Annotated in this window: 44 protein-coding genes (2 of these 44 only partly in view); 16 read left to right on the top strand and 28 right to left on the bottom strand. The window is 34.2% G+C overall.

The annotated features are described in order from the left end of the window. Both DR980_RS07495 and DR980_RS07490 read left to right on the top strand, forming a co-directional pair. Positions 1-323, top strand: the 3' end of a protein-coding gene (locus DR980_RS07495) for a YifB family Mg chelatase-like AAA ATPase (protein ID WP_113634640.1). Its footprint begins 1,213 nt before the window's first position; the window shows 323 of its 1,536 coding nt (coding positions 1,214-1,536); its start codon lies beyond the left edge, outside the window; the stop codon is at positions 321-323. Positions 324-472: 149 nt separating this feature from the next. Continuing rightward, entirely contained in the window at positions 473-1,171 is a 699-nt protein-coding gene (locus DR980_RS07490; RefSeq protein WP_113634602.1) for a pseudouridine synthase, read from the top strand. A gap of 237 nt (positions 1,172-1,408) precedes the next feature. Here DR980_RS07490 and DR980_RS16250 read toward each other — a convergent pair whose 3' ends face one another. The 11 genes from DR980_RS16250 to panB all read right to left on the bottom strand — a co-directional run bounded on the left by DR980_RS16250 (position 1,409) and on the right by panB (position 14,029). Continuing rightward, positions 1,409-1,714: a hypothetical protein gene (locus tag DR980_RS16250; RefSeq protein WP_146779227.1), complete on the bottom strand. Its 306-nt coding sequence runs from the start codon at positions 1,712-1,714 to the stop codon at positions 1,409-1,411. An 80-nt stretch (positions 1,715-1,794) separates the two neighbouring features. Then, positions 1,795-2,196, bottom strand: a complete 402-nt coding sequence (locus DR980_RS07485) for a hypothetical protein (protein WP_113634601.1) — start codon at positions 2,194-2,196, stop codon at positions 1,795-1,797. Beyond that, positions 2,196-2,579, bottom strand: coding sequence for a DUF2853 family protein (locus DR980_RS07480; RefSeq protein WP_113634600.1), 384 nt, complete (start codon positions 2,577-2,579; stop codon positions 2,196-2,198). Before DR980_RS07480 ends, DR980_RS07485 begins: the two co-directional genes overlap by 1 nt. A 329-nt stretch (positions 2,580-2,908) precedes the next feature. After that, complete coding sequence (locus DR980_RS07475) at positions 2,909-4,198, bottom strand: DEAD/DEAH box helicase (RefSeq protein ID WP_113634599.1); 1,290 nt, start codon at positions 4,196-4,198, stop codon at positions 2,909-2,911. A gap of 168 nt (positions 4,199-4,366) precedes the next feature. Next, the gene (gene ypfJ / locus DR980_RS07470; RefSeq protein ID WP_113634598.1) at positions 4,367-5,227 is read right to left on the bottom strand and encodes a KPN_02809 family neutral zinc metallopeptidase; all 861 of its coding nucleotides are present in this window, start codon (positions 5,225-5,227) and stop codon (positions 4,367-4,369) included. A gap of 84 nt (positions 5,228-5,311) precedes the next feature. Continuing rightward, positions 5,312-9,247, bottom strand: coding sequence for a PAS domain S-box protein (locus tag DR980_RS07465; RefSeq protein WP_167400545.1), 3,936 nt, complete (start codon positions 9,245-9,247; stop codon positions 5,312-5,314). 217 nt (positions 9,248-9,464) lie between these two features. Further along, the gene (locus DR980_RS07460; RefSeq protein WP_113634596.1) at positions 9,465-10,253 is read right to left on the bottom strand and encodes a DUF2189 domain-containing protein; all 789 of its coding nucleotides are present in this window, start codon (positions 10,251-10,253) and stop codon (positions 9,465-9,467) included. A 20-nt stretch (positions 10,254-10,273) separates the two neighbouring features. Beyond that, complete coding sequence (locus DR980_RS07455; protein ID WP_113634595.1) at positions 10,274-11,011, bottom strand: nitroreductase family protein; 738 nt, start codon at positions 11,009-11,011, stop codon at positions 10,274-10,276. Beyond that, on the bottom strand, positions 11,002-12,330 hold the full coding sequence (locus tag DR980_RS07450; RefSeq protein WP_113634594.1) for an aldehyde dehydrogenase: 1,329 nt from the start codon (positions 12,328-12,330) through the stop codon (positions 11,002-11,004). The genes DR980_RS07455 and DR980_RS07450 overlap by 10 nt, the downstream gene beginning before the upstream one ends. Positions 12,331-12,489: 159 nt before the next feature. Then, entirely contained in the window at positions 12,490-13,179 is a 690-nt protein-coding gene (locus DR980_RS07445) for an RluA family pseudouridine synthase (protein WP_113634593.1), read from the bottom strand. Between the two features lie 31 nt (positions 13,180-13,210). Beyond that, on the bottom strand, positions 13,211-14,029 hold the full coding sequence (panB, locus tag DR980_RS07440; RefSeq protein ID WP_113634592.1) for a 3-methyl-2-oxobutanoate hydroxymethyltransferase: 819 nt from the start codon (positions 14,027-14,029) through the stop codon (positions 13,211-13,213). A gap of 101 nt (positions 14,030-14,130) precedes the next feature. On the opposite strand from panB, the gene DR980_RS07435 reads away from it, so the two are divergent. Beyond that, positions 14,131-14,574 (top strand): Cif family virulence factor, encoded by a 444-nt coding sequence (locus tag DR980_RS07435; protein ID WP_113634638.1) that lies wholly within the window; start codon positions 14,131-14,133, stop codon positions 14,572-14,574. A gap of 85 nt (positions 14,575-14,659) precedes the next feature. On the opposite strand, the gene DR980_RS16330 is transcribed toward DR980_RS07435, so the two are convergent. Next, positions 14,660-14,830: a hypothetical protein gene (locus tag DR980_RS16330; protein ID WP_167400544.1), complete on the bottom strand. Its 171-nt coding sequence runs from the start codon at positions 14,828-14,830 to the stop codon at positions 14,660-14,662. Between the two features lie 84 nt (positions 14,831-14,914). Continuing rightward, on the bottom strand, positions 14,915-16,342 hold the full coding sequence (locus DR980_RS07430) for an L-serine ammonia-lyase (RefSeq protein WP_113634591.1): 1,428 nt from the start codon (positions 16,340-16,342) through the stop codon (positions 14,915-14,917). 238 nt (positions 16,343-16,580) lie between these two features. Between DR980_RS07430 and DR980_RS07425 the strand changes: the two genes are divergently transcribed. Beyond that, positions 16,581-19,088, top strand: a complete 2,508-nt coding sequence (locus tag DR980_RS07425; RefSeq protein ID WP_113634590.1) for a M14 family metallopeptidase — start codon at positions 16,581-16,583, stop codon at positions 19,086-19,088. 74 nt (positions 19,089-19,162) lie between these two features. On the opposite strand, the gene tamL is transcribed toward DR980_RS07425, so the two are convergent. From tamL to DR980_RS07380, 9 genes are all read right to left on the bottom strand, one after another. After that, complete coding sequence (tamL, locus tag DR980_RS07420) at positions 19,163-21,457, bottom strand: translocation and assembly module lipoprotein TamL (RefSeq protein WP_113634589.1); 2,295 nt, start codon at positions 21,455-21,457, stop codon at positions 19,163-19,165. After that, a complete protein-coding gene (locus DR980_RS07415) occupies positions 21,450-26,453 on the bottom strand; it encodes a translocation/assembly module TamB domain-containing protein (protein ID WP_113634588.1) in 5,004 nt (1,667 codons plus the stop codon). Before DR980_RS07415 ends, tamL begins: the two co-directional genes overlap by 8 nt. A 164-nt stretch (positions 26,454-26,617) precedes the next feature. Beyond that, positions 26,618-28,297 (bottom strand): Na/Pi cotransporter family protein, encoded by a 1,680-nt coding sequence (locus tag DR980_RS07410; protein WP_113634587.1) that lies wholly within the window; start codon positions 28,295-28,297, stop codon positions 26,618-26,620. 165 nt (positions 28,298-28,462) lie between these two features. Further along, on the bottom strand, positions 28,463-29,272 hold the full coding sequence (locus DR980_RS07405) for an NIPSNAP family protein (RefSeq protein ID WP_113634586.1): 810 nt from the start codon (positions 29,270-29,272) through the stop codon (positions 28,463-28,465). A 106-nt stretch (positions 29,273-29,378) separates the two neighbouring features. Continuing rightward, positions 29,379-30,509: a chromate efflux transporter gene (gene chrA, locus DR980_RS07400; RefSeq protein WP_113634585.1), complete on the bottom strand. Its 1,131-nt coding sequence runs from the start codon at positions 30,507-30,509 to the stop codon at positions 29,379-29,381. A gap of 77 nt (positions 30,510-30,586) precedes the next feature. Then, positions 30,587-31,147 (bottom strand): helix-turn-helix domain-containing protein, encoded by a 561-nt coding sequence (locus DR980_RS07395; RefSeq protein ID WP_113634584.1) that lies wholly within the window; start codon positions 31,145-31,147, stop codon positions 30,587-30,589. Positions 31,148-31,253: 106 nt separating this feature from the next. After that, complete coding sequence (locus tag DR980_RS07390; RefSeq protein ID WP_113634583.1) at positions 31,254-31,838, bottom strand: cytochrome b/b6 domain-containing protein; 585 nt, start codon at positions 31,836-31,838, stop codon at positions 31,254-31,256. 156 nt (positions 31,839-31,994) lie between these two features. Continuing rightward, positions 31,995-32,309 (bottom strand): hypothetical protein, encoded by a 315-nt coding sequence (locus DR980_RS07385; RefSeq protein WP_113634582.1) that lies wholly within the window; start codon positions 32,307-32,309, stop codon positions 31,995-31,997. A 4-nt stretch (positions 32,310-32,313) separates the two neighbouring features. After that, positions 32,314-32,751, bottom strand: coding sequence for an acyl-CoA thioesterase (locus DR980_RS07380; protein ID WP_113634581.1), 438 nt, complete (start codon positions 32,749-32,751; stop codon positions 32,314-32,316). A 263-nt stretch (positions 32,752-33,014) separates the two neighbouring features. Between DR980_RS07380 and DR980_RS07375 the strand changes: the two genes are divergently transcribed. Further along, positions 33,015-33,395 (top strand): hypothetical protein, encoded by a 381-nt coding sequence (locus DR980_RS07375; RefSeq protein WP_113634580.1) that lies wholly within the window; start codon positions 33,015-33,017, stop codon positions 33,393-33,395. A 174-nt stretch (positions 33,396-33,569) separates the two neighbouring features. Here the strand turns inward: DR980_RS07375 and DR980_RS16500 are convergent, their stop codons facing one another. The 4 genes from DR980_RS16500 to DR980_RS07360 form a co-directional block, all read right to left on the bottom strand. Continuing rightward, on the bottom strand, positions 33,570-33,983 hold the full coding sequence (locus DR980_RS16500; protein ID WP_244199274.1) for an alpha/beta hydrolase: 414 nt from the start codon (positions 33,981-33,983) through the stop codon (positions 33,570-33,572). A 19-nt stretch (positions 33,984-34,002) separates the two neighbouring features. Then, positions 34,003-34,470, bottom strand: coding sequence for a serine aminopeptidase domain-containing protein (locus DR980_RS16495; RefSeq protein WP_244199273.1), 468 nt, complete (start codon positions 34,468-34,470; stop codon positions 34,003-34,005). A gap of 213 nt (positions 34,471-34,683) precedes the next feature. After that, positions 34,684-35,106, bottom strand: a complete 423-nt coding sequence (locus tag DR980_RS07365) for a putative quinol monooxygenase (protein ID WP_113634579.1) — start codon at positions 35,104-35,106, stop codon at positions 34,684-34,686. 156 nt (positions 35,107-35,262) lie between these two features. Beyond that, a complete protein-coding gene (locus DR980_RS07360) occupies positions 35,263-36,009 on the bottom strand; it encodes a hypothetical protein (RefSeq protein ID WP_113634578.1) in 747 nt (248 codons plus the stop codon). 271 nt (positions 36,010-36,280) lie between these two features. Here DR980_RS07360 and DR980_RS07355 point away from each other — a divergent pair, with 271 nt between their 5' ends. The 3 genes from DR980_RS07355 (at position 36,281) to dnaK (ending at position 39,565) form a co-directional block, all read left to right on the top strand. Next, positions 36,281-36,739: a helix-turn-helix transcriptional regulator gene (locus DR980_RS07355; RefSeq protein ID WP_208630797.1), complete on the top strand. Its 459-nt coding sequence runs from the start codon at positions 36,281-36,283 to the stop codon at positions 36,737-36,739. 15 nt (positions 36,740-36,754) lie between these two features. Next, entirely contained in the window at positions 36,755-37,402 is a 648-nt protein-coding gene (locus DR980_RS07350) for a nucleotidyl transferase AbiEii/AbiGii toxin family protein (protein WP_113634576.1), read from the top strand. 276 nt (positions 37,403-37,678) lie between these two features. Further along, on the top strand, positions 37,679-39,565 hold the full coding sequence (gene dnaK / locus DR980_RS07345; protein ID WP_091170992.1) for a molecular chaperone DnaK: 1,887 nt from the start codon (positions 37,679-37,681) through the stop codon (positions 39,563-39,565). 89 nt (positions 39,566-39,654) lie between these two features. Here dnaK and DR980_RS07340 read toward each other — a convergent pair whose 3' ends face one another. Then, positions 39,655-40,551 carry a Brp/Blh family beta-carotene 15,15'-dioxygenase gene (locus tag DR980_RS07340; protein WP_113634575.1) on the bottom strand — a complete coding sequence of 299 codons (897 nt, stop codon included), beginning with the start codon at positions 40,549-40,551 and terminating at the stop codon, positions 39,655-39,657. 112 nt (positions 40,552-40,663) lie between these two features. On the opposite strand from DR980_RS07340, the gene DR980_RS07335 reads away from it, so the two are divergent. Continuing rightward, positions 40,664-41,389, top strand: a complete 726-nt coding sequence (locus DR980_RS07335) for a bacteriorhodopsin-like (RefSeq protein WP_113634574.1) — start codon at positions 40,664-40,666, stop codon at positions 41,387-41,389. 347 nt (positions 41,390-41,736) lie between these two features. On the opposite strand, the gene DR980_RS07330 is transcribed toward DR980_RS07335, so the two are convergent. Beyond that, positions 41,737-44,298 carry a zinc-dependent metalloprotease gene (locus tag DR980_RS07330; RefSeq protein WP_208630796.1) on the bottom strand — a complete coding sequence of 854 codons (2,562 nt, stop codon included), beginning with the start codon at positions 44,296-44,298 and terminating at the stop codon, positions 41,737-41,739. A 342-nt stretch (positions 44,299-44,640) separates the two neighbouring features. On the opposite strand from DR980_RS07330, the gene corA reads away from it, so the two are divergent. From corA to DR980_RS07295, 7 genes are all read left to right on the top strand, one after another. Then, positions 44,641-45,711, top strand: a complete 1,071-nt coding sequence (gene corA, locus DR980_RS07325) for a magnesium/cobalt transporter CorA (protein ID WP_113634573.1) — start codon at positions 44,641-44,643, stop codon at positions 45,709-45,711. 54 nt (positions 45,712-45,765) lie between these two features. After that, entirely contained in the window at positions 45,766-47,859 is a 2,094-nt protein-coding gene (gene pta / locus DR980_RS07320; protein ID WP_113634572.1) for a phosphate acetyltransferase, read from the top strand. A gap of 86 nt (positions 47,860-47,945) precedes the next feature. Then, positions 47,946-49,145 (top strand): acetate/propionate family kinase, encoded by a 1,200-nt coding sequence (locus tag DR980_RS07315; protein WP_113634571.1) that lies wholly within the window; start codon positions 47,946-47,948, stop codon positions 49,143-49,145. Positions 49,146-49,242: 97 nt separating this feature from the next. Further along, positions 49,243-51,987, top strand: coding sequence for a helix-turn-helix and ligand-binding sensor domain-containing protein (locus tag DR980_RS07310; protein WP_244199272.1), 2,745 nt, complete (start codon positions 49,243-49,245; stop codon positions 51,985-51,987). A gap of 242 nt (positions 51,988-52,229) precedes the next feature. Further along, complete coding sequence (locus DR980_RS07305; protein WP_113634569.1) at positions 52,230-55,211, top strand: SusC/RagA family TonB-linked outer membrane protein; 2,982 nt, start codon at positions 52,230-52,232, stop codon at positions 55,209-55,211. Between the two features lie 4 nt (positions 55,212-55,215). Continuing rightward, on the top strand, positions 55,216-56,685 hold the full coding sequence (locus DR980_RS07300) for a RagB/SusD family nutrient uptake outer membrane protein (RefSeq protein ID WP_113634568.1): 1,470 nt from the start codon (positions 55,216-55,218) through the stop codon (positions 56,683-56,685). Between the two features lie 84 nt (positions 56,686-56,769). Beyond that, on the top strand, positions 56,770-57,671 hold the 5' portion of the coding sequence (locus tag DR980_RS07295; protein WP_113634567.1) for a glucoamylase family protein. Its footprint extends 481 nt past the window's final position; the window shows 902 of its 1,383 coding nt (coding positions 1-902); its start codon is at positions 56,770-56,772; its stop codon lies off the right edge, out of view.

Below are 57,671 nucleotides of genomic sequence, written 5' to 3'. Positions count from 1 at the left end.
CAGAAAGTAGTGTTGAAATTCGTAAAAGAGTGACTGCGGCAAGAGAAATTCAAACGGAACGCTTTGAGCAAATGGAAAATATCCATTATAATGCCCAAATGAATACCAAACACATTCGGGAGTACTGCGCTTTGGATGATGTTTCTAAGCAATTATTAAAAACCGCAATGGAACGATTGAATCTTTCGGCGCGGGCCTACGATCGTATTTTGAAGGTGGCACGCACGATCGCTGATCTTGATGCAGCTCCAATAGTGGTTTCGAGCCATATTGCCGAAGCCATTCAATATAGAAGTTTGGATCGTGATGGTTGGTTGGGCTAAAATAGATTTTAGATTAACGATTTTTGATTTTAGATGTTTCACGGCTGCAAAATTGATAATACGCCCGCGCTGGCAAGGAAAAAAGAAAAGTATAGAAATAAATAAGTCAAAAAAGAGATTTCGATAGAAATCTCTTTTATTTTTGCCAAATGTTAGAAATTCTGTACCAAGACGAATATATTATTGCAATTAATAAACCAAGTGGATTGTTAGTCCACAAATCGTTTTACGCGCGCGATGCAAAAGTTTATGCAATTCAAGAATTGAGAAATCAAATAGGAGGGCAGCACGTTTATCCTGTTCATCGGTTGGATCGCAAAACATCTGGTGTTTTGTTATTTGCGTTGGATAAAAAGGTTTTAAAAATTATGAATGATCGTTTTGCCACACGCGAAGTCGAAAAAAAATATTTAGCAATTTTACGTGGTTGGTCACCCGAAGAACTAACGATTGATTATGATTTAACCAATGATGATAGCATTATACAAAATGCAATAACCTACTTTCATCGATTGCAAACTACCGAAATTGAGTTAGCATTTAACAATAAACCTACATCACGATATTGTTTGGTAGAAGCGATTCCTGAAACGGGACGGATGCATCAATTACGAAAACATTTCAAACATATTTTTCATCCCATTTTAGGAAGTCGTCCACATGGTTGTAACAAACAAAATAAATTATGGTTGGAGCATTTTGAATTGAAAGGAATGATGCTTCATGCGCATCAATTAATTTTTAATCATCCCATAACAAATGAACCACTTATCTTGAATGCAAAGATTAATGAAGAGTTTAGCAGAGTAGGTACTATTCTGAATCTAGATTTGAATACCTATGAATAGCATACTAATTTGTAAAGTAATGCTTTACATTATTGTTGTATTTGGAAACAACAGTTTTCAGTATTAATAGGAATAGATTTCAGATGTTTGATCAACGATTTTTAATATCATATGTTGATCACAACACTCCTCAAAGTCGAAGACTTTGAGGAAGTGACTTTCGGTTTTTAATCGATTTTGTTTTTTAAATATTTGAATTTTAAGGTCAGTCGGAGACTGAAAAATACATACTCAAAGTCAGAGACTTTGCGGAGCGGTGATTTTCTTGTCTTTTATGAATAAACTAAGTAAAAAGAAAGTTATAAAAAGCATTATTAACTGTATTATAAAAACTGGATATAATAAATTTGATTCAGCATATCTAAAACCAAAACTAACTACTGATACAGGAAATGTTAATAGTAGCCCATAAAGTGACCAATCTCCATAAAATAAATCTTTTGGATAAATTGAACAAACCGATAAAGTTCCCAATGAAACGTAAAATAAAGAGATTTTAAATGCTAATTTTTTATCTCTAATTAATTTTATAATCGTATTCATCTTTCTTATTTAAGTTCATTTTTGTTTTTATTTGAAATTCACTCTTTCAAAATATAATAGAATAAAAAGTGGGGGCTATTTTATTTCAAAAATTTGTCTATTAAAAAAAATAAAATTTTCCAATATGCTAATAAAACAAGAATAACCTTAACAATAAAAAACAACCAAGATGGATAATTCAAATATTCAGGAGACTTAATTTTTTTTTCTTCCGATTTGTTTTTTCGATTATAATAGGTGTAAAATATTGACCAAGTAATAGATTGATATATGTACTGAAAAATATCAAATGCTAATGATAGTACTATTAAGATTGCAGGTAAAATTAATTCATTTTCAATTTTAAGATTCGAATTTTCACCATTTTTGAAAATCCAAATTAGAGCAATTCCAGCAAAAGCAATTTGTCTATTTATTTCACTTAATTTACCAGTAAAATAATAATAATCGTTTTTATATTCGGATAATTTTGATTTTGCCATTATTCTTTTTTTCTTGGTCCAGTTCCTTTTTGAGTATTTACTTGAGAATATACTTCCTCCTTACCAAAATGCTTTGCTAAAAGATAATATACAACCGCTCTATATTTAGTTCTATTAGATTCCCCATATTTATTCAATATTGATTTAATAGCATTATTTAATTCAGGACCATCTATTAAACCTAATTTTTTAATCAAAAAATTGTTTTTTACAGTTTCTAATTCAGATTTGTCTATTCCTGAAATAGTAGAGGATTCAGAGTTGTAAATTGAAGGTCCTAAACCAATAACTACTTTTTTAAGAAAATCAATATCAGGAACTTCTCCAATTTTTTCTTTAAGTTCTGCTGCGTATTTAATAATTAATTCTTCTCTTTTAGACATCTTATTTTCTTTTAATATTATCTACAACTAGAATAAGGTCTGACAAAATCATACAAAGCCAACCAATTTAGCGTTGAAAGGTATGAAAACGGTCATACTATTTACTTCAAATATATTGTTTTTTTCTTACAAGTCATTTGGCTATTGTAGATTTGTTGGATGAATTTGTAAAATGATATTATGAAAGTAAAAACCCTCTCAATAGCCCCGATAGAAATGAAAAACCTAGTAAGAGCTGGTGTTCAGCTCTCACTAGGTTTGTAATGTATAGCGGGAAATACGTTCTGAAAAACGAAATCGTTCTGCTTCTAAAAAACAATAAAAATTAATTATCTATTAGAACGTCGGTCATTATTTTGACTCGGGCGTCTTGGACCAAAACTATTGTTGCTGCTTCGGTTTGTGGTGTCTGTTTTTGGTTTTCGCGGAGTTGAATCGCGTTGTTGTCTTCCTTGTCCTTGTTTGATTGGTTCTTTGGAAGCGTTAGGATCGGGTTCGAAACCTTTGATGTTTTCTTTAGGCAAATTCAAACCCACTAATTTTTCGATATCACGTAAAAAGACCGTTTCGTCCGGACTGAATAACGAAATAGCTTCACCATTGGCTCCAGCTCTTCCGGTACGACCAATTCGGTGAACGTAATCTTCAGGAATGTTAGGCAATTCAAAATTGACCACATGCGGCAACAATGGAATATCCAGACCTCTGGCCGCAATATCGGTAGCGACTAAAGCGGTTAGGCTCCCGTCTTTGAAACCCGCTAAAGCTTTGGTTCGTGCGCCTTGACCTTTGTTTCCGTGAATGGCTGCTGCTTTGATTCCGGCACTAATCATGCTTTCTGTCAGTTTATTAGCACCTTGTTTGGTACGGGTGAAAACTAAAATCTGTTTCCAGTTTCCTTCTGTAATCAATTTAATGATCAGTTCCGTTTTTTTCTCTTTGGCAACAGGATATATTATTTGAGTAATAGCATCTACAGTCGTGTTTTCCGGGGTTGCTTCCACATGAACGGGATGGTGCAAAATACCCATCGCCAATTTCTTGATGTCTGTTGAGAAGGTTGCCGAAAACATTAAATTTTGTCTTTTTGTAGGCAATACTTTTATAATGCGCTCAATGTCTCGTACGAAACCCATGTCCAGCATGCGATCCGCTTCATCTAAAACTAAGATTTCCACTTTGGCAAGGGATATTAGTCCTTGGTTTTGCAAATCGATTAATCGACCTGGAGTGGCGACTAAAATATCGACACCCTGACGCAATTGCATTACCTGGGGATTTTGGTTTACACCACCAAAAATAACGGTGCTTTTTAAGTCTAAAAATACACTGTATTCTTTGATGTTGGCTAATATTTGTGCGGCTAATTCTCTTGTTGGTGTCAATATTAAGGCGCGAATAGGTCTTTGTCGCAATTGTTGACCTTGTGATAATATTTGTAAAATAGGTAGTGTAAAACCGGCTGTTTTTCCTGTTCCTGTTTGTGCAGATGCTAAAACATCTTTACCTTCTAATATTGGGGGAATTGCTTTTTTTTGTATTGGAGAGGGAGTTGTGTACCCTTTTTTGCTGATGGCTTTAAGTAAAGCATCAGATAAACCTAATGAGTTAAATGACATAAATGGTGTTTATAAAGTAAACACTATTATTTAGGTTACTTTTTTAATTGGGCGCAAAGGTACAGTTAATTTTCCGATGTGCTTTTGATTGCCTTGATTTGTTTAAATATAGCCACAAAAAAAATCGGGATATAGTCCCGATTTTTTAAATTCTTATTGATTTGAAATTTATCTTATTTCTGCAAAAGTATCGCCTTGATTGATGTCACCGGATTTATACCCTTTCATAAACCAAGCTTTACGTTGTGCCGAAGTTCCGTGTGTAAAGGACTCCGGAACAATGTGTCCTTGAATTTTAGATTGAATTGCATCATCACCAACCGCGTGAGCCGCACTTAAAGCTTCATCAATATCGCCTTCTTCCAAGAAATTATTCATTTTTTGATTGTAATGCGTCCAAACACCCGCATAAAAATCAGCTTGCAATTCCAGAGCAACCGATAATTTATTGGCTTCAGCCTGGCTTTTTCCTTCCTGCATTTGTCTCATTTTAGCAGAAGTGCCTAATAAGGTTTGCACGTGATGACCAATTTCATGAGCGATTACATACGCTGTTGCAAAATCACCGCCTTCAGCTCCAAATTTAGTTTTCAGTTCCTCAAAAAATGTTAAATCCATATATACTTTCTGGTCAGCCGGACAATAAAAAGGTCCCGAAGCAGAGGTAGCATTACCGCACTCCGTTTCCACAGCCTGGTTGAACAATACTAAATTTGGTCTTTCATACTGCATGTTATTTTCCTGAAATATTTTTCCCCAAACATCCTCCGTATCTACTAATATAGCTTCTATGAATTTGCCTTCTTCAATTTCGGCGGCGGTTAAGTCTCTTTGTTCAGTAGGAGCGCCACTTCCTCCATTCATTTGTTCCAATATTGGCGTAAGCATTTGGACGTTTTCTCCACCAAAAGTGTTTAGTAACAAGATAATTATACCAATAATACCACCTCCTATAATTGTTTTTCCACCAGAAGACATCCCTCTTCGGTCTTCAAAATTTTCACTTGAACGTCTGCCACTCCATTTCATAATCTGTTATTTTTTTATTGTTAGTAAACCTTCGTGATACAAAATTACATCATTTTAGATATAATTCTTCTTTTTAAATTTAGGTCATTGTACCCATTTCAAAAATGTTTCTTCAATAATTCCTTTTATTATTGGTTTTGGAATGTAATCATTCATTCCTGCATTAAGACATTTTTCTTTTTCTTCTTTTTCCGTACCGGCAGTTATTGCAATTATAGGTACGTTTTGTCCAGATTTCAAATCCCGAATTATTTGTGTGGCTTCATAACCATTCATGATTGGCATTTGGATATCCATAAAAATAATATCAGGATTTGTGGCTTCAAATTGTTCCACTGCTAACTTCCCGTTTATTGCTTCATAAATTGTGGTAGGTACGGGCAAATTTTTAATAATTGTTTTCAGCAATAACATATTCACTTTGTTGTCCTCGACGATTAATACAGTAACTTTTTTCGTCTGATGATTTGTTTTGACTACTATCTTTTTAATTGAATCAAAATCAGTGTCGAATAAACTGACTGTTGCCGGTGCTTCATCGCTTGTCTTTAATGTTAAGTCAAAATAAAACGTGCTCCCTAAATCTATAGTACTTTCTAATTGTAAACGACTGTTCATTAATCCTAATAATTGGTTTGAAATTGTTAAACCAAGTCCTGTCCCACCAAATTTTCTTGTTGTGGAACTGTCTTCCTGTGAAAATGCTTTAAATATTTTCTTTTTGTTTTCTTCCAAAATTCCAATTCCGGTATCAATAACCGCAAAGCGAATTGTAGCATTGAAATCATCTATTTTTTCTATCACGGATACTTCTAATTTTATAGCGCCTCTTTCTGTAAATTTCACGGCATTCGCCAATAAATTAATCAAAATTTGTTTCAATCTAACGCTGTCCAGCCAGAAATATTTGGGCATATCTGCTGCAATATTGAGTTCCAGTTTTAAATTTTTTTGATTGGATTCGTATAAAATTAAATCGATTACTTGTGCGAGCATTTCATTGATATCATATTTTTCAATATACAAATCCAGTTTTCCGGCTTCAATTTTGGAGAAATCCAGAATATCATTGATAATGTCTAGCAAGGAGTGTGCCGATTGACTGATGGTAGTCATATATTTATGCTGTGTTACTCCAAGATTTGTTTTCATCAATAAGTCCGTAAAACCGATGATCCCGTTTAAAGGCGTTCTAATCTCATGACTCATATTAGCCAGGAATTCTGATTTTGCTTTGTTGGCAGCTTCGGCTAATTCCTTCTCCTGAACGACGGTTTCGGTTTGCTTTCTCTCGGTAATGTCAATGAAAATACCTTCTAAAAATGCAATTTTTCCATCTTTGTAAATGGTATCTCCAAATTCTTCTACCCAAACCGTGCGGTTGTCTTTATGTATAATTCTGTACGTTAAGTGAATGGGGATTTTACTGTCTATCGCATTTTTTTGAGCAGCAATAGTGCTCACTTTATCTTCGGGATGTATTAAATCAATGAAAGATAGGTGATTATTAAGGAATTCTGTTTTTGGATGACCGGTCAGTTTTTCAACTTCATCATTGATGTAAATTTTGGTGTTATTTTCATCGTAGTTCGATAAATAAACGGTTCCGGGAATATTATTCGCCAGCAATCTAAATTTCTCTTCGCTTTCATAAATAGCGGCTTCGTTTGTAATACGTTCAATAGATGACGCAATATTACTGGCTAATGTTTGCAGAATATTAACTTCATCTTCAGACCAGTCTCTTTCGTTTTGGGTGTCATCAAATCCTAAAAAACCATAAAATTTATTTCTCACAAAAATTGGAAACAAGATGATTGAAACTACATCAACATTATATAATTTATCTCTAAGTGATGGATTTTCTATTTTTGGAATTATCGCTTTGTAAATTTTGTTGTTTAAAAGTGGTGTCAATAGTTCCTCAAAAAAGGCATGAGGCAAATTTTGAAGTTTAATATTGTTCTCTGTTAATTTGATATTGTTGATTATCCATCGGTATTTTTGACTTATTAATCCCGTGCTTCCGTCATTTTCATAGTAGTATGCGCGATGGGATTTGGTCGCTTGTCCCATAATGATAAGTACATCGGAGAAAATATCGTTGATATCATTACTGTTCAAAAATTTCTCCGTACAAAGCGCCATAGCAGACAAAAGGTCACTTTTGTATTCTAATTTTTTTTCAGTCTCATAGCGACTGTGCGAAATCATAGTCAACGAGATAATATCCGAAATTGTTCTTGCAAATATAATATCGTCGTTATCCCAGTTTCTTTGTGTTCTGGCTGATTCAAAACTAATGGTACCGGACAATTCTCCATTGATGAAAATAGGAATGTCAAGCTGTGATTTGATATCAAATTTTAAGAAATAATCCTCTATGAATTCCGATATTTCATATTTGTTAAAAACGTCCGGAGCACTAATTTGGGTTTTATTTTTTATAGATTCAAAATAGATTGGATAGTTCTCTTTCTCTAAAAAAGCACCTTTACTGTATGAGTTAGTGTCTAAATCATATAAATTTTCACAAGTGATTCGATCTTCAGTGTATTTCCAATAGCTGACTCTATCGCATTTAGAAACCTTTGCCGCAGATTCTATGATTTGCATCACGCTGACATCTAAATTCTTATAATTGCTAAAGTTAGTCGTTGATAATTTTTTAATTGTTTCGTTATATAGTCCTACTTTTTCCTGACGAATTTTATTTTCAGCTTCAATATCTTTGAATTTAGTGATATCTCGGGCAATTCCTGAATAAGCGACTACTGTTCCTTGTTCATTTCTACGAATAATCACTTTTTGGGAAACCCACAATTCCTCTCCGTTCTTTTTTAGTAAAGGAAATTCAATAGTTGGAAAATAATTTTCATGCTCCAATAAATTTTGATAAAAATCCATGATGCTGGTAATGTAATCTTTCCGAATGAATTCTGAATAATTTCGATTTATGATTTCGCAACTTTCGTAACCCAATGATTTGATGGTGAAGTCATTTACAAATATAAAATTACCGTCATCATCGACTTCAAATATGAGATCAATAGCATTTTCAATTAAATTCTTGTACTGATTTTGAATTTGGATTTCATTGGTTACATCCTGCCCAATTCCAATTACTAAATCATTCGAAAATTTCTTGTCATTCCATTGGATGTATTTGAATTCACCACTTTTACATTTTAGTTTTCGAATAAATATACGGTCATCTTTAAATGTTTTATGGTATTCTTCACCAAAAAATTCGCTGTCTTCAGTTACTTTCCAGTAGCCTAATCCCATAACTTCGTCAACAGAATAACCTAAAATTGTTTTTACATTTTCGCTGCAAAATACAATTTCGCCTTTTTTGTTAGTGGCCAGAATGAGCGAATTTCCTTTATTGATGATTTGATTGTTGAAACGCATTTCAACTGCAAGATTCAACAACGAAATGTAATGAATGTAGTTGATAATCAAAATTATGAATGAATAGATTCCAAGCGCAATACTGGTTTCTACAGGAATTAATACTAATAAAAAAATAACCACAAAGAATGTAAAAACTGTGCCTACGAAAAACCAATATAGTTTTGCAGGTTTTAAGACGTTGTATGAAAAGAAAAAGGAAACGATAAAACCTACAATAGGAATTGTATCTGTAGGAGAATAAATCAGATTTCTAGAAATAAAAACAAAGTACAAAAGAAATAAACTGATGAATATTTCTTTGATATATTTAAAAATAATGGCATATTTTGTGCTTAAAAGGTAGAGAATCAGCAGAAATAAGCCAATACTACAATTAGCTAATAATAGACTTTTGGGTCTAATTTTAAAAATCTCAAAGATGATTTCAATTGATGGAAGTATGATGCCTAAAAAAAGAAGATACAGCTGGTATTCTTTATTTTTGAAAACTGTTTCCGTACCATTTTCTAATAACTTACTCTTTAAAGTCGATTTTATTTTATAAACTTCATAGATTAAGAACACAAATAAAATGGGTATAGTAATCAATAAAAGATTACTCATAGGGAAAAAATTATAAGCCCAAAATAAAATAAATTTTGAGTTGAGAATAGTCAGTAGGCTACAGTACCACACCATAGTAAAATTTTTATGAGGTTTCTAAAGAGTAGATTTTGGGCTCTAACTTTTGGTGTTCAATGTAGGGAAAAATTTTAAATAAAAACCAAAACAGATTTGAATTTCTGTTTTGGTTTATATTCAAAAATGTAATTCTTAATTTTTATATTCTTTCTTGAAATTCAATTTCGCTTTCATTTTCAAAACCTACTATTTCACTGTAAATAGCATAGTATAAGGAGTACATAAATGGTAATGTGAAAAATAGCCCAATACAACATCCTATCAAACCTACCATCACTCCAATACTCGCAATAACTATTAATCCCAGCAGCATTAATGGTTGTTTAGAAACCAGTAGAATGCTAGTTTCTATTGCTTCTACCGCTTTCAAATTCCCAAAAATAATTAACGGAATCATTAATATCGTGAATAACGTGACAGTTACGGTTACAATAAAACCAAGTGCAGGTATTTGTGCAAAATTAATTATCGTAGAAATGATGGAACTAGTCATAGAAACCAAAAATGTTGCAATAAAAAGTTCCTTGAAATAGGGAGCTTTATAAAATTCAAACATAGTGGAGACATGAAATTCTTCATCTCTTTCGGCACAATAAGCCATTTTTATTAAGCCCGCAGTAAATGGACTAAATAAACTTGAGGTAAGCGCAGAAATTCCTGTAATTATAAGCAGCGTAGGTAAGGCCATTTCTTCCAGTTTTAAATTTTCTGGTTTTAAAAAATCTAAAACTGCTGGCGCACCAAACATTGCCATCACTATTCCAAATCCTAAAATACTAAGCAGAACGAAGAAGACGAAAATTATCAAACCGCCATACAGTGCAATCTTTTTATAATTTTCGAAAGCGTGATTGAAAACATTGCCAAAATCTAAATTGTAGCCATCTTGTTTTATTTCTGAAATTCTTTTTTGTGTAGTTTTATTCATTTGGTTTATATATTGATTAATTATATTTTAAAATAAGTTTCTTCAAAAGGTATTCGGAATCGTTCTCCATAAACACCATTTTCATCTCTAACACCACAGCCTAAAATCATATTGATTTCTGCGGAAGCCGGCAAATGTAATATATTTTTAATTCTCAGCGAATCAAAACCTTCCATGGGACACGTATCGTAATTGATTGCGGCCATACTGATCATAAAATTCTGCGCTGCGAGTCCTGCACTTTTGTGAGCAACAATACGCATGTCGCTTTGCCGCGCCTCTCTGTAAATAGGTTTGAATACTCCAATAACTTGAAAAATAACGAACTTTATCATTCCGATAATTCCTAAAAAATCAAAATATAGTGCCGGAATAATTTTCTGATAATAATTCAATGCAAATTTCTCTCTTTTGGAATATTCTGCTTCAGGCTTATTACCGTATTGATTTTTCAAATAATCAATATTCGATTGCACTCTCTTACGCCATAAATCCTTCCTTGTAACAACAACTACTAATTGCTGAGCTGTTTTAGCTGCGTTTTGGTCAAAACTGGCTTTGGCTATTTTTTCAATTATTTCAGGCGATATCACGTGATAAAATTCCCAAAGTTGCATATTACTGCTGGTGGGCGCCAAAGTCGCTAATTGAATACATTCTTTTACTTTTTCAGTATCAATAGCTTCATTTTTAAAAACCCGAACCGAGCGTCTGTATTTTATGGCTTCGCTTGCTGATTTTTCATTGGCTACATCCATTTTAACAGTTTTTGAATGGTTTTTAATTTGTCTTTATAGGGCGCATAACGCATTTGTAAATCTAACCAAGTTCCTTTTTTTACAAGCGATTTTTTATGAGAAAAAATATCAAAACTTAATTTTCCGTGATACGCACCCATTCCGGAATTTCCAACACCGCCAAAAGGAAGTCGATTATTTGCCAGATGAATTACGGTGTCATTAATACAACCGCCACCAAACGAATATTTATGGATGACTTCATCGATAAAAGATTTGTTTTGGGAAAATAAATAGAAGGATAATGGTTTTTCGAAGCTCGAAATTATTTTATCAATATCTGATTTAGTTTCGTAAGAGAGTATCGGAAGTATCGGCCCAAAAATTTCTTCGATCATAACCAGACTGTCCATTTTGGGTTCATCCAGTAAAGTAGGAGCGAGGTACAGCGAATCTCGGTTTGATTGTCCTCCAAAAAGTATTTTTTGATTTTCCAGCAAACTCAATTGGCGTTGCCAGTTTTTCAAGTTGATAATTCGGGCAAAATCCGGAGATTCTTCTGGATTTGTTCCCAATGCTTTTTCAATTTCCTGAATAAGAAATTTCACCAAAGTATCTTTCATTTTATGGTGTACCAAAATATAATCTGGAGCCACACAGGTTTGTCCGGCGTTTATGATTTTTCCCCAAACAATGCGTCGGGCACTTAATTCTAAATTGGCTGTTTCATCAACAATGCAAGGACTTTTCCCGCCTAATTCTAGCGTTACCGGCGTTAGATTTTCGGCTGCAGCCTTAGCTACTATTTTTCCAACGGCAACACTTCCCGTAAAAAAGATGTAATCCCAGCGTTTGCTTAACAAATTTGCTGCAATAGTGGCGTCTCCAGTAATTACGACAACATCTTTTACCGGAAAAGTTTCAGTGATTATTTTCGCTATAATATTCGACGTATTCGGTGTTAGTTCAGATGGTTTTAAAGTTACTTTATTCCCTGCGGCAACAGCGGCTACAAGTGGACATAAAGCCAATTGAAACGGATAATTCCAAGGCGAAAGGATTAAAACATTGCCATAAGGTTCACTGTAAACGTAATCAGAGGAAGGGAAATTTAAAAATGAAGGGAAAACCCTTTTTGGCTTCGCCCAAGAATCGATGTTTTTTATCGTCTCTTTTAAATCACTGATGACGTAATTAGTTTCAGTTAAAACTGCTTCAAAAGCTGGTTTTTTAAAATCATCATACAAAGCCTTAATAATTTCCTCTTCATGTTTTGTGATGACATGTAATAATTTTTTAAGAGATTCTTTTCGGTATTTTATGTCGGTTTTGTGATTCATGAGATAATTTTTAAATTAAAAATACATAATTATTAATTTACAGCAACTTTCTTTAGAAGCTAAAATAAAAAAAACAGGATTTTATTCCTGTTTTTCTATGGTATAAGTCTGAAAGTTATGTTTTTTGTTACCGGTTTTTGATAGATAAACTGCAAGATATTAGACTGCATTCCAAATCACATCATCGGGTGTTGGTGCGATAATTTCTATGCTTTCTTTGGTAACAGGATGTACAAAAACTAGTTTTCTAGCGTGCAAATGAATTCCTCCATCGGGATTGCTTCGATCAAAACCATATTTCAAATCGCCTTTTATGGGTGATCCAATAGCCGAAAGTTGAGCTCTGATTTGATGGTGTCTCCCGGTATGTAGATTAATTTCCAGAGCGAAATAATTGTTGAGTTCCTGAATGATTTTATAATCTAAACTAGCTAGTTTACTGTCAGGAACTTCTTTTAAATGCGCTTTTGACGTATTGTTTTTTTCGTTTCTTTTTATATAATGAACTAATTTATCTTCGGAATTCGAAGGTTTATTTTTGACAATACACCAATACGTTTTTTGAGTTTCACGGTTGCTAAACAATTCATTCATTCTCGTTAAGGCTTTGCTGGTTCGGGCAAAAACTACGATTCCGGTTGTAGGTCGGTCCAAACGATGTACGACTCCTAGAAACACTTCACCAGGTTTGTTGTATTTGTCTTTGATATATTCTTTCACCACATCAGACAGTGGTTTATCACCTGTTTTATCACCTTGTACAATATCGCCTACACGCTTGTTAACCACAATAAGATGGTTGTCTTCGTGAAGAATTTGCAGGTTATTTTTATTCGAAACTATTTTCATTTTTCAATTCCCCCTTTGGGGGTTAGGGGGCTTAATATTGTTCACTTGAATTAGGAAAATCACTTGATTTCACATCAGCAACATATTGACCGATGGCTGTTGTCATTCCTTCGTATAAATTCATGTATCTTCTTAAGAAACGCGGGCTAAATTCATTATTCATTCCTAACATGTCGTGAATAACTAAAACTTGTCCGTCAACACCGCCACCAGCACCAATACCAATTACCGGAATAGAAATACTTTGAGCCACTTTTTCGGCTAAATGTGCCGGAATTTTTTCCAAAACCAAAGCGAAACAGCCTAATCTTTCCAACAATTTGGCATCTTCAATTAGTTTATGTGCTTCTTCTTCTTCTTTGGCACGAACCGTATAGGTTCCAAATTTATAAATAGATTGCGGAGTTAAACCCAAATGTCCCATAACTGGAATTCCTGCGTTTAGTATTTTCTTGATAGAATCTTTAATTTCTTTTCCACCTTCCAGTTTTACAGCATGACCACCGCTTTCTTTCATAATTCGGATGGCAGAACGCAACGCTTCCTTTGGATCTGATTGATAACTTCCAAAAGGCAAATCCACAACAACCAATGCTCTTTCTATTGCTCTCACTACAGAAGAAGCGTGATAAATCATTTGGTCTAACGTAATTGGCAAAGTCGTTTCATGACCCGCCATCACATTCGAAGCAGAATCACCTACTAAGATCACATCAATTCCGGCGGTATCAACGATTTTTGCCATCGTGTAATCGTATGCAGTAAGCATGGAAATTTTCTCTCCATTAGCTTTCATTTCAATCAGTGATTTTGTAGTAATCCTTTTATAATCTTTTTTTGCGACAGACATATTTGTTATTTTAAGATTGTAAAGGTAATAAAATGTATATTTTTAACTCAAAAATGTAACAGTAATGTTACTTGCATTACCAATTAATTAAAAAAGTAATTATGCGTAAAATAGTAGTAATGATAGTATTGTTTACAACGGTGAATTCTCAAGCTCAAAATCAAGAAATTCAAAAGGTAATTGAAACTTTTTTTGAGGCTTTTCATGCCAAAGATACGCTAAAATTAAAGGCGCTTTGTGACGAAACAGTGATGTTACAGTCCATAAGTGAAAATGCAAAAGGAACTAAATTATCCAATGAAAACCCACAAGCTTTTTTTAAATCAATCGGTTCTATTCCTGCTGAAGTGAAGTTTCAGGAAAAAATTATCAGTTATTCTATTCAAGTAGATGGAAGCATGGCGCACGCTTGGACACCTTACGAGTTTTATGTAAATGGTAAATTAAGTCACAAAGGTGTGAATGCTTTTACACTTTTCAAAATAGATACACCCGAAAAATCTGGATGGAAAATCGTTCACCTGATTGATACTAGAAGAAAATAGTTTCACTTTTAATAAAATAATGAATTTTGTTTCATGAAAAGTGAAATGATTTCTGCTAATTTTTAAAAGAATTTAACAAGACAAATTAATACGTATCGTCATTCAAATCTGATTCTTTTTCATCAGCTTTTTTGTAATCATTGTTCAAGAAATGGGTGTACTTCTTTTTATCTTTTTGATTTTTTCTAATAAGAAATACAATCAAAATGACCACACAAATGATAACGATTCCAACTACTACCCAATTAATTTCCATTATTATTTATTTAGAATATTCACGAAATCTACTTCAAATTATTGAATATTGGACTTTCTGTATTTTAAATTTGTGTTATGAAATCTAGCAATCCGCCATGTTTACGGCAATCGCTAATCCGCCTTCGGAAGTTTCTTTGTACTTGTTATTCATGTCTTTGGCGGTTTGCCACATTGTGTCTACCACTTTGTCCAAAGGAACTTTTGCATTTTTCGGATCGGTTTCCAAGGCTAATTCTGCAGCATTAATCGCTTTTATGGCACCCATCGTATTTCTTTCAATACACGGAATCTGAACCAAACCGCCAATAGGATCACAAGTTAATCCCAAGTGGTGTTCCATTGCGATTTCGGCAGCCATTAAAACCTGTTCAGGAGTTCCGCCCATCAATTCGCATAAAGCAGCCGCCGCCATCGAGGAGGAAACGCCTATTTCGGCCTGACAACCACCCATTGCTGCTGAAATAGTAGAACCTTTCTTGAAAATACTTCCTATTTCACCGGCAACCATCAGGAATTGTTTGATTTCTTTTTCTCCGGCATTGTGGTTTTCAATTACTAAATAATACATCAAAACGGCAGGAATTACACCCGCACTTCCGTTTGTTGGAGCCGTAACCACACGTCCTAAGGCAGCGTTTACTTCGTTTACCGCTAGGGCAAAACAAGAAACCCATTTCAGGATTTGGCGAAATTTCACCTCCGTTTTTCTGATTTCTTCGAGCCAGGTTTGTGGCGAATCATAATTGGCTAAACCGATGAGGTTTTGGTGCATATCAAAAGCACGGCGACGCACGTTTAATCCGCCGGGAAGAATCCCTTCGGAATGGCAACCAATATACATGCACTCAAGCATGGTTTTCCAAATGCGCATCAATTCATGATCGATAACCGCTTCGGTACGCATCGATTTTTCGTTTTCATAAACGATTTCTGATATGGATTTATTCTCTTTTTTGCAAAAATCCAAAAGTTCAGCTGCTTTCTCAATTGGATAAGGAAAAGCAAATTTTATTTGTGTTTTCTTCTTGGCGTTGATGCGTTCTTCTTTGACTACAAATCCGCCACCAATTGAATAAAAGGTAGAAACGTATTCGCTTTCATCTGTCATGTACGCCGTAAAAGTCATTCCATTGGCATGAAAAGGAAGGAAGTTTTTATTGAAAACGATGTCTTGAAGGAAATAAAAAGGAATTGGTTTTTCGTTTCCTAAATTGATTTCGTTTTTTGATTCAATGGATTTGATAATGCCATCAATATTTTCGACAGGAATGTATTCCGGATCTTGCCCGCTTAAACCCAGCATTACGGCTAAATCTGTGGCGTGGCCTTTTCCGGTCAGGGAAAGTGAACCGTATAAATCTATTTTTACCCGATTTACAACAGAAAGTAAATTTTCATTTCTCAATTCACTAAGAAAGCGTTCTGCTGCTCTCCAAGGTCCAAGTGTGTGCGAACTCGAAGGTCCGACACCAATTTTTAGCATATCAAAAACTGAGATACATTCTTCCATTTGTTGTATGAATTTTGTTGTTTGCAAATATAATAGAATGTAGCAATGATACTAATCCAAAACGGAATAATATTGTTTTTTTAATAACGAAAGTTGCTGTATTGTTAGTATTCTTCAACAAAAAATGAATTAATAAAAAGTAGAGGTTTGGTAAAATCAATAATTCACTAATTCGAAATTAAGCTTGTGCAATACTTCGTAAATGGCTATTTTTGAAGCATAACTAACCCAAAACAATATGAAAAAGACTGTTTTTTCTTTTTATCTAATGCTAACTTTGGTGCTCAGTGTTCAGGCACAAGTGCAAAGTCCATCCCAGTTTTTACCCAATTACGGGAAACAAATAACCTATTACCATCAAGCCGAAAATTATTTTAAGCACCTTACTGAAAAGTCGAATTTAATCAAACACCAGAAATATGGAGTGACTCCGGAGCAAAGAGACTTGAATGTGTATTTTATTTCGAGTCCGGAGAATTTAGCTAATTTGGAACAAATTCGGAATAACAATTTAGCAGCAATTGGTTTGTCTCAAAATAAATCGCAAATGATTGGTGATAAGTTAATTGTATGGTTGAGTTTTAATGTTCACGGAAATGAATTTGCCGGAACCGAAAGTGCCATGACAGTAGCGTACGAGTTAGTAAATCCTTCGAATGCTGAAACCAAAAAGTGGTTAGAGAACACGATTGTAATCCTTGATCCGTGTATCAACCCAGACGGATATTCCAGATATGGGAATTGGTTACGAGAAATTTCAGGAAAAAAAACGCATCCTGATTTATCAGACAGAGAGCATATGGAAGTTTGGCCAGGTGGGAGATACAACCATTATATTTTTGATTTAAATAGAGATTGGGCTTGGCAAACGCAGCCGGAAACCCAGCAGCGTATAGCGTTGTACAACCAATGGATGCCTCAAGTTCATACGGATGTTCACGAAATGGGATACGATTCTCCGTATTTTTTCCCACCATCAGCGGAACCTTTGCACGAATACATTGAGAAATACCAGAAAGATTTTCACTACACTTTAGGTAAAAATATTTCCAAAAAATTTGATGCTCAAAATTGGATGTACAATACCGGTGAACGTTTTGATTTGTTTTATCCAAGTTATGGCGACACTTATCCTACGTATAATGGGGCGGTAGGAATGACGATGGAACAAGGTGGAATAGGCGCGGGGAGAGCTGTTACAATGAGTAATGGAATTACACTTACGATACAAGATCGATTAACACATCACGCAACGGCAGTCTTGACTGTGGTAGAATCAGCGGCGGCACAAGCGGATGTTTTGCTGAAAGGATTTAGAGGTTTTATGAATAATTCCCGAAAAACAGTGAAGGGAAATTATAAAATGTACGTGATGAAAAACAATCCGAAGTTGGTTCAAATGGCGGATTTATTGAAAAAAAATAATGTAGAATTCAGTTATGCCGATGCCAGTCAAAAAGCATCTGGATTTAATTATAATACCAAAACTGAGAAAAGTTTTACGATTGAACCAAATGATTTAATTGTAAAAGTAGACCAACAAAAAGCTGTTTTTGCGCAGGTACTTTTTGAACCAAATCAAAAGTTGAATGACAGTTTATCCTATGATATTACTTCTTGGGCATTGCCCTTGGCGTATGGAGTTGAAGGTTATGCGTTGAAAAATAGTTTGGCTATCAAAACTAAAGGGTCCATTGAAGTAAAAGAAAAAGGAATTCCACAAAATGTATATGCGTTTCATATTCCTTGGAATAACAGAATTTCTGCTCAGGTACTTTCGTTATTGCACCAAAATAATATCAAAGTTAGGTCGGCAATGAAAAAAGCTATTTTTGGCGATGTAATAGTGGAGCCGGGAGGTTTGATTGTCACCAAAGCCGATAATCCAAAAGTAGTAGATTTTGAAAAAACGATTGGCGAACTGATTAAAATAAAAACCGATTACAATTATATAGCTACAGGATTTTCATCGAATTCTAAAGATGTTGGTGGTGAAAATTTCAATTTACTAAAAGCACCAAAAGTCGTATTATTATCAGGAAAAGGAGTTGGTTCTACAGAGTTTGGCGCTGCTTGGTATTATATGGAAGAAACTATTGGATATCCAGTGAGTGTGGTTGAGGTAAGTAATTTTAACAGATTAAACCTATTCAATTATAACACGCTTATTATGGCTGATGGATATTATGATTTTTCAGAAGACCAACAAAAGAAAATAGGAGAATGGATTAAAAATGGCGGAAAAGTGATAGCGATGAACAGCGCACTGACTCTTTTTGAGGCTAAAGAAGGATATGCGTTGAGTCCTTTTGCAACTGAAGAAGATAAATTAAGTTCTGAAAAAGAAGCCGAAGAAGAAGAATTAAAAGAACGTTTTCTGGACTTTCAGGATTCAGAACGCAGGTATATTTCTAAATCGATTCCTGGTGCTATCATTGAAAATCTTCTGAATAAAACACATCCCATGTCTTTTGGTTTGGGTGATAAATATTTCAGTTTAAAAACAGATGACAGACATTATTCTTTGTTGAAGAAAGCAACTAATGTTGTTTATGTTCCTAAAGATTATAAAAGCTATGGTTTTGTTGGTAATGAAATCAAAAAGAAATTGAATAATACTGTAAGTTTTGCAGTTGAATCAAAAGGTGATGGTTCTGTAATTTATATGGTAGACAATCCATTATTCAGGGGATTCTGGGAAAATGGAAATTTATTGTTTAGCAATGCCTTATTCTTGGTAGACTAAAACGGGATTATATAGTATACAAAAAGAGCACGAAATCATCGTGCTCTTTTTTTGTTATTACTGTATCTGTTGTTTTAAAAAGGATATCCAATCGCTAAATTAAAAACTAAATTTTCCCTACGCCAAGGACCACTTCCAAAATCAATTTTATCTAAAACCCAACGATCGCCGTCCGGCAAATAGGGTTTTCTTAAAGGAAAGGCAAGATCTGTTCTTAGGATAAGGAAAGAGAAATCGAAACGCAATCCGGCTCCGGCACCAACAGCTATTTCATTAAGGAATTTTTTAGAGAATTTAGCTCCCGGTTTTTCCGTATTCTCATTCAACAACCAGATATTTCCCGCATCTATAAATAAAGCTCCTTTCACTAATCCGTAAATTTTAGCTCGGTATTCGGTATTGAATTCCAATTTTATATCACCAGATTGATCGGGCAAAAAAGCATTGGTATTCGTTGATGCGCCATCAAAACTTCCCGGTCCAATAGAACGTGCTCTAAAAGCTCTTAAACTATTGGTTCCACCAATGAAAAACTGCTTGATAAAAGGCAATTCGCGCGAGTTACCGTAAGCAAATCCTGCTCCTGCAATAACTCTGGTGGCAATTTGTGAATCTGGACCTAACCTGTAATAATGTCTAAAATCATTTTCAATTTTGATAAACTGGCTAAAAGGGACATCAAACAATTTAATGGTGTCGCCTTTTTGAATGTTTGCTCCCGAAGCTAATCCGGCAATATTTCCTGCCAAGTCAATAGTTCCTTTGTAATAAAAAGTATTTTTCTTTCTTCTTTGCAACGTATTGGTATACGTGTAGGAGTAGGTTGGACCAAAAATTAATTGTTTTTCAATTACTTTTTCTAATGATGGGTTTACATTGATTTGTTCTTGATACAATGGCGTTACATTTTGCGGACTCGCATACGTAATTTCAGTGATATTCAATAAATGTTCTTTCTGTTCACTCTCTTTCCATAAATATCCAAAAGAGCCTTTGAATGTTTGCAAGGAGTATAACTTGGTTCTGTTTTGAAACTCATATCCCAATGTTGCTTTTGTTTTTGGCACAAAACCACTTGGAGAATTGAGTTTGAAAGGAGCCACTAATCTTGGCCAAATTAAATTAGCCTCGGTTCCGAAGCGATAGACATTAAATCCATTATTTTGTCCGGAAACTTGTACTTCAATACCACCAAAGGCTGATATCGTAAGCAATTCAGCACCTCTGAAAGCATTTCTGTTGCTCCAGTTTAAATTGAGTTCGGTTCCTGTATAATTAGCGGAGTTTGTTTTAGCTAATAATTCCAGTCGGATTGATTTTTTTGGTAACGGCGTCAAATAATAGTAGGCATCAAGATAATTTCCTGTTGTATCTGAAACCCTAAATTGATTTTTTACAAATTTAAAAGTACCTAAATTAACCAATCGATTCAATGATAAGTTATGATCGGTTCTGTTGTATAAATCTTCTTTTTTGAAATACAGTGCACGGTCAAAAATACGCGGTTTGAATAAGTTCTCAGGATCAATAATCGTTAAATCATTGTACTTCTGGATAGAATCCATGTTGTTTTTTACACTGTCAATCCCAATAGAATAATTAGGATAAACAATAATTTTATTGATCTTGTATGGTGTCTCTGCCAGAGATGGAGTTTCCTCTTTAACTTTTACAATTAAATCCACTTGATGATCCGCAACGGTACTATCAACCTGCACTTTTAGATAATCGGGGTTAAAATAGAAAAAACCTTTTTCTTTTAATCGGGCATCAATACGAACTCTCTCTTCTTTGATGGCATCAAGGCTGTATCCTTCCTCTTTTTTTAGCAAACTTCTGCGTCTTGTATTACGAACGGCTGTCGAAATAATGGAAGAATCCGTGGGGAATTTAACTTCTCTGATTTTATATTGTTTTGCCGGATTTACCAGATATTCAGCACTTGCTTTTTTTCCTTTTCGTGTAGAATCCGCTGTGGTTTTTGTATTGAAATAACCGCTGTTTTCAGAGAAATTTTGTAAAACACTTTTGTTGTATTCTAAATCTACTGTACTATAAAAAACTGGCGGTTCGCCTACTTTATTTTTCAACCAGTAACGCCATCCTTTTTCTTTCTTTGGCGTCCCAGCCAAATTGTAAATGTACAGTTTTGGTTTTAACCCAAGAATTGAAGAGTTGGGTTTGGGTCTCACAATTTCCTGTAATTGGTTTTTTAGCGCTTTGTTTTCTTTCTTGGAGGTTTGTTTTCCTTCCACTTTTACTTTTGCGCCTGTATACAATAATTCTCCTTCCGGCAAATACTTGGTATTGCTGCACGAGGAAATAAACAATCCTAAAAAAAGAAAGTATAATAAAGGAGTTTTATTCATCTGATTTATTTTTTAATTCTTTTTTTGCTTTTTGCTTTGCTTTTTTCGCTTCACTTTTTGCGTATAGTTCCTTAAACTTGTTGTAATTCATTGTGATAACAAAGGCGACCCCAGTTTCAACGACTTCTCCCTGAAGTGCGACTTGATATTTATTGACACGATATACCCTGATTTTATACCGTCCATCTTTAGAAAGTTGATAATCCAGCGAAACATCACCTGCAATATTATTTGCGTTCTGATTGGTTTGCTGTGGTCCCTCGATTCCAAAACTGCTTCCAACAGTAACTTTCAATCGGTCATTCAGTAATTTCTTTGAAATCCCAACATTCAAGTCGGTTTTGTTCTCGCGCTGACCGGTCGTATAATCGTCAGAAGTATTCAAATCAAAATTAAGTTCTACGCCTTCAATTAAATCTCCTGCCAAATTATTAAGCTGTTGTGATAAAATTTTACTCGCACTTTCTCTCGCTAATGATGAAACATTTGTTCCTCCGGTTTCACTGGCAAATGGGTTTTCTCCGACAAAACGGTTCAATAACAACAAGGCAAAAACCTGCTTGTTCATTTCATCCTGTTGCTGACGCAATTGAGTCAATTTAGCCTGTGTAGTATTAATAATTTCGGTTGAAACACTGTTATTTCCTTCCGGTAAAACAATGTCAAACGAGATTGTAGGTTTCATTAATTCTCCTGTCATTTTCAGACGGGTTTCAAACGGAATTCTTTGTTTGTATGTATTTCTTATTTCGGCAGTAACGGCTCCTAATTGGTCATTTACTAAATCGATTGGAGCGGCTTCCGTTTTATAAATTGCTGTGATATTGATGTCAGCGCTTGTTGGTTCTCCAGTCCACAAAATATAACTTCCAGATTTGATATCAAATTTCCTTTTGATTCCATTAAAATTCATCTCATAACTTCCCTCAGACAATTCATATCTTCCAGTCAGCGTGGTTTTTCCTGACGGATCAATTCCTCCATTCAATTGCGCTTCTCCTTTTAATTTTAAGAAATCTCCGCTTGCTTTATCAATGTTTAAAGAAAGTTCAGCCTCTTTATCGATTTCAATATTAACAGAGGCATTGATTCCTTTTATCTCCATTTCACTACTGATTTCATCAAGTGCAAGGGTGCCTAAAATTTGTGGATTGTCTTGGTCAATGAATTCTACAATTCCTTCTCTGTCTGCTATTGACGGATCAGATTGTGGTAAAACAACAGTAAATTTAGTGTCTTTATTAATTTTGATATTTCCTTCTACGATAGGATTGTCTATCGTTCCGCTTACTTTTAAATGGTTGTCCAGAAACAGTTGACCATAATATAAATCATTGTCTTTCGCTTCCGAATTGACCGCTTGAAAATTATCTGCATCAATAGATAAATCAAATCCAAAATTGCTGAAATTACTACTGTTAATCGCTCCGTTTATCACTAAATCATTGTCTTTCTCGTCTTTTATAGTAAACGTGTCAAAAAGGATTGCATTTTCGGTAAAGGTGATTTTATCATTCAAAGACTTAAATTTGGCATTAAGTTGCGTGGCTTTGAATCCAATCTCATTGAATTGTAATTCTCCAATAACTTTTGGTTGCGTTGTATTTCCGGTAATCTTGAAATTCCCTGTTAAAAATCCGGTGCTTTCCGTAATGTTATCTAATGTAAAGCCTTGGATACTTTTCAAATTCAATTTGTCGATGTCCAAATTCATATCAAAGCGGCTTTCATTCGCTTTGTAAAATCCTTCTAAATTCACTTGATTTCCTTGCCCGGTAATGGCAACTTTCGCATCATATTGATTTGCAATCGCATTATTGACTTTGATGCTGATGTTTCCAACGGTGTCTTTTTTGAAAGTGAAATTTTCAATGTTCAAATCCGAAGTGAAAAGCGGTGTTTTAGTGATGTTTTTTACAGTTGCATTTCCATTTATTTTTCCACTTAACTGTAAATCTTTTTTCTCCACAAAACTGGTAATCGTATTGATGTCAAAATCCTTAAAATCAATTGCAATTGGAGCATTTTGATTATCCGTTTCGGACTGGATTTTGATGTTACTTCCATCTTTACTCAACTCGAAATTATCGATATAAATTCCTTTTGCGCCAAAGCGAATCAGATTGTCTTGTGCAATTTTCCAAGATTCATAGTTCAATAATAAATTGTCCGGACCAAGACTTACTTCGTTATTTCCATTGGTTGCCTTTAATGTACCAGCAATTAAATAACGCTCTACATCTTTTGCATCTTTCAATTGCAAGATATAATCTACCAGATTTTTCTCCACTTTTCCAGTGATACTGGTATGTGGCAATTGAATTTGTTTGTTTTGAATGTCGTCTACTATAAAGCTATACAGCAGCGCTTTGTCTTGAGTGTCAACTTTTAAAGTCGCATTTGTAATTGTATTGGCTCCGTAAACTAATTTTGGAATCGAACCATTCAAAACAATGGAATCGTTAACCGAATTATATTTCCCTGTTATATTTATTGGTTCCAGACTTTTCAGTTCAGGAATAAGTTTCAATATAATAGGATTGTCTTTTACACTAACTTTAAAATCAAATTGCTGATTTTCAACCGCTATTTTTTTCGAATTTGGGTTACTGTCATAATATGTCGCAATAGAATTCTTTAGTGCATTTGCAATTTTTGATAACTTATATTTTCCATTAACTTCTGCATCTAAAAATGGAGAATTTACTAATAAAGTGTTTTTTTCAGGAGTTGCTGTTGCTACAACATTTATGGAATCAATTACAAATTGTTCCTTGGCATTGACCACATTTATGCTATGTGCATTGACGGTACCGTTGAGATAATCTAAATCAGCCGATTGAATATCAGCATCTACAACGCCTCTAATTTTTAAAGGTCCGGCATGCAGATTCAGTTTTTCTAAATCGGCGATATCTACATTCAGTTTTAATTTTCCGGAAGGATATTTGTCTTTGAAACTACCGCTGCTCACTAAATCAAAAGTCAAATTAGGATCTTTTGCAACAGCAGTTGCATTAAATCTTCCATTTCGAATGGCTCCTTTTACATTCAGATTTTTGTATGTGTATTTGTTGTAATATGCTTTTAAAATACTTCCGTTTAACGAAGCTGTTGCGGTTTTTGGATTAAAACCAGTTCCTTTTATATTGGCTTTTAATGTTACTTTTCCAATCGAATCGTTTTTGATAAATTTTCCTAAATCAAAATTAGTAAACTCCGTTTGGGCATCGTATTTCTCGTAATTTTTTCTGCGTTGATCGAATGCTGCTTTGATTTTTGCATTTCCAAAACTGCTGACCAAATTCAAATTAGTATTGAAATTAGCAACCGTTCCTTTAAATGTTCCTTTTGCGTTTAATTTTGAAGGCAACTGAATCGTATTTGGAATTGTCCCTTTTGGTAAAAAACCAACAAAATCCTTTGCGCCAGTTTGAAGGTTTTTGATATTTAAGTCGAAATAAGCTTTGGTCATATCCGGTAATCCTACAATGCTTCCGCTTGCCACTAATTTTGTAGTTCCAATGCCGCTAATCTCAATAGACGGAAATATGATGTTATTCAGTTTTCCTTTGATGGAGCCATTTAGCAACATTATGGCATTAGGATAGCTCATGAAAGGATTAGTTTTGTTCAAAGTCGGGGCAAAAAGTAAAATGTCTTTAATTGCAATTTTACTTTTCTTTAATGAGGCGATAAGGCCTAGTTCGCCTGGATTTGCTGCCAATGAAGCGATGGATGGATACCCAATTCTGATTTCATCCCTCAATTCCGTTTGTGGAGTTTTTAAATATAATTTCTTGAAAAAGGCATTTTTCTTTCCATAAAAAAACTCAGTAGTTAAGGATTGAATGTTCAAACCGCTTTTGTCTTTAATGCTCAGGGAATTGACCTCTCCGGATATGTTTTCGGGATTGTAATTGAGGAAATCTACTTGTAAATTTAAATTGGTAAGATTCAAATGGTTGTAATCAATTCCTTGTTGGGTAGCAGCAACATTATTATTGTCGTAACGGAAATTAACACGTTTGAATTCCGTCGTCTTTATTTTGACTTCCCAATTGCTGGATTCGGTATTTGCAGTTTCTTTTTTTGGTTTTAATTTATCTAATTTTCCAAGTGTTAAAGCACCTTCAACACCCGTTAAATCAACACTCTCCACGATGGCAAATTGATTGTTTAAATCAATTTTGTCAATTTTGGCAAGCAATTTTTTAATATAGAAATTAGTCTCTAGTTTGGTTTCTTCACTTTGGTAATCAACATCAATTTTTGCCAAATCAATCTCACCCAATTTTAATTTTAGGATGGATTCCGACTCGTTTTTTATAACTGCAGCTTTGGTTGCATTAGAAATTTGAACGATGCCTTGTTGTAATCTGAACTTTAATCCATTAATTTTTGCTTTCGGAATTTCAAAGTTCATTTTGTCTAAATCGAAAGTTTTGATATTGGTTTCAAAGTGATTTAGATTGGCGTACAGATTGTTTTTTGTAACAAAATCATTGTATTTAAATTGGATTCGGTCCAGTTTGATTTTTTCTACGGAAAATTGCATCGGTGGCGAATCTGTTTTTTGTTTCTCAGGCGATGCAAATGCGTCTATGATGTAGTCAAAATTAAAAACAGCTTTTGAATCTCTATTTAAGTGAGCCGTAATTCCTTCTAAATGAACAGAGTTGATTTCGACTTTGTTATTCATTAATTGGAGTAAACTAATATCAACCGAAAGTTTTTCTCCTGCAAAAAGGGTATCTTTTTTTTGATCTTCAAAATAAACACCTTCAAGAATGACTTTTTTGGGAAGACCAATTTCTATACGTTTAATGGTAACTTTAGTTTTAATTTTTCCTTCCAGATACGTTACCGCTTTATCTTTAGCGTAATTTTGAACCGATGGAATTTGAATGGCTACAACTAATAGTAAGAACAACAGAAGTATAGATCCTATTATCCAAAGGAAAACTTTTAAACTTATCTTTAAGTATTTTTTCAAATGATGTGTTTTTTTAGCTAAAAATAACCAATTAAATCAGAATTCAATTTCAATCCTAAAAGGAATTACCTGCAAAGGTCGAAAATTGAAAGTAAAATACATTATAAAATACAAAAATAAAGTTGTAAAATTTTTCGGAAAAATTTTCAATTTTTTTGTAAATTTTAGGTTTTATAAATAGGGATTTCATTGAAATTTTGAGCGTTTTTTTCGTCTAATAAAACATCTTTCACGGCCATTAGCATTGCTTTATTTGATGTGAAAAGTTCCCTGTTAAAATTGATAACAGTTGTAATGTCAATACTTTCAATGGTTGTCAGTTGTACTTCCGTATAAAATGTATTTAATGCTGTTGTATAATTTTTTTGAATCGTGTCAAAAAGCATTTCTAATTCTTCAAAATTAGTAAGTCCTTTTTTAATCAGAAACGCATTTAATTTGGCATATAAATTTTGCGTTTCATTTTTATGATGGAGGAAAAACTGGTATTTGATATCTTTAGAAGAGTGACTCAGGTTGGTAATATTTGTGCCTATATCTTTCACGCTTTTTACGGCATGCATGGAACTTCGTGCCGCCGAAATTAATTGGCTGAGTTCTGAGTTTTGTTCACTGTTTAATTTGGTCCTTAATTTCAAATAGAAAGCCTGCATTTCCCCTTGTAACTGTTTCAGGAATTCGTATTTTTCCTCGATGGATTTTGTTTCAAAATTATTTTTTTTATTGATTTCAACGTAATCACTTTGTTTTAAAGCAATTGTATCAATTTTGAATAATTCCAGATTGAAAAGCATCGAGTTGTGAATGAAATAATTAGTTTCTCTTCGGAATAAATCAAGCGCCGTTACAGGTTCTGCAATTGATGCGTGACCAATAAAAGCCGCAGAATTGCCATCAGTATTTTTAAAAAAACGTTCTAGAAATTTAGTAAAAATATCAAGAACTGGAAGAAAAAGTATTATAGCCAGTAAGTTAATCAGACTCGAAAATGTAACCAATCCTATCAGCGGATCTTTGATTTTTATGAGGTCAGTAATCAACAGCAGAATAGGTTTTAGCAATACAAAAGCAATGGCAGTGATGAAAATATTAAACAATAAATTGCCTAAAGCGACGCGTTTTTTTGATGCGTTGCCTCCAATTGCACTTACAAGAATTTTAATGATCGTCCCGGTTTCTCCGCCCAATACAATTGCGGCTGCCATAGGAAATCCTATTGCTCCGGCATTCAACGCACTTAATGTGAGCGCCATGGTTACGGAACTTGATTGAACGATGAGCGTAATCAAAAAACCAATAATAAGAAAAACGATTAGCGGCATGGAAGCATATTGCGAGAAATCAAAGTGTTGTACCTGAGTCTCCATGGCGGTTTTCATAAAGGAAAGTCCGATGAACATTAAGCCAAATCCCAAAAGAAAATAAGAAATGTATTTGAATTTTTTGCGGTTACCAAGCAAAATAAGTAAAAAACCACCCACACAAACGGCCGGATAAGCAATAACTTCAATATCAGTTTTAAAACCTAAAGTAGCCACCAGCCAACTGGCAATTGTTGTTCCTAAATTAGCACCAAGTATGATGGCCATTGCATTTTTCATCGTAAAAACACCCGCACCTACAAACGCTAAAACCATTAACGAAACCATCGAACTGCTTTGAAGTATGCCCGTAATTATAGTTCCGCCTGCAACGGCGCCAATATTGTTTTTTGTAATGCGTTGCAAAAATAGTTTGAAACTTCGGCCGGAGAGATTTTTCAGAGATTCTTCTACCAAATACATGGCGAAAAGAAATAATCCTACGCCTGCAGCAAGTTTTAGTATCGTGTTGAGTGTTTCCATAGCTTAAATTGGTATTAAAGATACTTAAATTTACCAGTAATACCTTTGTAAAGTTTCGACTTCATTCGTTACAAATTAGCACTTGGATTATTGCTTTAAACAAAAAACTACAACTTTTAGGGTTGCAGTTTTAATAACTTACGATTGAAATTTGGTCTTGTAGAACTAATAATCAGAATAATCTGTTGGGTATAAAAAAGTAATGTCGATGTGCGAAATATTATTTTTATACTTTTCCATAGCTATTAATCCTTTCCATTCCGGCGAATCTACAAATGATTTCCAATGTGCATCTCGACTTTGCTGGTCAGCAAAAGTGGTCATATACATTAAGTTTGGCATTTTGGCTCCTGAAATCACTTCGCCATAAAAAACTGCGTTGAATCCAAGACGTTCGAAGAGTTTTATTTCTCCACCGGCATTAAACATATCTACTTTATTGAGGTAAATCGCTTCGGTTGCTGATTCGTAACTTCTCAATTCATAAACACGACTGGATCTAGTGCTGTTCAGTGCTGGTTTTGTCAAGAAAGGATGATCTGAAAAAGCTTTTAATAAAACAGATTCCATTCGCATATAAGGCGCTTGTTTGTAAGTAGCCTTCAAATAATCAGCTCCAGCAGTTAAATAGGTTTTGTCCTTGGCTAGTTTTTCGTCAAGTTTCAGAAATTGATCCAAAGAGGAAAATGGAATTATTACGATAATTTTTTTCAGGGTGTCTGTGGCATTTGGTTTTGGTTTAAAAACACCAATATTTTTGATTCCCAGTTTTTTCAATCCAGGTAAATATGCTTCTTTTAAATACGCATCAGTGGTTTGTTCTTGTTGTTCGGTTTTGAGGATATAGGTTTTAATTTGGTAAAACTCTCTTGATTTTAGCGTAAGTGATGCAGCAATTGAATCCTTTGGAGCCCATTTAAAACTGGTTATGCTAAAAATGATCAACAGTGCAAAAAATAATTTGGTTAATTTCATTCTTGGTTTTTTGGTTTGATAGTTTATTTATTCATCTATAAAAGTATAAAAAAAAAACACAACTTTATGGTTGGCAATTACTTGGGAAGCGAATTAATTTTTATTTTTAAAGAAGAGTCAGCATATAACCCAAAATGGAACTGCCCAAAACGATAAATGCACTATTAATTTTTTTGAAACCAAAAGTAATGGCGAGGCTTATTATAGCGATTAAAATGGTGCGCCAATCTGTAACGGTATCTTTTCCCATGGCGTAACAAACCGAAATTATGATAGCCACAGAAGCTACATTAACCGCATCGAGAAATGCTGAAAAGGGTTTTGAGTCTCTCATTTTCTTTACCAATGGATTGAGTAATGCGACAAATACAAAAGAGGGCAAAAAAATGGCAATTGTAGAAACTACGGCGCCGGACAAACCGTTGATTTGGTATCCTATAAATGTCACCGAAGAAAAAACTGGACCTGGTGTAAATTGTCCCACAGCAATGGCATCGATTAATTGTTGTCTGGTGAGCAGTCCGGTGGCCACGAGTTCAGCATCGAGAAAAGCAAAAAGTACATAACCACTTCCGTAAAGTAACGCACCAATTTTCAAGAAAATCCAAAACAAATTCATGTTGGTGGCAGTCAAAACTGTTGTGGTGGAAACCTGCATCAGCGTTAAGGGTAGAAAAACAGTGGTGCTTTTCAACCTTTCATTTCGAACGATATACCAAAGTAAAGCAAAAAATCCCGCTCCAAACATCAAATAAATTTCATTGAAGTCTAGCAAAGACAGCAGTAACACAACAATTCCTATTACAGCTAATGTTATTGATTTCAGTGATTTCTTGGCCAAAGGATAAACGGCAGCCAGAATCACTGCAATAATCGCGGGCTTTATGCCATAAATAAAAGGTTGAATTTCCGGTAATTGTCCATATTGTTTGTATCCCCATGCAAAAAATCCGGTAATGAAAACCGCTGGCAGAATAAAACAAAGACCGGCTACAATCAGACCTTTCCAACCACCGCGTTCATGACCAATATGTATAGCCATTTCTGTACTGTTGGGTCCCGGAATTAAATTTGTGGCACCAATAAGGTCTAAAAAATGTTGTTCGGTAAGCCATTTTCGTTTGGAAACTACCTCTTGCTGCATCATTGCAATATGTGCCGCCGGACCACCAAAAGCAGTAAATCCTAACTTTAGGAACACCTTGGCGATTTCTTTTATTTCAGAATTAGGATGCATTTTTTAGAATCTTTTTTGTTAAAGGAAATGCAATAGCAAGGTCGCATTTGGTTTAAGAGATGCTGAAATGTCTTTTATTAAATATTTTGAATGGTTATTCTTCTTTTTTCTTTTAATCGTTTAAAATGCGAAGGAGTCAATCCGGTTGCTTTTTTAAACTGATTTGACAAATGGGAAACACTGCTGTAATGCAGTTTGAAAGCTATGGCAGAAAGAGTAAGTTCTTCCAGAAGAATCAGTTCTTTTATTCGTTCCACTTTCAGTGAAATGACATATTGTTCGATTGTACTGGCTTCTACTTCAGAGAAAAAGTTGGCCAGATACGTATAACTGTGATTTAATTTTTCGCTTAATAAAACGGAGAATTTGATGACTGGTTTTTCATCGGAGTTGTAAACATAATCAATAATTACAGTTCGGATTTTCTCAATCAGAATGCCTTGTTTTTTTTCTAATAATTCTAATCCTGCTTTTTTGATTTTGCTGTTCAGTTTCTTTTTTTGGCTTTCTGTAAGCACTTCTTTGACTTCAACCTCGCCAAGTTCTATCTTTATTGGTGAGATATCGAGCTCTTCCAAAGCTTCTTTTAAAAAGATTTTACAACTTTCGCACGCCATGTTTTTGACATAGATTTTCATAAACCAATTTTTACTTTAATTATTTTGGATTCAACAGTTTGCAACCAATTTACTTTTTTATATGATTCAGCTTGCGTTAAAATTTACTACTAAAAGCTTTCTGTTTTTAATTCTCTTCTGACTTCGTTGGTCCACTTATAATTCTAGAAATTAATCCTTTTTGGGTCGTTAATTCAGAGAAGAAAACACCCGATAAGTGAATCACGATAAATGCCAATAAATAATAAATAGAAAGGACGTGAATTTCTTCCATCGGTTCTTTTAGATTTTTTGGACCTAAAACAATAATTAAACCGGTAATCAATGAAATAGCGACACAAACATAAAAAACTAAATACGTCCAGTACTGGAACTTTTCTTTAATTCCCAAATCTTTGTTGAACGGATTGGAGAATTTCATTTGTCCAAAAAATGGAAGCGCAATCCGAATACTATACAAACCTACCAAAGCATAACCAATATAAATATGCCAGTCCCACATGGGTTTTCTTATTTTTTTGGCAAGCGTAATGAGTTGGTCTTGCGTCAACTTTTGATCTGTAGTCGCTAAATAGTCTTGAATGATTAACGCAACATTATTTTTATTCATCCACGTCAAACGTAGAAAAATCGTGACAAGCAATAAAGTCATGCAAATGGCGATTGACCAATGCATTATTCTGTAAATGGTGGAGTATTCTCTGTTTTTCATGATTTTTGAATGCTAATAACGTTACGCTTTCTATTCTTATTTGATTTGAAATGCGAAAATGATTCTAATATCCCGAGATTTTTTAAGCCGTCACAAAGCCTTCGCTCGTTGGAAAAACACGCAAGGCTCTTAGTATAATGAAAAGATAATTCTTTGCTATTTCAGCACACGCACGGTCATGTGATTAACGCCTGAAATTTTAAAAATATCTCCTTTCACTTGTATGGTTTCTCCAGTTGAAACCTGTCTGTATTGTGTTGGTTCTAATAAATTGACGCGACTGATAGTCACCAAATAAATTGAATTTTCGGTTGTTGCTAATTTGGCGGTATAGCCATCTTTGCCCACTACGATTTCCTGCACTTTTCCGGTAGTGAATTCAGTGGTGTTTGCGTTTAGCAACGGACTGCAACTTACAGCCAGTGCCAATACGATTAATAAGCAGCTGGCAATTTTTAAAAATTGTTTCATAAATTTAAAGTTCTAGAAAATCATTAGTTTTTGGGAAATTACGAATAGCGTCCATCGCTATTTCGGGTGTTGGGTCGGCTATTTTGCGCAGTTTTGTGTCCATCCAGGCTCCATCCACGGTTATTGTGGCACAAAGTTTATTGTCGTCATTCATAAATTCGTGGACTATTGACCAGCGTGAAGCATCTGGTCTCATTTTAGAAATTTTGGTATGCATAACTATTTTATCTGAAAGCAGTATTTCTTTTCTGAAAACACATTCCTCTCGGAATAAGATTGGACCAAAATTTTGTGAACGCAAAACCTTCATAGTTAATCCAAGATTTTCCAGAATTTCGATACGATGTTGTGCGCCAAAGTCATAATAAGCACTGTGTCGAACATGAAAATTAGGGTCAAGATCAGACCAACGAAAAGATAATTCTTTACTAAATGAAGTCATTATTATTTTAGTTTAAAGTTGTTTGCCCTATTATTTTGGATTATTATAAAACAAAATCAACAAGCATTGCTATGGTCAAAACTACGAATAATATGTGGATTGAAAAGGAACTCATGAACCTTTTAATTCTATTTTAAGGATATGCTGCCAAAAGTAATTGGGGATTTTATGAATTCTTTTTTCTTCAAAAAAGAAATGTGGCTTGTCTTTTGTATTGGTAAAAAGGAGTTTCCAATTCCGGATTCTAAAATCAAGTACATTTTATGAAAAAAATAATGTTTTTGTTGTTGCTGTCAGGTAGTTTGTATGCTCAGGAACAAGTGTTTAATGTTCAAAGGTATTGCATTGACGAGCAACCTTTCAAAAAAGGGGAATGCAATACGGTAGGGAATGAATACTCATTTGTGTTCCTTGACACTCAAAAGCGTACTGTGGTTTTCTTTCTCACGGCTACAAAAATGAAATATAAAATTGTAGACTCCGGTGTTTTTGCTCCAGATAAAAATTATTCGTTTTACACTTTAGAAAACGAGAAAGGCCAGTTAGAAATGCGGATAAATACGCAAAAAACTAAAATTGAATTCCTGTATCCCAATACGCATGTTTATTTGACGGTAGGAAAATCTACTAAGGCGATGCGTTAAGCGATTGAATTTTATAATGTTGCGTTCAGGCAAGCGCGAAAAGTTACTATGGTTTTATAAAATTTGCTTATGATATTTAGCAACGAAATAAATCTAATAGTTTTCCTTTAAACAATATAAAAGTATAAGTACTGATGAAATAAATAGTGTTTCCTTACTGTTTTAGGCAGTGCTTTATTTTGATTTTTTAGACTTTTTAATGTTCAAAGCTTTCTGTTTTATCCATTGAATTGAAATATCAACAGGTGCTGTAATATTATCAGAAGAAGTATTGTGTCCTAATGTTGAAAACAAAGTATATTCGAAAGGTTTGCCTTGAATTTTAAATGTATTCAATTGCTCTATGCACAATTTTACGGGAATTTGGATATCTTTCTCACCAAAAAGCCAAAGTCCTGCAATTGAAAGAGTATTCAAGTAATTTTTTGGGTCAGTAGTGGTAAATTGATACCTGTCTGGGTCATTTTTAGTATGTTCGAGAGCATCTGATTCTGTATGATTTTCCCAAAATTTATTGTTTCCATTAGTATAAAACTGAAATCGAAGTTGTTCTAAAGTTGTAATTGTAGGGCAACTAAATAAAACCATAAATTCTATTTGTGGATTTTTACTTGCAGCAATTGGGATTATCCATCCTGCTTGACTGAAGCCAACCAATCCAATTGGTGTTTTTTTTATCTTTCAAATAAGTTCGAAATGTATTTACTGCTGCACTTGCATCGTGAGATAATAAATTAAGATTTGTAGTGTCAATATTATTCGTGCCAACAGTTGGTCCTACATATACACCGCCAGATTCTCCAACTCCACGTTTATCATATGTCAATACAGCAATACCTTCTTTGGCAAGACGTTTAGCGAACTCCACTTTTCTTTTTACAGGATCAGATCCATGAACAATTACAACTGCTGCTAATACTTTTTTAGGCGTTAAAATCGAGCCTGCAAGAGTGACGCCTTGACTTTCAAACGTTATATCTTGAATGGTAAAGTCAGCCGATTGAGAAAATACCATATCTGGTAAAGTGATTACTAATAACCAAAGAAATAAGTTAGAAAAAAAATTAATATTCATTTTGGTTTAATATAAAAATTATGTTAGTTTTTACGGTCTGCGTTAGCATTGCCTAAAACTTTCTGGCGCTACGGCGGGTTTATGACTAAATTAAGCCCGATTTTCGGACTTGCCACCCGAGCGACAGCGAACAGGCGAAGCAAATTCTCCCAAATACATAACCAACTTCCCATTAAGCCTATTGCCTAAATCCGTTGTAGTAGCAGTCATTTACTATAGTTTTTTAAATATCAGTTGCATTGTTTCTTTGTCAATAGCATTCATATCTATCAATTTCAATGACTTTACCATTTTCAATGTTGATGTTTTGTAATGTTTGAAATGTGGCGTTTGTAAATGCGATTCATAAGCTTTCTTGTCTGCATAGATTTCCAGAATTCTAATTTCAGTTAGATTTTCTTTTTGAAACATTGGATATATTGAAATTACACCAGATTCAAATCTAACCGATGCTTCAGCTTCTTCTTTCAAGATTGAAATATATTCACTTAAATGTTCAGGAGCGACTTGAATTTCGGAGATTCTAATCATCATGTCTTCAGATTTATTTCCAGTTTTCATAATTTGCATTTGTGCACAGGAAGTGCAAATTAAAATAATCAGTAAAAGTGTTCCTAAGATTTGTAAATGTCTCATGATGTTCGGTTTTTTTGTTGCTTGTCGCTGACGTTATGCCACTTTGAGATGGCTGGAAGTTAGTAACCGCTCAATTTTCGGCTTAACGAAAACTTGATGCGAACCAGTAATTCCACTAAACTCCAGCTATATCAAAACAGCTGTTATGCAACGGTTTTATTTCTTCTTAAGGTAAATTTCAATTACACCACCTTTACCTTTTTCGCCATATTTATCGATTGCATTTCTATCTTTCAAAACAGTTATAGAGTCCACATCTGCGGGTTTTAAATTTCTGATTATTTCTTCAGTTGTCTCTTTTCCGTCGACAATATAAAGTGGATTAATTTTTGTCTTTTCGTAGTAAGAATAACAATTAGAAACAATGTCTATTCCCTGTATAAACTGTCCGGTATAATATTTTTCGTCAACAGTATATTGAGGTTTTTTGTCTTTGTAGATTTTTACATAGAAATAAATTTGATCATCTTTTTTTATTCCATAATAATCAGAACAACCTCTAGAAGTCCATGAGTTTAATGAGTTATATTTTTTTATAATATCTTCCGCTTTTAAAGTTTTTATTTCAACATAATTTCCGTCGGGAAGAAATCCTTTAAATACTCTTGTTAAGTGGATTTTTGCAATAATATTATTGTCGGATTGATATTTTTGAAAAATCACACCAGGATACAATTTACTTTCATATCCAATTCTATTTTCAAATCTACCATCTTGAACAAAACCATCAGAACATAAGTCCATTTCTTCAAGACTTACTTCTTTTAATTCGGCATCTTCACTCTTTAAATCATTAATTGTTAATTCACAAAATTTAATTTTGGAAAGGTTAATTGTATCGTTATTCTGCGATAAAGTCTTGCTTGAAATAAAAAGTAATAGAACAATTGTTATTTTTCTCATATATGTGTTTTCTAAACTGTTGCACAACTTGTATATACCCGCTACAAACTAGCGCATATCCACCCAAAATCAGGTTGCTTTGCGCTACAAATAGCATTTTATCGTTCCGCTAATGTAATTAATTTATTACGAATTATTTGTATTGTAATTTAGAAAGTTATAGAATGGAATAAATTTAATTGAGCAATCAGAATCCTCAGCGACGAGTACAATTATTTTCCTCTAAATTTCAAACTTAAAAAATGTAAACAATTTTGTTTATATTTGTATTATGAAAACAATTGACATCATAAAAGGAATTCATCCCGGTAAGTTTGTTGAGCGGGAATTGAAAAAAAGGAACCTCAATCAAAGGCAATTTGCGCTTTCTATTGGTGAACATGCTCAAACTTTGAGCGCCATCATTAAGGGCAGCAGGCGGATGAATGTTGCTTTGTCTCTCAAGATAGAAGAACAACTGGAATTAGAGGAAGGTTTCCTGATGACGTTACAGGTTTTTTATGACATAAAGGAAGCAAAGAAAGACAGTATTTATAAACCCGATCTTTCCAAATTAAGAAAAGTTACGTTTTGGGATACTAGTTTTGATAAAATTGATTGGAAACAAAATAAGGTAGCTGTTATTAAACGTATTTTTTCTCGAGGAACTGAAATAGAGCAGGAGGAGATTATCCGTTTTTATGGAAAAGAAGTGGTTGATAAGGTTAAATTATTAAAACATCAATTGTAATAGAAAAATAGAAGAATGGAAAAATTGCACTGGAATACCGTTTCGCCATTGCTCAAAGAGATTCTTATCGATTTGATGATTGAACCATTATTTTCGCCCTTTAGATTGGTTGGAGGAACTGCTTTAAGCTTGCAAATTGGTCATAGAATATCGGTTGATATTGATTTGTTTACAGCTGCGGATTATGGTTCGATTGATTTTAAAGAAATTAGAAGTTTTCTGGAAAATAAATATCCTTTTTGTCTTTCTAGGAATCTTGATAATGTTTCGTTTGGGACCTATTTTGAAATAGGATATTCTGAAAGCGAATTAATTAAAGTAGACTTGTATTACACAGATGATTTTATTTTCGATGAGATAGAAAATGATTGCATACGTATGGCTTCTGAAAATGAAATTATAGCCATGAAATTAGATGTTGTTCTAAGAGGTGGCCGAAAAAAAGATTTTTGGGATTTGCATTATTATCTTGATAAGGTTCCTATTGATGAAATGATTTCGTTCTATGAAAAACGTTATCCTTATACTGATTGTATCAATATTAAAAGTCAATTTGTAAATTTTGAATCAGCTGATTTAGATTTTGACCCGATGTGTTTATTGGATAAATCTTGGGAGCTAATCAAATTAGATTTTCATCAAAGTATCGATGGAAATTCCTAATTCCAAAAGATTGCATTGAAATCTCAAATGCCCTAGCCCGGATCGCAGCGGCATCCCACGCTTTTGGGCGTGGATACAGCGGAGAGCAGGAAGTAGCTCCATATTTCGACTTCCGCCAGAATGACAAACCCTCTAAAATGTCATCTTGTCAGATTTTTTTCCGCCAATTTTAACATAAACTGACAATTTAATAGGCCATTTTGTATTGGCACAAAGATTGACTTATCGACTTCGAGTCATTAAAACAAGTATACAATAAAATTAAATATATTAAAAATGGGTAAAATAATCGGAATTGATTTAGGTACGACCAACTCTTGTGTTTCTGTAATGGAAGGTAATGAAGCAGTTGTTATTCCTAATGCAGAAGGAAAAAGAACAACACCATCTATCATCGCTTTTGTTGAAGGTGGAGAGATTAAAGTAGGAGATCCTGCTAAAAGACAAGCGGTAACTAATCCAACTAAGACTATTGCTTCTATCAAACGTTTTATGGGTCACTCTTTTTCAGAAATTACAGCTGAAGCAAAAAGAGTTTCTTATTCAGTAGTAAAAGGGGACAACAATACTCCACGTGTGGATATTGATGGTCGTTTATACACTGCTCAGGAATTGTCAGCTATGACACTTCAAAAAATGAAAAAAACAGCTGAAGACTATTTAGGTCAAACTGTTACTGAAGCAGTTATTACTGTTCCAGCTTACTTTAATGATGCACAACGTCAAGCTACGAAAGAAGCGGGTGAAATTGCAGGTCTTAAAGTAATGCGTATTATCAACGAACCAACTGCAGCTGCACTTGCTTACGGTTTAGATAAAAAAGGTAAAGATCAAAAAATTGCTGTTTACGATTTAGGTGGAGGTACATTTGATATTTCTGTTCTTGAATTAGGAGACGGAGTTTTTGAAGTATTGTCTACAAACGGAGATACTCACTTAGGTGGAGATGATTTTGACCACGAAATTATTGACTGGTTAGCTGACGAATTTAAAGCTGAAGAAGGTATTGACTTACGTCTTGATCCAATGTCATTGCAACGTTTGAAAGAAGCTGCTGAGAAAGCAAAAATTGAATTGTCTTCTTCTGCTGAAACTGAAATCAACTTGCCATACGTAACTGCTACGGCTTCAGGACCAAAACACTTAGTTAAAAAATTAACTAGAGCTCAATTTGAAAAATTAACTGATTCATTAGTAAAACGTTCTATGGCACCAGTTGCTAAAGCGTTGAAAGATGCAGGTTTAACTGTTTCTGATATTGACGAAGTTATCTTGGTTGGAGGTTCTACTCGTATGCCAAGAATTGCTGAAGAAGTTGAAAAATTCTTTGGTAAAAAAGCATCTAAAGGAGTTAACCCTGATGAGGTTGTTGCAATTGGAGCAGCTATTCAAGGTGGAGTTCTTTCTGGAGATGTAAAAGATGTATTGTTACTTGACGTTACACCTTTATCTTTAGGTATCGAAACTATGGGTGGTGTTTTGACTAAATTAATTGAGTCTAACACAACTATTCCAACTAAAAAATCTCAAGTTTTCTCTACAGCTGCAGATTCTCAACCAACAGTTGAAATCCACGTTTTACAAGGAGACAGAGCTATGGCAGTTGACAACAAAACTATCGGTCGTTTCCATTTAGATGGTATTCCACCAGCTCCAAGAGGTGTTCCACAAATTGAAGTAACTTTTGATATTGATGCTAATGGTATCATCAAAGTTTCTGCAACTGATAAAGGAACTGGAAAATCTCACGATATTCGTATCGAAGCTTCTTCTGGATTAACAGCTGAAGAAATCGAAAGAATGAAAAAAGATGCAGAAGCTAATGCTGATTCTGACAAACTTTTAAGAGAAAGAGCAGAAAAATTGAACGAAGCTGATGGAATGATCTTCCAAACTGAAACTCAATTGAAAGAATTAGGTTCTAAATTATCTGATGAAAACAAAGTTGCTGTAGAATATGCATTAACTGAATTGAGAATGGCGCACCAATCTCAAGACATTCCTGCAATTCAAACTGCTCTTGACAACATCAACGCTGCTTGGAAAAAAGCAACTGAAGCGATGTATGCTCAAGGAGAACAAGGTCAAGGTGAAGCACAACCTCAAGGGGATGCTGCTCAAGGAGACAATGTTGAAGACGTTGAATTCGAAGAAGTAAAATAATAATTTCCCGTAGAGACGGACTGTTGTCCGTCTTTATTGTTAATTTAGAAAACCGTTCGCCATTGGTGAACGGTTTTTTTTATGTGTTTCTATTTTTTAGTCTGTTTTGTGCCAAACATATTAGTAATCACTAACGCATGAGGAAAAGTTATGGCGGCCAAAAAGGAGAAAAACAAAGCATTAAAAAGTTGTTTCTCTTTACACATATAATAGATCAATGTAATTCCTACTATAGATATCAACCAATAAATCCCTGCCGCTTTACAATAATCAACAAAATATTTTAATGAAAAGGAACCATTTAGAAATTTAATCTGGTCAATTATCGAAGGAATACTGTGCCATAAAACAAAATAAATAGCAAATCCCCAAATCAGACTCGATGACTTGAAAAGGATTGCAAAGAGAATCAAATAAAAGAATTCTAAAAGTAGTTTTTTTCTAATTTTTTCTGATTTCCAATACAAATAGGTACTTAAGCCAATAAAAGCAATTGATGAAATTTGCAAAAGCAACACAAAGTATTGACTTGGAATATTAATATTGGCGATGTTTACAATAATACTTTGTACTTCACCGGAGTGAAAAACAAATAGTAACTGTAAGATAATAAATCCGTATAAAAATTGAAATGCCATTTGGAACCATTTCGGTAAAGCTTCCAATACATCTTGCCATTGCTGTTCGCCAAAATGATAGGCGCTTACAAGTATGAATAATAGTAACGCCACTTGAGGAATTGTATAAAACAACAAAGCACCTGTTAAAACCACTACCACATAATAACCGAGTATTTTAAACCAGGAATTGGATTGTTTTACGGTTTTAATATTATGAATTAAAAGCAAATCGTTGGCACCATGCAGTATTCCAAAAGTGAAAATCAAGAAGAAACCCAACATTATTTGGATTTTTGTCGATAGAAAAGAATCCATCCAAAGTCCGAAAAAGCTTGCTACTATTACAATATTTGAATAATTTTTCATGAATTTTAATTATTGTTTAAAATTAGTCAAAAAATATTAAACAAAAATGATTTTTTATTGTTTAACTTTTACTACATTTGATTAAACAAAAAACCATTTAAATTATTTATTTATGACAAATTTTATGTTTATTTCAGGATTAGTCGGAAAATTATCCCCAACGGATTACGTAGGGTTTACTTTCTTTGTAGGCTGTATGGCTATGATGGCCGCTTCAGCATTTTTCTTTTTATCCTTGAGCCAGTTTGACAAAAAGTGGCGTACTTCAGTTCTTGTTTCGGGTTTAATTACCTTTATAGCTGCAGTACATTATTTCTACATGAGAGATTATTGGGCATCATTTGGTGAGTCGCCTACATTCTTTCGTTATGTAGACTGGGTACTTACAGTGCCGTTGATGTGTTTAGAGTTTTATCTGATACTTAAAGTAGCAGGAGCAAAGCAATCGTTGCTTTGGAAAATGATTATTTATTCGATAATAATGTTAGTTACAGGTTACTTCGGAGAAGTAGTATTTACAGATAGCGCTGCGCTGTGGGGATTCATTTCCGGAGTTGCTTACTTTGCTATTGTTTACGAGATTTGGCTGGGAGAAGCTTCAAAACTTGCAGCAGCAGCTGGTGGAGAAATTCAAAAAGCACACAAAATTTTATGTTGGTTCGTCCTTGTTGGATGGTCAATTTATCCATTAGGATATATGATGGGAACATCAGGATGGTACAACGGATTTATTCCTGCAGGTAATATTGACGTGGCGTACAACATTGCTGACGCGATTAACAAAATTGGTTTTGGATTAGTAATCTACAGTTTAGCAGTAAAATCTCAAAAAGATTAATTCCTTTTTTTATTTTTTTTTAATATTTTGATTGGAAAACCGGACTAGCGATAGACCGGTTTTTTTGTGTCATTTAATGAAATAAAATACCCGACCTGTTTTTGAAACAAGTCGGGTAATTTTATTCAATTATTATTATTATTATTATTATTTACTTAGATACGCACTGCAGTGCGTATCTACAACGTGCACATCTACATTGTTAGTTTGTTCAATGCGTGTTTAAAAACTTCATAATAACCATGAATTGCATTTGTACATTTCACATAATCATATGATAAACCAACATTCATTAAAGCGCAAAAAAAAGGGAAAATGTTTTTTGAACATTTTCCCTTTTTAATTTACTATTTTGGATCTAAAGCTTCACCAATTCTAGATATCAAATCGAGTACATGATATTTACTCATTCGGTCTGACATCCTGGCGGAAGACATTTTTAAATCGTTTTTTAATGCATTCAATTGGCCTCTTGCAATAGAAGGTAAATCAGTTTGTGCTAAGTTTACTCTTCTTGTATTGAAACCATACGTAACTCCAACAGGAACAGATCTTACAGTTGCAGTGCCTGGTTTAAGCAATTCAATCAATTTGTCTACATACAATTTTTGAACGTTTCTGCGGTACATATCAATTGAACTATTGCTTTTCAATTCAGAGAAAATTCCTTTGTTCAAATCAGTCATTAATTCGTCTACAGAATAATTGTCTTTACTAACAGTTGAGGTTTCTAAAAGGCGAACCATTCTGTCACCTGCCATAAGACTTGACAACGTTGCATCCTGCATTCCTTTGATAGCTTCAACACCACTTTCCGGGTTTATTTTTGAAAGTACGTTTTGATCTAACAACCATTTTGGTGTAGTGAATAATTGTGTATTCAAGAACGCTACAGCATCTTTTTGGATACCTTTTGGTACCACTTGAAATTGATTTCCAGCCATGTCATAGGTTTTTGGAGAATCATAAATTCCACCCACGTTTTTAGTTACGTGTCCCATATATCTTCTGAATTGTCCTGTAAGCGCGCTGTAAAGCTCGTCTAATTCAGTATAACTTTGACCATCTTCTTTAGTCCATTCTAATAAATTAGGAAGTATTCTTTTCAGGTTTTTAATTCCGTATTCAGAAGCTCTCATTGCATTATCACCAATATCTTCCGTTTGGTATCTTGGGTCATAAGGACTTGTTTCAGAACCAAACCACAAACGATTGTTTTTATATGCTTCCTTAGTCATTTCATTCAACAAAGCTTTTTCCTGTGCTTCATTTTTAGTGTCTTCAAAATAAGAATATCCCCATTTGATAGCCCACTTGTCATAATCTCCAATTCTTGGAAACAAAGCCGTAACACCATCTTCTGGTTGTGCAACGTAGTTGAAACGCGCATAATCCATTATAGACGAAGTATGTCCGTTTTTCTCTTGGTAATCCTTATCTCTCAGTTTTTCAACCGGAGTGGCAGAACTTGCACCCATGTTGTGACGCAATCCTAACGTGTGTCCAACTTCATGAGAAGAAACAAAACGAATTAATTCTCCCATTAATTTGTCATCAAACTTTTTAGATCTTGCCGCTGGATCAACCGCTGCAGTTTGAATCAAATACCAGTTTCTTAAAAGACTCATGATATTGTGATACCAACCAATGTGGCTTTCTAATATTTCACCACTTCTGGGATCGTGAATATTAGGACCGTATGCATTTTGAATCTCAGCTGCGAAGTATCTTAAAACAGAAAAACGAGCATCTTCCAAACTCATTGTTGGATCATTTTCGGGCCAATATTCTCCACGAATTGCATTTTTCCAACCCGCTGCTTCAAAAGCAATTTGCCAATCGTCAATACCTTGTTTGATGAATTTTTTCCATTTTTCCGGAGTTGCCGGGTCAATGTAGTATACAATTGGTTTCAAAGGCTCAATCAATTCACCCTTTTTTTGTTTTTGCGCGTCTTCTGGAGATTTAGGTTCTAAACGCCATCTTACTGCAAATACTTTGGTATCTGATTTTTGAGATTCCTCTTCAAATACACCATATTGGTTTGCAAAATATCCTACACGCGCATCAAATTCTCTTTTGCGCATCGGATTTTTTGGCAATAAAATCATAGAAGTATTCATTTCCACTGTGATTACCCCTGCATCTAAAGCCGAAGGCAAATCAACTCCAATTTTTGGTGTAGGTGAAGTATTGATTTTTGGTGGTGTTGTCGTAAAGGTTTTTACACTTCTAATTTCAGTGTTTATTGGAAAACTACTTACTTTTGAGATAAAAGATCTGTCTTTTTGAAACGTCTGAATGTTTAACAGTTGTTTTTTAATTGGATCCAAAGAAAAAGTTTGAACATCAGCATCGAAAGTAGTGGATAAATCAACTACATAACCTGTGATTTTTCCAGCATCATCTTTTTTGTACGCCAGAACATCATAATTTCCAATAATTGGATCTGAAGTTGAATTTTTAACCGCTTGAGCCATTGGTTTGTCTTCATCCGGAGACATAATAACGTAGGTAATAGATCTCAATAAGATATTATTATTCAAACCTTTTTCCCAACGAACGACTTGTCTGTTGATTTCTTCTCCACCAAAAATTCCTCCTCCGGCCGGAGTTTTAGAATATCGGGTTATGGTCATCATTTCACTTCCTAAAATAGAATCCGGAATTTCAAAAAGGTATTTGTTGTCTATTTTATGGACGTCGATTAATCCTCTTTGAGTAACTGCAGTTGAATCAATTACTTTCTTGTACGGTTTAGGTTCTTTTTTAGCATCATTTGCCTTGGTCTCTACTTTGGCAACAGCATTTTTATCTGCTTTTCTTTTCTTTCTGCTCTGGGCAAATGTCTCCGGAGCCGAAAAAATTAACAGAAATACAATAATTAGGGTTAGTTTTTTTTTTAACATGTAGTACAACATATAATGGTTAATAATTAGTTTTTAGCAAATAAATAGGAGAATCTTCTATTTATTTACCATCAATCTTCAAATCTATTGATATATTTTGAAAAATAGAGTACTTAGAAATACATTTTTAAATAATTAACAAAAATTAACATTCGTTGAGTATTTATTTCTCATTGGGGCAATATGATTTTTCTCATGAAAGGAATTACTATTTCGTGTTACCTTTGCATTTTTTAAGGAGTAAATAAAGCAATATTTTTTCATTTCATGGAATGTCAAAAGTGCTGAAAAACGATTTATTTGTAAAAGTTTTTCGTAATATTACTTCATAAATCAGTTAGGATGAGAAAAATCAAGTACAAGAAAGGAAGGAAAATGCAACCCTATAATTTAGAATATACCGGGATTCACAAAAGCAAGGATTCAGAACTGCAGTTGTTTGTTTACGATGATTTGAATCTAACCGAATATGAGGATTTTAAGGTTTCAGATTTAGACAAACTTATTGACAAACAGAAAACAAATTGGATTAATATACACGGCTTGAATAATGTTGATTGGTTAAAATCAATTGGTGATTATTTTAAAATCGATAATTTCATGTTGGCCGATATTTTGAATACCACCCGAAGAACTAAACTGGAAGAGTCTCATGATTTTTTATTTTTCAACATCAAGTCACTCTTGCCTACGGAGCATTCGGATAATATTAGTGTAGAACAAATTAGTTTTTTGTTGAAAGATGGGGTTTTAATTTCTTTTCAGGAAAAAAGAAGTGATTTTTTTACTCATATTCGAGAACGTATTCGGACTCATTCAGGGATCGTTAGAATTAAAAAAGCAGATTATTTGCTGTATATTCTTTTGGATGCCATTATGGAAAATTTCTACATCACTTTAGAAAACGAAGAAGACAAAGTAGAGGAATTGATCAATCTTACGAAGCAAAGTGTGGATCCCGTGATTTTAGAAAAAATTGAGAAACACCGTGATAATTTAAATTTCTTAAAACGTTCCATTATTCCATTACGAGATTCTTTGTATGATATTAAAAGCATAAAAGACGATACGATATTTAATGCGATGGAAGCAGATAGTTTTAGTTTCTTTGCGCGATTGCATCAAAAAAGTTTAGAACTTTTAGAACAAATTGATTCTGATATGGGTTCTTTAGAAAGTGCTTCAAATTTCTTTTTTTCGGCACAAACGCATAAGATGAATGAAATTATGAAAACGCTGACGATTGTATCGGCGATATTTATTCCGCTTACTTTTATTGTTGGGATTTACGGAATGAATTTTGAATATATGCCGGAACTCAAGCGACATTATGGCTATCATACCGTTATTGGTGCCATGTTTTTGATAGTGATTGGAATGATTATTTATTTTAAAAAACGCCGTTGGTTTTAGAAACTAAAAAGGAATTCATTCAATTGATTTGGAATTAAATTTAAAAATAAAAAGATGAACAAGGCCATATACATTGCAACAAGCGAGCAAAATAGTGGAAAGTCGATTATTACGTTGGGATTGATGAGTATGCTTATTGGCAAAATGGCCAAAGTAGGTTATTTTAGGCCCATTGTCGAAGATTTTGAAGAAGGTGGATTTGACAATCATATTGAAACCGTGATTGGTCACTTTGGTTTGGATATTCAATTTGAAGATGCTTACGCCATTACAAAAAGTAAATTAATAAAGAAGAAGAACAAGGGAAAAATAGGGGAGGTTCTCGATTTGATTATTGAAAAATATAAGAAATTAGAAGAGCGTTTTGATTTTGTCTTGGTCGAAGGAACTGGTTTCAGTGGGGAGGGAACGGTGATAGAATTAGACATGAATGTTCTGATTGCTAAAAACCTTGGAATCCCAACGATTATTGTTGGTTCCGGAGTAGGCAAAACACTGGAAGAATTATTGGATAGTTTGTATCTTGCCTATGATTCTTTCAAGGTGAAGGATGTGGAGGTTTTGGCTGTAATTGCAAATAAAGTACAGCATGAAAATATAGAAATAGTGACTAATGGTTTACGAAAAAGTTTGCCTCAGAGCGTGATGGTGAACACGATTCCATTAATCCATAATTTGAATAATCCGACGGTACAGGAAATCGTAAACGAGTTGGATGCTAAAGTTTTATTTGGCTCGGCACACTTAAACAACCAAACCGGGAATTTTAGTGTTGGCGCCATGCAATTGTGTAATTATTTGTTGCATTTGAAAGAGAATAGCCTGGTGATTACTCCCGGAGACAGAGCCGATATTATTTTAGGAGCCTTACAGGCTAATGAATCCGTGAATTATCCAACAATTTCTGGGATTGTTTTGACAGGGAATATCTTGCCGGAGATTAGTATTTTGAAATTGATTGAAGGACTTTCAACGATTGTTCCAATTATTGCCGTTGAAGAAGGGACTTATTTTATCACCAATAAAATAGGATCGATTAAATCTAAAATTTATGCAAATAACAAGCAGAAGATTGAAATTTCGATTACTACTTTCGAAAAATATGTAGACTTAGACAACTTGGCTGAAAAGCTGATTACTTTTGAAGCGGAGGGTATGACCCCAAAAATGTTCCAATATAATTTGGTAAAAAGAGCCAGACAACACAGGAAACACATTGTCCTGCCGGAAGGGAATGACGACAGAATTATTATGGCGGCATCCCGTTTATTAGAAATGGATGTGGTGGATATTTCTATCATTGGCAACAAGAAACAAATAGAAAGTAAAGTTGCTGAATTAGGCTTGTTTTTTGATTTTTCCAAAGTACAAATCATTAATCCGATAGAATCCGAGCATTATGACGACTACGTAAACACCTATTATGAGTTGCGAAAAGCTAAAAATGTAACCTTAGGAATGGCGAAAGATTTGATGGAAGATGTTTCGTATTTTGGAACGATGATGGTGTATAAAGGCCACGCTGACGGAATGGTTTCCGGAGCGGCTCACACTACGCAACATACCATTTTACCGGCGTTGCAATTCATTAAAACAAAACCCAATTCATCAGTGGTTTCCTCAATATTTTTCATGTGTTTAGAAGACAGGGTTTCGGTTTTTGGAGATTGCGCCATTAATCCAAATCCTACTGCAGAACAATTGGCAGAAATTGCCATTTCATCTGCGGATTCCAGTTTGGCTTTTGGAATTGAACCAAAAATCGCAATGCTTTCTTATTCTTCGGGTTCTTCAGGAAAAGGAGATGAAGTGGATAAAGTACGAACTGCAACTGAAATAGTGAGAAAAAAACGTCCCGATTTAAAAATCGAAGGTCCAATTCAATACGATGCAGCCGTTGATATGGCCGTTGGAAAAAGTAAAATGCCAAATTCAGAAGTCGCAGGACAAGCCAGTGTTCTAATTTTCCCGGATTTAAATACAGGAAATAACACCTATAAAGCGGTTCAAAGAGAAACAGGAGCCTTAGCCATTGGTCCGATGTTACAAGGTTTGAATAAGCCGGTTAATGATTTAAGCCGCGGTTGTACCGTAGATGATATTATAAATACAGTCGTGATTACGGCGATTCAGGCGCAAGGATTGTAGCTTTTTAAATTAAAGATTGAAATATGTAAAGATTTAAAAATTAATCTTTTACTACTTCAATTTTTTAATCTTTTAATATAATTTAAATGAAAATAGTAATTATAAACTCAGGAAGTTCCTCTATAAAATACCAATTGATTAACATGCCGGCGAATGAAGTAATTTGCTCCGGGATGATTGACAGAATAGGACTTGAAACTTCAAACTTTACGTACGCGACGGATACGACTAAATTAGAAGAAATGTTGCCTATTGCGAACCATAAAATAGGTTTAGAAAAAATTGCCACTTTATTGATGGATGAAAAAGTCGGGGTTATTACAAGCACTGAAGAAATAGATGCTGTTGGGCATCGAGTGGTTCATGGCGGAAGTTCTTTTTCGAATACGGTAATTATTACGAGTGAAGTTAAAGACAAAATCAGGCAGCTATTTGAATTAGCGCCTTTGCATAATCCCGCGAATTTAGAAGGAATAAATGTTGCCGAAGAGATTTTTAGTTCAGCACAACAAGTGGCTGTTTTTGATACGGCTTTTCACCAAACGATTCCGGTTGTGGCGCATAAATATGCGGTTCCAAATTATCTTTTGACGGAAAATAAGATTCGTGTTTATGGATTTCACGGTACGAGTCATAAATATGTTTCGGAAAATGCGATTCATTATTTGGAGCAAAATTCAAAGAATAAAGGATCAAAAATTATTACTATACATTTAGGAAATGGTTGCAGCATGACTGCTATAAAAGACGGGAAAAGTATTGATCATACATTGGGTTTTGGTCCAATGAACGGTTTGATTATGGGAACCCGAAGCGGAGATGTTGATCAATCCGTCATATTTTATTTGGTAAACACGCTGGGTTATTCGCTTGAAGCCGTGAATACAATGTTGCAAAAACAAAGCGGAATGTTAGGGCTTACCGGTTACAGCGATTTACGGGATATTGAAGCCAATGCGGAGAACGGAAATGAAGATTGTCAATTGGCTTTGGCGATGAATGCGTACCGAATAAAGAAATATATTGGTTCTTATACGGCTGTTTTAAACGGATTAGATGCCATTATTTTTACAGCCGGGATCGGAGAAAATTCTTCGTATATCCGGAAATTAGTGTGTACTGATATGGATTATTTCGGAATAGAATTGGATGCATCCAAAAATGAAATTCGTTCGAAAGAAATTCGGGAAATCAATACATTGGAATCCAAAACCAAAATATTAGTTATTCCTACCAATGAAGAGATTGAAATTGCCAATCAAGTGTTTGAATTATTGACAAATTAAGAAAATAGCTAACCCAAAGGAGCTTCTGTATTCAGAGGCTTTTTTTATGCTTTTTATTTAATAAATCTAATTATATTTGGATACTAAACACCACATTTTGAAAGCAAGAATTACAACAATAATCCTATTCTATCTTATCTCATTTCAACTGTATGCGCAGGAGTTACTTCCTTTTGTAGAGAATTACAATAAATCTGATTATCAAGGGGATAATCAAATTTGGAATGTAGCGCAAGGGAATGATAATGCGATGTATTTTGCCAATAATTATTATTTATTGCGTTATGATGGCGTGAAATGGGAAAAATATTCGCTGCCTAACAAAACCATAATTCGTTCTATAATGGTGGATGGTGACAGGATTTATTCCGGTTCTTACAAAGAATTCGGCTATTGGTATCGAAAAAATGGGAAGATGATTTATGTTTCTATTTCTGATACCACTAAGGTTTTTGATGAAAGTGATAATGAGGAGGTTTGGAAGATATTTAAATTTAACGGTAAAATTTATTTCCAGTCTTTTAACGGGCTTTTTCAATATAATGGAAAAATAATTAAGAAAAGCAAGTTTGATTTTCTGGTTTCTTACTGTTTTCCGGTTGGTAAGGAGTTATTAGTGGCTTCGGTAGAAAATGGAGTTTATAAAATGAAGAATTCCAAGTTTGAAAAGATTGAGGGATGGTCCGTTTTAGAGAATAACGTCATTCATGCAATCGAAAAACACCAAAATAAAACCTATTTTTTTACTAAAAAAAATGGGGTTTATGTCGAAGAAAATGGCGCGTTGAAAGAATGGCAGAGTCCATTAAATACTATTCTGAAAGCCGCCAATATCAATGTTGCTAAATTCATTAAAAACAATAAATTAATTATAGGTACGGCAAATAAAGGAGTTTACATTTTTGATTTGAATTCAGGTACTTACAAAAACATCAATCGAAATAATGTATTGATGAATAATTCTATTTTGAGTATTGGCTTGGACAAAGAAAATGATCTTTGGTTGGGTTTAGACAACGGAATTGCTCATATCGAAGTTAATTCTCCAATTTCTATTTTTTATGATAATTCAGGAATTTTAGGTTCCGTTTATTCCGTTGCGAGTACTTCAAAAGGTTATTTAATGGCTTCGAATCATGGTGTTTTTAAATATGAAGATAAGGTTCTTTCGTTAATTCCTAATACGCAAGGACAAGCATGGAACATCAGTAAAATAAATAACAAATACCTCATAGGTCATAACGAAGGAACTTTCATTTATGATAATGGATTGTTCTCTAAATTAAGTATTATAAACGGAGGTTGGAATTTAGCCAAAAGCAGTATTAATAATTCGTATTTGCAAGCTACGTACAGCGGTGTAATTATTTATAATGATACGAATGATTTGAATCAAAAGATAATTTTAAAAGGAATATTGAAGCCTATAAAATACGTTGCGCAAAACAGGAAAAACGAAATATGGGCTGCGGATAATAATAGAGGTTTGTATCGAATCCTGTATAATGATGCATACGAAACAACGAGTATCAAAAACGTTACCCAACTAAGTAAAATAAAGAATGATTTTGGGGTGAAGATTTTTGAGTTTAGAAATGAGGTCTTATTTTTAATTAATAAATCTTTTTATACCTATAATTCAATCACCAATCTATTAGAACAAAATGAATTGTTCAATAATAATTTTAAAAATGCATCAAATATTGTTTCTATTGATGAAAATCATTTTTTGATACTGCAAGAAGGACTTTTGTATCATATTTATGCAAACGAGAATAAATTCATCCGCAATATTATTCAAGAGAAATATTATAAGGGAAAAATAATCAATGATAATTTAAAAGTGTTTAAGAATAATGAGAACTATTTGTTGAACCTAGATGATGGTTTTATCTCCTTGCAACTAAATTATGCGAATAAAAAAGCATCAAATATAAACGTAGAAGCTTTTGTAAATAATAATTTAATCAAAAACAACTCGAAAATTCCCTATAATACGGAACTTCGTATTCATATACTGTCGGGCGTTTTTGGTGCCACCAGGCCTAATTTATTTTATAAAGTAAATGGGCTCAAAGAATTTATTCCTGTTAAGGAAGGTTTGATTATTTTGAATAACTTGAATAGCGGTTCTAATGAGATTACCGTTTATCTTCACGATGGACTGAACTACGATAAAGTTTCCAGTTTCCAATTTTTGGTTTCAAAACCGTGGTATTTTTCTCCTTGGATGATTTTATTGTACTTTATTGTAATAGGAGTGATATTGTACCTGTATTACAAATGGAATAAAATGCGATACATTCAGAAACTGGAATTGCGTGATGAAGAATTAAAGCATCAAAAGAAAATTCTGGAAATGGAATTGAAAGCTGAAAATGAATTGAACATTCAGGAGTATCAAAAACACATTTTGGAGCTGGAACTTCAAACCAAATCCTCTGAGGTTGCAGGCAAATCACTTTCGATAGCGAAACAAAGTGAAATGATTGAAAATATACAAAGTATTCTGGATTCTGATATGGATTTTAATAAACTGAAAAGTGAAATTAAAAAAGCTATAAAAATCAACGCCGTTAATAAACATGAGTGGGAAACATTTGAAACAAATTTGAATCAAATCCACAATGAATTTATAATTAACTTATCTAAAAAATTCCCCAACCTTACTTCGAAGGATATTAAGCTTTGCATTTACTTAAAAATGAATCTTTCTTCTAAAGAAATTGCACCCATGATGAATATTTCTTTTAGAGGAGTGGAACTACATCGTTATCGATTAAGAAAGAAATTAAACCTTGTTCAGGATGAGAATCTCTCTAAATTTTTATTAACTGTATAAATTCACTTTATTTTTTATAGATAATTTATTATTTCAGTGTATTTATTACGGAATTACAACACATCATTACTACATCATATAGATGTAGTGCGCTATCTCATAAGCACTCTTATTAGTAGTAATACATAGATTTAGAATCTTATTTTACTGTTTTGATGTATTCATGTAGTATTTCTGTTTTAGCAACTATAACGTTGTAATTAATTACTTTGGCTCCACTAACTTTAACAAATCATTATTATATGAGAAATTTTATTTTTAGCTTTTTAGCACTCATTTTACTTCCGGCATATATGTCTGGGCAAGTAATTAAGGGAAAAGTACTGGATAAAAGTGGAATTGGGATCCCAGGAGCCATGATAATTGCAGATGATTCTAAAACTTCTGCAGATACCGACTTTGACGGTAATTTTATTATCAATGCCAAAGTAGGTGAAATATTAAAAATTAGCATGGTAGGTTTTGATGCTTTGTCGATACCTGCAACTGCGAATGTAATGAGTGTAACCTTGAATGAATCGAAAGACACTGAATTGAAAGAAGTGGTAATCATTGGTTATGGTTCTCGAAAAAAATCAGACAATACAGGGTCAATTTCGCAACTTTCCGCAACGGATATCACTAAAACTAAAGTACTGAATGCTACACAAGCGATTCAGGGAAAAGCGGCCGGTGTTCAGGTTATAGGGACTGATGTGCCTGGAAGCGCTCCTTCATTAATCATTAGAGGTATTGGTACATATGGTGCTGACAGAACGCCATTATTTGTTGTGGATGGTATTCCTACAAAGAATATTAATAATTTGAATTCCAATGATATTGCATCATTTGATATCTTAAAAGATGCGTCATCATTAGCAATTTACGGTAATCAAGCGGCTAATGGAGTTGTAATTATTACTACTAAAAAAGGAAAAGGAGACAAAACTACAGTTGAATATGATGGTTTTTATGGTGTTCGTACGCCACTAAAAACAGTTAAAATGGCTGGTTCTAACCGTTTTGCTTATTACTCTGATGTGGCAGAACAAAACACAAGATTCTCAACAGATCAACGTTATAATACGAATTGGTTTGATGAAATCACAAGATTAGGAATGTATTCTTCTAATAACTTATCAATTTCTGGCGCTTCTGACAAAATCAATTATTTATTCAGTTTGAACTATTATGACGAAAAAGGTGTTTTAGACGGATTGGATTTTAATCGTTTTACTTTTAGAAATAATAACGACTACAAGCTTTCGGATAAATTAAAAATCACACAAACTTTAAGTGGTTCAATCTCTAAGTCTACACCAAAACCATTATCTGCTTTTACTTCGGCTTACAAACAATCACCATTGGTACCAGTACGATATGACAATGGAAGATGGGGAATGCCAATTATTGGTGCTGATGGACAAGCATCAACTACTGGATCTTTGTTTAATAACGTAGGTAATCCAGTGGCTCAGTTAAACTATTTTACGGAGGAACAAAAAAATCTGTTGTTACAGGGAAGTATTGGATTGGAATACAAAATTTTTGAAGAATTGAAATTCACGTCAAGAGTTGGAGTGGAGTACAACACTTTCAAAAGGTTTTCTTACACACCTACACGTGAATTGTGGTTGGCCGCAGATCCTTCCAGAGATGTAGCTAATTACTCGGCTTCAGAGCCAATAAATGAATTGGTAACAGGAAGAAGTGATTACTTTAATTGGAACTTTGATAATTTCTTGACGTACAATAAAAAGTTTGCCGATATTCACGATGTTGAAGTAACATTAGGTATGTCAGCTCAAGAATTTGGAAGCCGTGAAGAATTAGAAGTAAGAGGTAGAAACGTACCTGAAAACTCTAACTATTGGAGTTTAAATCAGTCTAGCGCTCCATCTAATAATCTTGTAACACGACACGTTATTGGAAATCAAAGGAATTTAATTGGGTATTTTGCTCGATTCCAATATACATTAATGGAAAAATACCTTTTCACGGGTACGATTCGTAGAGATGGTTCTTCACAATTTGGTTCCGATAATAAATGGGGTAATTTCCCTTCATTTGGTTTAGGATGGGTACTTTCTAAGGAAAATTTCTTGGCGGAAAGCGAAACAATTAATTTCTTAAAACTACGTGGTGGTTGGGGAAGACTTGGAAATCAAAATGTTCCTATTAATCAACAAACTTTTTCTTCAGGTGCTGGTTTAGGATATGATTTTGGAGGTTCACTATATTCAGGAACTACTATTGGTGCATTTATTGACCCTACTTTAGGTTGGGAAATTACGGATGAGACTTCTGTTGGTTTAGACTTTAAAGCAATAGAAAATAAATTATCAGGATCTTTTGATTGGTATGATAAAAATACATCTAATGTAATTCTTAATGTTACACCACCTCTTACTGTAGGTACAGGGGCTACTCCAGCTCATGCCGGTGAAATCTCTAATACTGGATATGAAGTTTCTTTGCGTTGGGATGATAACATCAATGATGATTTAAAATATTGGATTGGTGCCAATTATTCGAATAATAAAAATGAAGTTTCAAAAGTATATAATCCATTAGCAATTAGACAAAATGGAGGTTCCATTAATAACGGACAGTTTACAAAACGATTGGAAGTAGGAGAACCTTTAGGAAGTTTCTATTTGTTTGAGGTAGCAGGTTACGATGCAAATGGTAATTTTACTTATTTTGATAAAGACGGCGGAATTACTTCTAATCCAGTGGAAACAGACAGAAAATTCTTTGGATCTTCATTACCAACATATTATTATGGTATGAACTTAGGTTTTGAATACAAAAACATTGATTTTTCAGTAGATGCTTACGGAGTGGGCGGAAACAAAGTATATAACGGTAAAAAAGCACAACGTTTTGGTAACGAAAATATTGAAGCAAGTATTGCTACGGATTTTTGGACACCAACAAATACTACCGCTGGAAATCCGGCACCGTTTAATTCAGTTCCGTTATCTTCAGATTACTATTTAGAATCAGGGGCTTTCCTTAGAGTAAACAACATTACTTTAGGATATACATTACCTAAAATAACAAATTCTGTTTCTGCAGTTCGTATTTATGCAAGTGCAATAAATCCATTTATATCTCAAAAATTCACTGGATATTCTCCAGAATTGAATAATGATGGTGATCCAATGGGACTGCAAGGAATTGAGTTAGATGCTTATCCTACATTGAGTTCATTCATTATTGGTGCTAACGTAAAATTTTAATAAGATGAAAAGAATATTTATACCCTTAACTTTAGTGGCTGTAGCGCTGCTTTCCACTAATTGTTCCAATGATTTTATAGAAGTCGCTCCGACAGAAAACATAGCCGAAGCCGATTTATTAACGATTTATAATAATAATGATGGAGCAAAAAGCTTTGTCACGGCTATTTACAGCAACGCTTTGAGTTTTAGTGCGAGTTCTTTCTCATGGAACGGATTAACCAGTATGACTTCAGATGATGCTGATAAAGGATCAGATCCAGGAGATTCAGGAACAGATAAAGACAAATGTGATGCACTGACTTTAGATGCTACTTCGTTATCCGTCCAAGAAGTTTTTGAAACTAATTATCAAGGGATAAGTAAGGCCAATATTGCCCTAAACTACCTTCCGAGATTAGACAAAGCGGATGCCGCTGTTGTGGCTCGATTAACAGGTGAAGCTAAATTTCTTCGTGCTCTAATGTATTTTAATTTGGTAAGATGTTATGGTGGTGTGCCAATTGTGGATCATGTTCCGGTACCATCATCAGCTGAAGATACGGATATGACATTAATACGCAAATCGAAAGAAGAAGTATATAAATTCATTGAAACAGATTTGTTAGCGGCAATTGCGGCACTTCCTGAGAAATCAGGTTACGCAATTTCTGATTTGGGAAGAGCTACAAAAGGCGCTGCTCACGCTTTATTAGCTAAAGTATATTTGTACCAAGGTAATTGGCAAGGTGTCAAAGACCAATGTGCTGCTGTAACAGGATATAATTTAGTTACCGATTATGCTACAATTTGGAGAGAAGTTGGAGAAGATAGTGTTGAATCTATTTTTGAAATCCGTGGTTACGGAGGAAATCCATCTCAAGGGATTGAAGGGTATATGGTTTCTCAAGGAGCCAGAGGAACAAGTGGCTGGGGTTGGGGTTTCAATACACCAACTGCAAGTTTAGCTAATTCGTATGAAGCAGGCGATGTAAGAAGAGACGCTACAATTGTTTTTGCTGGCGAGACCATGTGGGACGGCAGAGTGGTTTCTCCGCTTGTTGCTAATCCGAGATATAATGAAAAAGCGTATGTAAGTAATACCAAAGAAACATTCAATGGTGATTGGGAAACTACTAAAAACATTCGTGTACTGCGTTTTGCTGAAGTATTGTTAATGCAAGCTGAAGCAGCAAATGAAAGCGGTACTGGTGATGTAACCGGACCTTTAAACAGAGTCAGAAACAGAGCCGGTTTAGCCAATACAACCGCTGTTGGACAAGTGGCTTTAAGAGCTGCTATTAGAGCAGAAAGAAGACATGAATTGGCTTTTGAGCATGACAGATGGTTTGATATCGTTAGAACAGGTCAAGCAAAATCAGTTATGGCGGCTGATGGAAAAACTTTTGTAGAAGGAAAACATGAATTATTTCCTATTCCTCAAAAATTCATCACACAAGCTAATGGAAAAGCGACACAAAATCCAGGATATTAATTAAAAAATCCAGCACCTTTTCTCTTTCCTGATGTATTTCAGGAAGGAGTTAGAGGGAAGGATAAACACATAAAAAATCTAAAAATGATTAAATTTTCAGCTTTATTTATGCTCTTTACGTTTCTTGGTTGTGATTCTTCTTCACCAAGCACAGATAATGGTCCCGTAGTTACACCGCCAGTTACTGTTCCTCCAGTTGTAAAATTAACGGATGATGAATTGTTAGATGTAGTTCAAAAACAAACCTTCGCTTATTTTTGGGATTATGCTGAGTCAAATTCAGGTATGGCCAGAGAGCGATATATTCCTCAGGATCCTTCATTTGATCAAAATATTGTTACTACAGGTGGTTCTGGTTTTGGACTTATGGCGATTGTTTCAGGAATGTCTCGTGGTTATATTTCAAAAGCACAAGGAGCAGACCGTTTAAACAAAATTGCTAATTTTTTGAACACTGCAGAGCGTTTTCACGGTGCATGGCCACATTGGATTAACGGTACTACAGGTCGTGTAATTCCTTTTGGAACTAAAGATAATGGAGGTGATTTAGTAGAAACTTCTTTTCTAGTAGCCGGAATGATAACTGTTCGCGAATACTTTAAAAACGGAACAACCGAAGAAAAGGCAGTAGCCCAAAAATTCGATGCGTTATGGAAAGGAGTGGACTGGCAATGGTACACTAACAATCAAAATAAGTTATTCTGGCATTGGTCTCCAAATTACAATTGGGAAATGAATTTCCCACTGGAAGGCTATAATGAATGTTTGATTACGTATGTCATGGCAGCGGCTTCGCCAACACATGCAATTGCTCCAGCAGCGTATCACGAAGGTTGGGCAAGAAGTGGCGGCATCGTTTCAGCCAAAACGAAATACAATCTCCCTTTGATTTTAAAACACAATGGTGCCGAAGAATTTGGTGGACCTTTATTTTGGGCTCATTATTCTTATTTAGGTTTAGATCCAAATCAATTGTCGGACAAATA

Origin of the sequence: Flavobacterium psychrolimnae (genome assembly GCF_003312425.1) — a bacterium.
Taxonomy (GTDB): domain Bacteria; phylum Bacteroidota; class Bacteroidia; order Flavobacteriales; family Flavobacteriaceae; genus Flavobacterium; species Flavobacterium psychrolimnae.
This window is presented reverse-complemented; position numbering and strand designations above follow the sequence as displayed.

Excerpts from the sequence above, each read along its gene's own strand:
- panB (WP_113634592.1), bottom strand. The coding sequence starts at position 14,029 with ATGTCTGTCGCAAAAAAAGATTATAAAAGGATTACTACAAAATCACTG.
- dnaK (WP_091170992.1), top strand. The coding sequence starts at position 37,679 with ATGGGTAAAATAATCGGAATTGATTTAGGTACGACCAACTCTTGTGTT.
- DR980_RS07445 (WP_113634593.1), bottom strand. The coding sequence starts at position 13,179 with ATGAAAATAGTTTCGAATAAAAATAACCTGCAAATTCTTCACGAAGAC.
- DR980_RS07410 (WP_113634587.1), bottom strand. The coding sequence starts at position 28,297 with ATGGAAACACTCAACACGATACTAAAACTTGCTGCAGGCGTAGGATTA.
- ypfJ (WP_113634598.1), bottom strand. The coding sequence starts at position 5,227 with ATGAAATGGAGTGGCAGACGTTCAAGTGAAAATTTTGAAGACCGAAGA.
- DR980_RS07385 (WP_113634582.1), bottom strand. The coding sequence starts at position 32,309 with ATGAAACAATTTTTAAAAATTGCCAGCTGCTTATTAATCGTATTGGCA.
- DR980_RS07490 (WP_113634602.1), top strand. The coding sequence starts at position 473 with ATGTTAGAAATTCTGTACCAAGACGAATATATTATTGCAATTAATAAA.
- DR980_RS07475 (WP_113634599.1), bottom strand. The coding sequence starts at position 4,198 with ATGTCATTTAACTCATTAGGTTTATCTGATGCTTTACTTAAAGCCATC.
- DR980_RS16500 (WP_244199274.1), bottom strand. The coding sequence starts at position 33,983 with ATGGTTTTATTTAGTTGCCCTACAATTACAACTTTAGAACAACTTCGA.
- DR980_RS07465 (WP_167400545.1), bottom strand. The coding sequence starts at position 9,247 with ATGAGTAATCTTTTATTGATTACTATACCCATTTTATTTGTGTTCTTA.
- DR980_RS07460 (WP_113634596.1), bottom strand. The coding sequence starts at position 10,253 with ATGAATAAAACTACACAAAAAAGAATTTCAGAAATAAAACAAGATGGC.
- DR980_RS07305 (WP_113634569.1), top strand. The coding sequence starts at position 52,230 with ATGAGAAATTTTATTTTTAGCTTTTTAGCACTCATTTTACTTCCGGCA.
- DR980_RS07380 (WP_113634581.1), bottom strand. The coding sequence starts at position 32,751 with ATGACTTCATTTAGTAAAGAATTATCTTTTCGTTGGTCTGATCTTGAC.
- DR980_RS07315 (WP_113634571.1), top strand. The coding sequence starts at position 47,946 with ATGAAAATAGTAATTATAAACTCAGGAAGTTCCTCTATAAAATACCAA.
- DR980_RS07375 (WP_113634580.1), top strand. The coding sequence starts at position 33,015 with ATGAAAAAAATAATGTTTTTGTTGTTGCTGTCAGGTAGTTTGTATGCT.
- DR980_RS07365 (WP_113634579.1), bottom strand. The coding sequence starts at position 35,106 with ATGAGACATTTACAAATCTTAGGAACACTTTTACTGATTATTTTAATT.
- DR980_RS07430 (WP_113634591.1), bottom strand. The coding sequence starts at position 16,342 with ATGGAAGAATGTATCTCAGTTTTTGATATGCTAAAAATTGGTGTCGGA.
- DR980_RS07300 (WP_113634568.1), top strand. The coding sequence starts at position 55,216 with ATGAAAAGAATATTTATACCCTTAACTTTAGTGGCTGTAGCGCTGCTT.
- DR980_RS16330 (WP_167400544.1), bottom strand. The coding sequence starts at position 14,830 with ATGGAAATTAATTGGGTAGTAGTTGGAATCGTTATCATTTGTGTGGTC.
- DR980_RS07450 (WP_113634594.1), bottom strand. The coding sequence starts at position 12,330 with ATGAATCACAAAACCGACATAAAATACCGAAAAGAATCTCTTAAAAAA.
- DR980_RS07330 (WP_208630796.1), bottom strand. The coding sequence starts at position 44,298 with ATGTTAAAAAAAAAACTAACCCTAATTATTGTATTTCTGTTAATTTTT.
- DR980_RS16495 (WP_244199273.1), bottom strand. The coding sequence starts at position 34,470 with ATGAATATTAATTTTTTTTCTAACTTATTTCTTTGGTTATTAGTAATC.
- DR980_RS07350 (WP_113634576.1), top strand. The coding sequence starts at position 36,755 with ATGGAAAAATTGCACTGGAATACCGTTTCGCCATTGCTCAAAGAGATT.
- DR980_RS07390 (WP_113634583.1), bottom strand. The coding sequence starts at position 31,838 with ATGAAAAACAGAGAATACTCCACCATTTACAGAATAATGCATTGGTCA.
- corA (WP_113634573.1), top strand. The coding sequence starts at position 44,641 with ATGAGAAAAATCAAGTACAAGAAAGGAAGGAAAATGCAACCCTATAAT.
- pta (WP_113634572.1), top strand. The coding sequence starts at position 45,766 with ATGAACAAGGCCATATACATTGCAACAAGCGAGCAAAATAGTGGAAAG.
- DR980_RS07425 (WP_113634590.1), top strand. The coding sequence starts at position 16,581 with ATGAAAAAGACTGTTTTTTCTTTTTATCTAATGCTAACTTTGGTGCTC.
- chrA (WP_113634585.1), bottom strand. The coding sequence starts at position 30,509 with ATGCATCCTAATTCTGAAATAAAAGAAATCGCCAAGGTGTTCCTAAAG.
- DR980_RS07395 (WP_113634584.1), bottom strand. The coding sequence starts at position 31,147 with ATGAAAATCTATGTCAAAAACATGGCGTGCGAAAGTTGTAAAATCTTT.
- DR980_RS07435 (WP_113634638.1), top strand. The coding sequence starts at position 14,131 with ATGCGTAAAATAGTAGTAATGATAGTATTGTTTACAACGGTGAATTCT.
- tamL (WP_113634589.1), bottom strand. The coding sequence starts at position 21,457 with ATGAATAAAACTCCTTTATTATACTTTCTTTTTTTAGGATTGTTTATT.
- DR980_RS07340 (WP_113634575.1), bottom strand. The coding sequence starts at position 40,551 with ATGAAAAATTATTCAAATATTGTAATAGTAGCAAGCTTTTTCGGACTT.
- DR980_RS07405 (WP_113634586.1), bottom strand. The coding sequence starts at position 29,272 with ATGAAATTAACCAAATTATTTTTTGCACTGTTGATCATTTTTAGCATA.
- DR980_RS07355 (WP_208630797.1), top strand. The coding sequence starts at position 36,281 with ATGAAAACAATTGACATCATAAAAGGAATTCATCCCGGTAAGTTTGTT.
- DR980_RS07485 (WP_113634601.1), bottom strand. The coding sequence starts at position 2,196 with ATGGCAAAATCAAAATTATCCGAATATAAAAACGATTATTATTATTTT.
- DR980_RS07455 (WP_113634595.1), bottom strand. The coding sequence starts at position 11,011 with ATGGATGTAGCCAATGAAAAATCAGCAAGCGAAGCCATAAAATACAGA.
- DR980_RS07360 (WP_113634578.1), bottom strand. The coding sequence starts at position 36,009 with ATGAGAAAAATAACAATTGTTCTATTACTTTTTATTTCAAGCAAGACT.
- DR980_RS07335 (WP_113634574.1), top strand. The coding sequence starts at position 40,664 with ATGACAAATTTTATGTTTATTTCAGGATTAGTCGGAAAATTATCCCCA.
- DR980_RS16250 (WP_146779227.1), bottom strand. The coding sequence starts at position 1,714 with ATGAATACGATTATAAAATTAATTAGAGATAAAAAATTAGCATTTAAA.
- DR980_RS07480 (WP_113634600.1), bottom strand. The coding sequence starts at position 2,579 with ATGTCTAAAAGAGAAGAATTAATTATTAAATACGCAGCAGAACTTAAA.